This window comes from Streptomyces sp. CNP082 (genome assembly GCF_059570535.1).
Map to the genome: position 1 here is coordinate 57,672 of NZ_JCANSZ010000021.1, position 57,671 is coordinate 115,342.

Consider the following 57,671-nt stretch of genomic DNA (forward strand, 5'->3'; position numbering starts at 1 on the left):
AATGCCGGGGGTGCGGCTGCGTACGGTGCGGAACGCGTGGCTGACGACCTGCGGGTCGTCGCCGCAGATCTGCACGAACAACTGGCCGCCGCACCAGTCCGGGCGCAGCCGGTCGGTAACGAAGTCGGGCAGGTCGCGGAGGCGGCGCGGCCGGTTGTGCTCCTGGCCGATCCTGCCGAACAGCCCGGGCCCCAGGCCGAAGGTCAGACTCAGCCTGGCGGGGGCGAGGCCGTCGGCGACGCCGGAGTCGGCGGGAGCGCCGGGGCGGTTGGCGGGGACGGGGCCGGGTGGCCGGCCGCGCATAAGCGGTCCGGCGGCGTCCGTCCACCGCTGCATGAGCTTCCGGAAGCCGGCCGCGATCTGCTCCTGGGGCAGGGGCGTGCCCCGTTCCGGCTCTGCGGTCTCCAGGTCGAACGCGGCGAAGAGCGCGTAACGCTGCTGGGCGGAGATGATTCCGGCTTGGTGGACCCCGTGGAACCGCTCGGCCCGCGGGCCGTCGTCGCGCGGAGAGCCTGTGGAGGAGTCGCTGTCGAGAGCGCTTGCCGCCATCGCGCCGGTGAGGCCGGCCGCGCCGACGGCGGCGGTGAGCGAGGCGGTCAGCGCGCGCCGGGAGAGATGCACGCTGCGGTGGTCTGCCGGGTCCGGCTCAGGCTCCGAGGTCCGGTCGCCGTTCGTCTCAGCAGGCATGCGGTGGTTGTCCTTCCCTGTCGTCGGAGGCGTGCGCGCCTTCCGGCTCGTGTCGTGGTGCGGGGTCGTTGCGGTCGGGACGCGGTGGGTCCTTCCGGCGCCACCCGGCGTTGTCTCGCCGCCCTGGAGACGCCCCGGAGCCGGTGCAGGACGAGGGGTTTCCGCCCATTACCGGGAGGGCGGCGCGAATGGGGAGTCGGCCACGGGGATCGGCCCGATCGCCCGTATCGCCACCACGAAATGGACGGACAGCAGCACTGTGGTCACGTCAGTCCCTTCATATATACATAGGCCGCCAATAGGTTGGCTACCAATATATAGCACGCCGACAGAGAGACCTGCGCCGCCCGCCCATGAGAGGAGATGCGGTAGGCGGCCGTCTCGACGCCCTGCTGCTCGCCGCCCTGGATGCAGGTCCGCTGCACGGCTACGTGATCCGTCGCGCGGCTGAGGGACGCGCTGCTGCGCGGCAGCCATACGGAGAATGAGGGCAGCCCCCGCTCCCGCGGCCACCACGGCCGCCAGCACGGACAATCGCTGCTGCGGGACCTGATGTCCGGGACGAAACCGGCCGCACCGCCGCCTGCCGAGAACTTGCTCCCCGCGGTCAGCGTTCCGCGCGCCAGACGGTGCCCCGGCGCTCGTACTCCATGATCATCTCGACGCGCAGCGCCGCCTCCGGGCCGTAGAGGCGCTCGGCGAGCCAGAGGGCCAGGTCGAGGCCCGAGGTGACGCCGCCGCAGGTGATCAGGTCCCCGTCGTCGACCACACGCCCGTACGTGAGCTTCCCGCCCTCCCTGGCGAGATCTTCGCGGGCCGCAAAGTGCGTCGTGCACGGCCTGCCGCGGGTGATCTTCGCCGCCGACATGACCATGACGCCGGTGCAAATCCCGCCCATGATCAGTCCGGGCCGCTCGGCCTTGGCCAGTGCACGCGGCAGTACGCCGCGCTTGATCTCGTCAACGACCCCCGACCCCTTCCCGTAGCCCCCGCCCGGCACGAGCAGGACGTCCGCGTCCTGCGGGGCCCAGGGGTCGCGTACGTCGATGTACATCCCGGACGACGTCCGTACAGTGCGGGGGCCGTCGGCGGTGACGAAGCTCTGCTTGATGCGGTGCTTGTCGGCGTCCGCGAGGATGCCCAGCACCTCGACAGGGCCCGCGAAGTCCTGCTCCTCGACGGCGTCGAACAGGACCGTGTGCACGCGCAGTTCGCGGATGCGCTCGCCGGCGGGGGCGGCGGTGGAGGAGGTGCCGAGGCCCAGCGCGGTCGCGGCCGTGGCCACGGCGCCCGTACGGAGAACGTTTCGTCGCTGCATGTCGTGTGCCCCTTGGGTCGGCCGGAGTCGGGGGAGTGCCGGACTGAGTTGGCCGGCGTCGGCAATGCGCTGGTTCCGAGCTGTGGAACGCGGACCAGATGACTGTCTCCTCGGGCCGGAGGCGCGCGGAAGGGGATGTCCAGATGTGTGGGCTGCTGGTCCTTGAGGACATGCCGGCCGGGCGCCGAGACTGAGGAGCGTGACGAACGGGAGAGATGTGGTCGTGGTCGTAGGCGACGGCGTGGTGCTGCTCGATGTGGCCGGCCCGGTGCAGGTGCTGCACGGGACCGGCTACCGGGTCCGGCTCGCCTCGCCCCACGGGCGTGCGGTGGTGAGCGACACGGGGATCCCGTTGGGGGTCGAACTGGCCGTAGAGGACGTCCCCGAGACCGTGGACACGGTGCTGGTGCCGGGCTATCCGACGGTGAACGGGCACGGGCATCCGCCGGAGCTGATCGCGCACGTACGCCGCCTCGGCACGCGCGCGCGGCGTACGACATCGGCCTGCACCGGCGCGTACCTGCTGGCGGAGGCCGGGCTGCTCGACGGCAGGCGCGCCACGACGCACTGGGCCGAGTGCGAGACGCTTGCCAGGCGCTTCCCCCGGGTGCGGGTGGACCCCGACGCCATCTACGTACGCGACGGCCCCGTCATCACCTCCGCCGGGGTGACGGCGGGCATCGACCTCGCACTGGCGCTGGTCGAGGAGGACCACGGCCCTGAGGTGGCGCGTACCGCGGCCAAGCACCTCGTCGTCTTCCTCCAACGCCCTGGCGGCCAGTCGCAGTTCAGCGTACGAAGCGCGGTGACACCGCCCCGCAACACCGGGCTGCGGCGGGTACTGGATGCCGTGGTGGCCGACCCCGGCGGGAACCACACCCTCGCCGCCATGGCCGAGCGGCTCGCCGTCAGCGAACGCCACCTCACCCGCCTCTTCCGCCGCGAAGTCGGCGGCACCCCCGGGCAGTACGTGCAACGCGTCCGCGTGGAGGCGGCGCAGGCCATGCTCGAATCCTGCGACGCCGGTGTGAACACCATTGCCCGTACCTGCGGGTTCGGCACGGGCGAGACGATGCGGCGGGTGTTCCTGCGCGCGCTCGGGACGCCGCCCGCGGCGTACCGCGCGCGATTCCGCGCGAAGGGCGCGCGCTCCCACGTGCGCGAGCAAGTCCGGGACCTGGCCGGCCAGAGCAGTCCGGCCGCCGACGGCCAGGTAATCGTGCAGATCGCCCGGGGCCTCGGCCGCGGAGATCACCGACATGACCGACCTGAGCACCTGGCCTGAGGGGATGCGGCTGATCGTCAGAAAGGAACGCCCGTACCCCGGCGCCCAGTTGCGCTTCACCGACCTCGACGGACTGCGGCTGACCTTCTTCGCGACCAACGCCAAGGGCGGCCAACTCGCCGATCTGGAGGTGCACCGGACCGGGGGCGAAGCAGCGCATCCACGTGTGGTGGCTCATCGCCCGCCCTCCTTGCGTCGCCGCCGTCGAGTCGTAGCGCTGAGTCCAAACACCGTCGATCTTTGTCCATGGACGGGCGGGTGGACAGGGGGTGAGAGTATCTGTCCGGCAATCGGAGAGAAACGGCGGGAATCGGGTGCCTGAGTTCGAGGTGGACGGCGAGTCATTCGTGCTGGACGGGCGGCCAGTGCGGCTGCTGTCGGGGGCGATGCACTACTTCCGGGTGCACGAGGCACAGTGGGGCCACCGGCTCGCGATGCTACGCGCGATGGGCCTGAACTGCGTCGAGGCGTACATTCCGTGGAATCTGCACGAGCCGCGCCCCGGCCGCTACGAGGACGTGGCGGCAGCCGGCCGCTTCATCGACGCCGCGCAGGCCGCGGGTCTGTGGGTGATCGTACGTCCCGGCCCGTACATCTGCGCCGAGTGGGAGAACGGTGGGCTGCCGCACTGGCTGACGGGCCCGCTGGGGCCGCGGGTGCGCACGTGCGACCCTGAGTTCCTGAAAGCGGTGGACGACTGGTTCGACACCGCGCTGCCGCAGGTCGTGGCCCGGCAGGTGACGCGGGGCGGTCCGGTGCTGATGGTGCAGGTGGAGAACGAGTACGGCTCGTACGGCAGCGACCGCGCCTATCTGCGCCACCTCGCCGACGGCCTGCGCGCCCGCGACGTGACCGTGCCGCTGTTCACGGCGGACGGGCCCGAGGACCACACGCTCACCGCGGGCACACTGCCCGGCGTGCCGGCCACGCTGACCTTCGGCTCCGGCGCCCGGGAGGCGTTCGCGACGCTGCGCAGGCACCGGCCGGACGGGCCGTTGATGTGCGCGGAGTTCTGGTGCGGCTGGTTCGATCACTGGGGTGAGGAGCACGTCGTACGGGAGCCGGCGGACGCGGTGGCGGCGCTGGTGGAGATCCTCGGCTGCGGCGCGTCGGTGAACTTCTACATGGCGCACGGCGGCACCAGCTTCGGCGGCTGGGCGGGCGCCAACCGCGCGGGCGACCTGCACCGCGGCGCGCTCCAGCCGGACGTCACGTCGTACGACTACGGCGCGCCGGTCGACGAGTACGGGCGCCCCACGGCGAAGTTCTGGGCGTTCCGCGAGGTGCTGGCGCGGTATGTGGCCGGCCCGCTGCCCGAGCCGCCGCCCCCGCCCCCGGCCCTCCCCGCGGCCGTGCCCGTGCCGGTCACCGGGCACGTGCCGGCGGCGCGGGTGCTGGCGGCACTGGGCGGGCCCGAGGCGGAGTCCGCGGTGCCGCCGACATTCGAGGAGCTGGACGTCGACCGCGGGCTGGTCCGCTACTGCTTCCACATCCCCGGCCCGAGGCGGCCGTACCCCCTGCTGGTCACCGGGCTGCGGGACGTGGCCGTGGCATACGTGCGGGACGCGGCGGGCGAGCGGAGAATCGCGCTGACCGGCGAGGAGGCGCCGCTCGGGGACGTCGCGGGGCCTGCGGAGGTCGAGGTGTGGGTGGAGTCGCTGGGCCGGGTCAACTACGGGCCGCGCCTCGGCGAGTCGAAGGGCATCACCGGCGGACTGCTGCACGAGCGGCAGTACGTGCACGGTGTACGGGCCCGGGGGCTGCGCCTCGACGCCTTCGACGACGCGGAGGCGGTGGCGGCGCTCGCGTACGGCCCGCCGGACACGGGCGGCGCGGGCCTGTACCGGGCGTCGGCCGAGGTCACACGGCCCGGCGACGCGGCGCTCGAGCTGCCGGGCTGGGGCCGGGGCTGGGCGTGGGTCAACGGCTTCTGCCTGGGCCGCTACTGGGCCGCGGGCCCGCAGGAGTCGCTGTACGTCCCGGGCCCCGTGCTCCGCGCGGGCGCCAACGAACTGCTGCTGCTTGAGCTGGCCGAGCCCGGCGGCGATCCACTGCTCCGCCCGCCGCCGTCCTGACCCAGCCCTCTGATACTCCAGTAGGATCTCTCTCTGACCAGGTCTTTCGCGGGGTGGCGGGAGAGCAGCGCGGCGTCGATCGTGCGGCGTCAGCCCTTCGTCGCCCCACCGGTGAGGCCCTTGACGAAGTGCCTCTGGAAGGCCAGGTAGAAGATGAGTATGGGCAGCGTGGACAGCAGCATGAGGGCGAAGACCGAGCCGTAGTCCGCCTGGTGTTCGCCGATCGCCCGGTAGATGCCGACGGTCACCGTGGTGCCGGTGGCGGGTCCCAGGATGATCAGCGGGTTGAGGAAGTCGTTCCAGATCCAGACACCCAGGAAGATCAGAACACTCGCCGACGCCGGGCGCATCAGCGGGAAGACCACCTGCCAGAAGACACGGAACGGCCCCGCCCCGTCGAGTTCCGCCGCCTCTTCGAGTTCGCGCGGGATCGTCTTCACGAACCCGGCGAAGACGAGGACACCGAAGGGCACGTAGTAGCCGACGTACGCGAGGACGAGGCCGGGCACGCTGCTCATGAGGCCGATGGCTCGCAGCACGTCGGTGATCGGAGTGAGGATCACTGCCGGCGGGACCATCAGCCCGCACAGCAGCGCGACCATCGCGACCTTGCTCATCATGCCGGTCGACCGGGCGAGATAGTGGCCGAGCATGGCGGAGATCGCGGTGATGAGGAGAATGGATATCGCGGTGACCTCGATGCTGTTGACCAACCCGTACCAGAAGAGATGGTCCGAACGGGTCAGCACGCTTCGGATGTTGTCCAGGGTCGGCGGTACCGGCACGCCCATCGGGTTCGACACGATGGCCGGCCCGTCCTTGAAGACGTTGACGAGCACGAGGTAGATCGGCAGGAAGAAGAGGGCGCCTGTGAGGAGCGCGAGGAACGGCCGCGGCCGGATCCGGATTCTTCTCGTGATCACGAAGACACCTCGCGTTTCTGCAGAAGCCTGAGCGCGACCACGGAGATCGCCGCGACCATTGCCAGCATCACTGCCGCCATCGCCGAGGCGTATCCGATGTGATTGCCTGTGAACGCGGTCTGGATCACGTGGAAGGCGAGGGTGGACGTCGTGCCAGGGCCGGGGCCGCCGTTGGTGAGGACCTGGACCTGGTCGTATGCCTTGAAGCCGCCGATCAGCGACATCACCGTGTTGATCGTGACGGCCGGTGCCAGCATCGGCCAGGTGACGTGGCGGAAGCGCATCAGTGGTCCGCAGCCGTCGATGGCTGCCGCCTCATACAGGTCCTGCGGTATGCCCTGGAGTCCGGCAAGGTAGATCACCACGCAGAATCCCAGCCCTTGCCAGGCGATCACCCAGGAGACCGTGTAGAGGGCGATGCCCGGATCCGAGAGCCAGCCCGGCGGATCGTCCACGCCCACCTGCCGCAGCATGGAGTTGAGCAGGCCGTCGTCGACGAGGATGGTCTGCCAGATGACGCTGACGACGACCGCGCTCAGCACGACCGGGATGAAGAACACGCTGCGCAGCGCGTTGTACAGCCAGCCCCGCCGGTCGAGGAGCATGGCGATGGCCAGGCCGCCCGCGTTGGCGGCGATAGTGACGATGGCCGTGATGACGACGGTGTTCTTCAGCGCTTTGCGGAACTCGTCGTCAGAGGACAGGCTGGAGAAGTTCTCCAGTCCCACCCACTGGGTCGGCGGGTTGAACGGGTTCTTGTTGGTCAGGCCGTAGCCGACGGCGATGCCGATAGGCACGAGGACGAGTGCCACGTAGACGAAGAGGCCGGGGGCCGCGAACACGGCGAAGCGGCTCAGGGCGGCCCGTGAGGGGGTCCGCCGGGACGAGGCAGTCCGCCCCTTCGCCTCCGTGGCCCGCTGGCGGCCGTCTGCCGCGCCCCGGAACCGGGGTACGGCAGACGGCCGGCGAACACGACGTCGAGTCTTGATCTCCACTATCGCGCGGCCTTGTCCCACTGCGCGTCCATGTACTCCCCGAACTCCGCGGCCGTCATATTGCCGCTGAGCAGTTTCTGGACTCCGGCCGCGGCCTTGTCGGCCAGGCCCGGGGGCAGGGAGCCGTCGCCGGTCTCCTGGGAGAAGGAGTTGACCACCCCGTCGGCGTCCAGTGCGTCTTGGTAGCTGTCGACCGTTGCCTGGTAGACGGGACCCATGTTGTCCGGGGGGGTATAGCCCTTGATGTCGATGATGAGGCCGTCGGCCTTGACCGCGGCGTCGAGGTTCTTCTCGTCTTCCATGAAGGCGCGCGCCCACTTCTTGGCCAGGTCCACGTCCGCCGCCTTGGAGCTGACGGACATCCCACCGCCGGTGACGCCCGGGAGGGCAGGCGAGCCGTCATCCGTCGGCCAGGCGAACACCCCGGTATCGAAGCTCGGCTTCTTCGCATCGGCGGAGGCCGAGAACCATGTGCCCATCGGATACATGGCACCCTTGCCGTCGCGGAATGCCTGTTCGGTGTCGGCATAGGTGCGTGACAGCCCGGCCCGGTCGATGTAGCCCTTGTCGGCCAGGCCGGCGACCTTCTGGGCGGCGGAGACGAAGGCGGGGTCGGTGAACTTGACCTTCCCCTCGTTGCGTTGCGAGAGCCAGTCCGGCGTCTCCTTGTAGAGATCGGTGGCCACGGTGCAGATCAGCGGGAACATGTCGGCCCAGGTGTCCTTGCCGCCACCGCCGACCACGAAGGGATTGATCCCCTCCGCCTTGAGCTTGGCGCTGGCGTCGAGCAGGTCGCTGTACGTACCGGGCGGTGCATCCACACCTGCTTCGGCAAAAGCGTCCTTGTTGTAGTACACGAGCGTGGCCTGGGTGGAGTAAGGCAGCTGGTAGACCTTGCCGTCGTAGGTGTTGGCGTCTGGTTGCGCGTAGTTCTCGAGCTCCTGGTCGGACCACTCGGCCAACTTGCCTGCCTCCGCGAATCCGGCCGGATTCAAGCCGATCATCATGTCCGGGAACTGACCGGTGCTGTCCAACTGCTTCGCGTATCCGGTGCGGTCGGCGCTGGGTGACACGAGCTTCTTGACCGTCACACCCGGCACCTTGGCGGAGGCACGGTCGATCGCCGCGTCCCAGTACTCCGCGTCGAGGTTGGGCGTCTCGAACGTGAGGAAGGTCAGCGCGACCTTGCCGTCCTCGGACGTGCCGTCGCCGCCGCCTGCCGTACAACCGGCCAGTACGAGGGCGCCTGCGAGGGCGCCGGCTCTCAGGATCGGATTGCCTGTCGTGAGTCTCATTGCTCTGCCCGTCGGTGTCGGTGGCGGTGGAGTGGATTGCGCTGCCGCTCCATGAGGAGGTGGGAGCAGTGGGAAAGTGTCCGGATCTCCCGCGGAGAACGCTGCATGGTTCGTATTCTTGCCGGCGCCACGGCAGCCAAGGGACGCCCGTGGTGAACGCGCAACCAGGTAAGTGGTGCGAGTATGGGCAGCCGCCCAGGAGCGCGTCAAGAGATGAAACATAACTATCGATCGCATAGCCGCAGATAGATGTGATACATATGGTCGGGCCGTGCAGGACTGAAGCGTGAAGCGCAGGCGTCGTCCGCAGTCGACGTCGTCCGGTGTGCCTCCACCGAAGGTGCCGTGCCGGCAGCCGTGCGATGTGTGCCTACGCGAGGGGCGAGCGATGCGTATTACCGACGTGACCGTGGATCTGGTCGACCTGCCCGCCCAGCCGGCCTTCAGGTGGCGGGCGGGCCTGCCGGGAGCGGAGGGGCCGGTCGTGGGCGGGATTCTCCGGATACGCACGGATGAAGGGGTCTGCGGCGAGGCCCACACCCGGCGCGGGACCATCCTCGCCGACCTGGTCGAACGCCGTATCCGGGAGGATCTGCTGGGGCTCGATCCCTCCCATCGCGAGTTCCTGTGGCACCGGCTGTGGGAGCTGGACCGCATCGAGGAGTTCCCGATCTACGTCCTCGGGCTCGTGGACATCGCGCTGTGGGACCTGGCGGGGAAGGCGGCCGGACTCCCCGTCCACAACCTGCTCGGCACCTACCGCGAAGCCATTCCCGCCTACGCGAGCACGGCGACCTTCTCCAGCGTCGCGGAGTATCTCGATGTCGCGGACCAGTGCCTGGATGCCGGCTTCGCGGCGATCAAGCTGCACGCCTGGGGTGACGCGCGCGAGGACGCCAAGCTGTGCCAGAAGCTGCGGGACCACGTCGGGGACGAGGTTCCGCTGATGTACGACGGCTCCGCGGCATTCGACCTCGCGGATGCGGTCTATCTCGGCGAGGTCTTGTCGGAGGCCGGATACACCTGGTACGAGGAGCCGATGCGGGAGTTCAGCGTCACCGCGTACCGCCGGCTCGCCGAACGCGTCGCCGTCCCCCTCCTCGTCGCCGAGACCTCGGATGGCGCCCACATGAACGCCGCCGACTTCATCACCTCCGGTGCCGCAGGCAGGGTCCGCACCAGCGCGCAGTACAAGGCGGGCGTCACCGGCGCCATGCGCGTGGCCCACCTTGCCGACAGCTTCCTGCTCAGAGCGGAGGTCCACGGAGCGGGGATCGTCAACGCACACCTGTGCATGGCCATCTCCAATGCCACGTACTACGAGTCCTTCGTCCTCACCAACCCGGTCGTACGGGAGTCGTCGGTGGGCCCCGACGGGCTCCTGCGGGCCCCGACCGCGCCCGGCATCGGGTACGACCAGGAGGGCTGGTCGGGCGGAGTAGCACTTCCCCGGAGCTGACCCTCGGAGCGGTGCCCCAAGTGCGGGCCCCTGCCGAGGCCGCCGTGTCTGCCGATGTCGTAGTCGGTGAGCCGGTTCGCGTAGGACTCGGCAACGATCAGCGTGGCGAGCTGGGCGGGAATGCCTGCCCGGCGCGGAGGCAGGTGACCGCGTAGGCCGGCTTCGCGCCGGTCAGGGCGTCGGCGGTGATGACCGGCCATTGGCCGTCTCCGGTACGGCAGGGTCAGACGCCGGCTGCCAGGGGCCAGAGGGCGGGTCCAGCCCAGCCCCCTGGCCGACTGGAGCCGGCAACAGACTGCGCAGCCGTTGCCGGCTTCCTTGCGGGCCGGGGTCAGCGAGTGACGTGAATCCGGTAGCGCATGCTGGTGACGGGCAGACCGTCCGTCTGCTGAGCCGTGAGCGTGAACGAAGCCACGCCCTCCGTGCGCGGGGTCCCGGTGATGCCGCCGGTGTCCCTGTTGAGCGTCAGGCCGTCGGGCAGCTCGCCGGCGGTCACCTCGAAGCGCACCGTCGCGGGTGTGTTCGTTGCGACCTTCGCCCCGTACAGCTTGTCGAGCGACGCCGCGGGCAGCTCTCCGGTCGTCAGCCTCGGGCGCGGCACCACGACCCGCTGCGGGTCGCCGGTCGGAGCTCCGTCAGCGTCGAGTCTCTGAAGTGACCACTCGCGGTTCTTCTCGACGACGCTCAGATGCCACTTGCTGGTCTTGTCCCGCAGCTGTGAACGCTGTGCCCCGGTGAAGGCGCCGAGATTGCGGGCGGTCTCCCATTGCTTGATCGCGTCGAGGACGCGCAGCGCGTTCTCCCCGCCCTCATCGAGATTGCCGACGGAGGACTGGAAGCCGACCCCGGCGTTGAGGCCGGCGCCACGCGCCAGCTTCTCCTCGATGCTCAACAGGCTCTCCGAGCCGGACAGGCTGATCCAGCCGAGCATGCCGGGCAGGAAGTTGGCACGATAGAACTCGTTGTTGATGAATACCTGGTCCATGCTCGTGACGCCGACCTCACCCCAACTGGCCCGGGTCAGCGCGTCCCAGGTGTTGGACGTCATCCGGCTGGTCTCGGTAATGAACCCGTCCTTGGTCTTGTTCTGTGCGTACGTGCCGTTGACGAGCAGCGCTTGGCCGTAGTTGCCCCAGCCGGACTCGGATGCCGACTCGACGCCGTCGTACGAATTGGACTTGATCCCTGTGACGTTCCAGGCGGTTGCCAGGCGCGTGGCGATCTCCCGGATGATGCCGTGCCCGCCGACCGGGCCGCCGTAGCTGTTGACGACGACGCGACTTGCGCGATCGCCCGCCGCGTGCGGGGCGGAAGCCGAGCCCCACTGGGCTCGGCGCACTCCGGTCACCTCCCATTCGCCGCCTGTCTGCCGGGCACTCTCGTACGACACGAACTCGTCGCCGACGCGCAGCACCCGTCCGTACATGCCGCCTTCCAGCGGTGCGTCAGAGGCCAGGTACAGCGTCGTGTCGGTTGCGGAGGCGGGGCGGGTAAGGGGGGCGCGCCCGCTGAGGGCCAGACGCCGGTCAGCCGGGGCTGGAGTGACGTAGGGGTCGTTGGTGCTGATGAAGTCCGAGATGGTGTGGACGCCGAGGGCTACGCCGTGTTCCTCTGCCAGGTCGACCGCTTCCCTGGCGGCTGCGTCGCTGCCGCCGAGGCTGACGTTGAACTCGTAGTGCCCGGTGGACCGCCAGGGGCCGACCGCGTTCGGCAGCGAGTACAGGTGGTCGATGCCGGCTGCCTTGGCGTAGCGGGCTGCATCGGGGATGTTGCCCGTCTTGAGGTCGCCCAGGACGAGGAAGGACTGACTGGACGCCTGCGCCGCCTTCTGCCACTGGCCGTTCTGCGTCGGATAGGGCAGCTTCTCGCCGTAGGCGATCTCGGACAGGACGGTCGGGGCGAGGTCCGGTGCCGACCCGAACAGCGCGATCCTGGAGCCGGTGATCTTCCCTTCGTCTCCGGGCAGCGGGCCGACGGGGATGTGGTGGCCGGTGTGCGCCTGGCGCATCCGCTCCTTGGTGTAGTCGTAGGTGAAGGCGCGCAGCACCGAGCCCCAGGGGGTCCGCCCGGCCGCGCTCCACTCCTCGTGCGGTGCGACTTGGAGATCGGAGGGATTGTCCTCGACTTCGCGTTCCCAGCCGAAGTCCTGGTACTCCTGCGGCCAGGCGCCCTCGGTACGGTCGGTCAGTGGCCGAAGGCCGATCGCGAACTCGTCGTCACGTACCACGCCGACCGTCTCGCCCACCGTCCGCGTGATGTCGGTCGCGACCGGCCCCCACAGCAGCGTCCGCACATCGGTGCCGTCCGGGGCGGCGATACGAGTCGCCTCCAGTGTGGTGTAGGTACCGCGGCTGACGGCGCGTACGTCGACCTCGTAACCGGCGTCGCGGTTGACGAACGTGAGCACGCCGGGTCCTGAGTGGTTGCGCACGACCCCGGTGGGCGGTACCTGCCGGCCGTCGAGGACAAGGCTGACCAGCGGTGCCGCCTTGCCCGATGCGAGGTGGTCGGTGCCGGTGCGGGCATCCGTGAGGGACGTGACGGTGCCCTCCGCGTCCAGCCCGATGGTGAGGTAACCGGCGTTGATGTCCACCGCGGCTGCCGTACCCGGCTGCGTGGGCGCGGCCAGTGGAGAGGCACCGGCGGTGCCTTCTGCGCCGCTGGCCGGTACTCCGGTGGCGGTGAGTCCCACGGCTAGCGCGCCGACTCCCAACGAAGCACACCAGCGGCGTCGGTGTCTGAGGTGCATACGCTGTCCTCTCCCGCAACAGGCGCGGCATGACGTCAAGTCAGTTCCGACAATATTTCTTACTGCTCTAGAATTAATTAACGGGCGGCTGGAGCCCCGTCAAGAGGGAGGGAGCACATCAGTGCGCAGAGGCGCAGCCGGCCCTGAGCGCCAGCGGCCTCGTCAGACGTTCACCACCACCGGGGACCGCACTGCGGGCGCGATCCTCGGCCGCGGCGAGCCCGCCGGCTGAGCAGCGGGCGCAGCACCCCTCGCACTCCCCTGGTCACGAGCCCGCGTCAGCCGGTTTCCGGCAGGCGGAACAGTTCGCGCTCGACGGCGTCGAGCGCGAGCCGTACGCCGCCGAGTGCAGCGGCTTCGTCCCCGAGCGTGGAGGCGGCCACCTCGACCGGGAAGAGGCACAGCTCGCCGAGCCGGCTTCGCAGGGGGGCGAGGAGGAGTTCGCCGGCACGCGAGAGACCGCCGCCGATGACGACCTGCTCCGGGTCGACGGTCAGGACCATGGCCGCTACGCCCTGCGCGAGGTCGCTGGTAAAGCCGGCCAGGGCCTGTTCGGCGCGGGAATCGCCGGCGCGCACAGCGTCGAACAGGGCTTCTGCGGAATCCCAGTGGTCCAGCAGGCGGCCGGGCGCGGTGTGCCAGCCCGAGCCGCGGAGCACGCCGATCTCGCCCGCAGCACCGTTGCGCCCGGCCCACAGCCGACCGCCCAGGAGCATGCCCGCGGCGATGCGGTGGCCGGCATGGATGTAGATCACATCCTGGTGGGCGCTGGCCACTCCCCGCCACTGCTCCCCTACCGCGGCCAGCGAGGAATCGTTGCCCACCGCGACCCGATCGCCGAAGAGATTCGCGAAGGCCGCTGCCAGGTCGGTGCCTGCCCACTCCGGCATGCGTCCGCTGACCGTGACCGTGCCGGTGACGGAAACCACGCCGGTGGTGGCGACTCCGGCGGCATGCACCTCCGTCACGCTCCGACCCGCCGAGCGCAGGGTGCGGCGGACGAGGGAGCGAGCGGCGGCAATGCGCTCGGCGGGCGAGTAGGCCCGCCCGACAGCCGTGCGGCGGCCGGCAAGAACGGTCCCGCGCAAATCGGCCACGATCGCAAGGATCTTGTGGACTCCGATGTCGATGCCGAGCACACAACCGGCCTCGCCGCGAAAGCGGTAACGCTTCGCAGGGCGACCCACCTGGCGTGGTCCTTCGGCGGTCGGAGCCACCTCCTCGACCCACTGCTGCGCAACGAGGCCGGCCAGCGCGTTCTCCACCGTGTTGCGGGCGACTGCGGTCGCCTTCACCAGTTCGGTCAGGGTCAGTTCGTCCGCGTCGTACAGCGCACGCATGACCGCGACCTGGTTCACCCGGCGCAAGAGCGATGGATCGCCCCCAGCAGTGATCACGATCGGCTCCCAACCCTGTTGACGCGACTGCGGCGATGATGCAGACTATCGGCGAAATTATTTTAGAAGGATACAGAATTATTCTGCATAACGACGGCTGGCGGGAAGCTGCCCGCCGCTCCCCGCGCCACCGATGGCCGTCCAGGCACGGCGAACAGATCGTAAGAACTTGATCGGCAAGCGGAAGCGGGGCATGAACGCTACGAGGCTTACGGTCAGCAACCGGTTCCGCTCCGGAGCCGGCGCTGACTTCTCCTCGGCAGCCGCGTCGGGCGCGAGGGCCCCGTGACCGACCGCATCCGTGTGGCCGTGCTCGCCGTGGTCCTGGTTGTGCTGCTGTCCGGCACCTGGCTGCTGTCGGGGAAGTTGGTCACCGACACGCCTGTGATGGCAGTGGCCGTCGGCCGCACCGGATTCTGCTGCCTGACGCTGCTGTGCGCAGCCGCGGCAACCAGCACCGGCCGCGTGGGCATGCTCACTGTGGTTCGTCGCACGGGGACAGCGCTGCTGCTCGGCTTTCTCGGCTTCTTCGGCTACGCCGTCGGCACGCTGCTCGCCATGCCGGTCATCGGGACCACCCGCACCAACCTGGTCGTCACCTTGCTGCCCTGCCTCTCCCTCGCCCTGGGCGTCATGTTCTTCGGGCAGAAGGGCGGACGGATCAAGGTCCTCGGCACCACCATGGCTGCCGGCTCAGCCTGCGGCTACATACTGGTGGCCGACGGCACCACCGGCACCGCGGACTCCGCCACCAGGGTTGCGGGCGGTCTCTGCCTCGCATGCGCCGCCACCCTCGGCTTCGCACTCTACGGTTTCCTCTACCGCTCCAGGGTGGCGGATGTGCCTCCACTGGCGGCGCTGCCAGTGCTGCTGGGCGCCGCGACGGCGATGCTCCTGCCAGTGGCACTGGGGAGCATGAGCCAGGTGACGACCCGTCAGTGGGCTGGCCTCGCCGTCCTGGGCGCGGTCGTCTACGCACCCGCCTATCTCGTTCAGCACCGGCTGATTCTGCTCCGTGGGCCGCTGGTTGCGGCCGCGGTTCAGTTGGCCGTGCCCTTCCTCGTGCGTCTGGGCGATTGGATGCTCGGTCTGGACGGCCCTCCCGGTGCAGTGGAGCTGGTTCTCCTGGCGGCCTGCTGCGCCGGCATCTGGCTGGTCGTCTCCCCCTCCGGTGGCTGAGAGCCCGGAACTTGGCGCGTGAGGCGGCAGGCCGTGGTCCGGTGGACGACGGTGATCTGCCGTTGGAGCACGGGGCACTGGCCACCGCACGGCAAGGGGTCAGCCGCCTCCCGGGCACACCCGCCTTCGCCTCACGCTTGCGAAGCACCGGGCAGACTGTCAGGCGCCGGGATCCGGTCGCTCCGCCCGCCAGGCACCGAGCGGGCCTGCTGCTCGCGGAAATGGAGCGGAGCCATGCCGACCCTGCGGGTGAACAGCCTGGTGAAGTACGCCTGGTCGGCGTAGCCGACGCGGCGTGAGACCGCAGCAATGGACAACTCGGTGGCGGACAGCAGTTCTTTGGCGCGGCTCAGGCGGATGCCCAACAGGTAGTCCTTGGGGCTGCAGCCGGCGGCCCGCCGGACGGCAGTCCGCAGTTCGGTGACGCTCATGCCGTGCCGCGCGGCGTGCTCCGCCACCGACAGCCGCAGGAAGGCGTCGCGGGCGAGCGCGTGCAGCACCGGCTCGCCATCGGGTGCCAGATCCGCACGGGCCCGGCGCAGCGACACCAGCAGTTCGTGTACGGCGGCGGCGGTCTCGACCTCCTGCATCGGGTTGCCGAGTCGGGCGGCACGAGCGATCCGGGCGATAGCCATACGTGGGAGGGACGCGTCGCTCAGCGGCACCACGGGCCCGTCCGGCTGGATGTAGCCGAGTTGGGTGTACACCGTCGCCGCGGAGCCGGTGAAGTCGACGAACGCCTCATCCCAGCCGGTAGCCGGGTGGGGTCCGTAATGGTGCTCCATGCCCGGCGTCAGCCACAGCAGCGCGGGCGCCTCGACCTGCTGCATACCGGTCGCCGGCCCGGCAAACCACCCGCTGCCGGTGCTGATCACGACGGCGACGTGGTGATCCAGGGTGCGCGGCCCGACCACCGGCAGCATGCCGTGCTGCAGGCCGACGCCCAGACACACCAGACCCAGGCGGTGGTGTACGGGGCTGGGCGTGAAGTAACGCATCCACGTGCGGTGGCTCATCTTCTCCGCCTTCCGGGGTCTCGCCGGCGGCTCAGGCCTTGACCGAGCCCGCCGCCAGGCCGGAGCGCCAGTAGCGCTGCAGCACGAGGAAGGCGATGATCAGCGGGATGACCGAGATGAGCGAGCCGGTGATGACGATGTCGTGCCACGGCTGGTCGATGAGGTGGCTGCTCCAGAAGTACAGCCCCAGCGTCAGTGGCCACAGTCGGTCGTCGGAGAGCATCATCAGCGGCAGGAAGAAGTTGTTCCAGATGCCGACGAACTGGAACAGGAAGATGGTCACCAGCGCGGGTGACATCAGCCGCAGCGCGACGGTGAGGAAGATCCGCAGCTCGCCCGCGCCGTCCATGCGCGCGGCGTCGACCAGCCCATCGGGTACGGAAGCGGCGGCGTAGACCCGGGCGAGGTAGACGCCGAAGGGGGAGACCACACTGGGGATGAGCACCGACGCGTAGGTGTTGACCACGCCGGTTTCCGAGGCGAGGAGATAGAGCGGGAGCGCGAGCAGCGGCGGCGGGATCAGCACCGAGCCGAGGATCACCGCAAAGACCGCCTCCCGCCCCCGGAAGGCATACTTGGCCAGGGCGTAGCCGGCCATTGCAGAGAACAGGGTGGCCAGGAACGCGCCGCCGACGGAGTACAGCACGCTGTTGGCGATCCAGCGTGCGAACGCGCCGTCGTCGTGGTCGAAGACCTCGGAGACGTTGTCGCCCAGGTTGACGCTCTCGCCGAACCAGAATCCGTTGCTGCCGAAGAGGTCTCCGCTGGACTTGGTCGCCGACAACAGCAGCCACCACACGGGCAGCAGAAAGTAGCCGGCGACAGCAAGCAGCACGACCATGGTGCTGAGCTGCGCGGTGGGAGAGCCGCGGCGCGCCGTACGGCGCGGTCGCCGCCTGGGCCGCGGGCGCTCGGGGGTCACAAGTGGTGCGGTCACGAAGATCCTCGGGAGGTCAGGCGCAGGAAGCCGTACGAGAGCACGAAGGTCGCGGCGGCCAGCACGATGGAGATGGCGGCGGCGAAGTTGTAGTCGTTGAGACCGAACGCCGCCTGATAGGCGAACATCACGGGGGTGTAGCTCTCACTGATCGCCGGCGTCATGCCCTTGAGCACCGTCGGTTCGCTGAACAACTGCAGCGTGCCGATGATGGAGAACACCCCGGTGAGGGTGAGTGCGGGGCGCACCATCGGCACCTTCACGTGCCATGCGATACGCCAGCCGGAGCAGCCGTCCACCTCCGCCGCCTCGAACAGCTCCCGGGGTACGGACTGCAGCGCGGTATAGATGATCAGCATGTTGTAGCCCGTCCACGACCAGGTGACGATGTTGCCGATCGAGAACAGCACCACGTCGGTGGAGAGGAAGTCGACGTCGGTGCCGATGGCGTCGCCGAAGTCCACGAGCGGGCTGAGGCCGGGCATGTACAGGAATGCCCAGAGGATCGCGGCGATCACCCCGGGGATCGCGAACGGCAGGAAGTACGCCACCTGGAAGAACCGCGACAGACGCACCACCGTGGAATCCAGCAGCAGCGCCAGCAGCAGCGCGAGGCCGAGCATCACGGGCACCTGGACGACGCCGAACGCGACCACCCGGGCCACGCCGGAGAGGAAGTCGGAGTTTTCGAACACCCGGGTGTAGTTGTCCAGGCCGGTGAAGACGGTCTTCGTCGGCCCCAAGCCGAGACCGGACCGCTGCACCTTGAACAGGCTCTGGTAGATCGCATAACCGATGGGGATCGCGTAGACCCCGATGAACAGCACACCGAAGGGGGCCAGCAGCATGGCGGCGGCGCGGGAGCGGCGGGCGGTGGGGCCGCGCCGCCGGCCCGCGGACCGGAACCGGCCGTGCCTCGCGGATGGGGAGGCGGAGGACACGGTCGGTTCCGGGGCCGGAGAGACCATCTGGATCATTCCTGGACCTTCAGGCCCTTCGACTTCATGGCGTCCACGGTGCTGCGCTGCATGGCATCGAACGCGGCGGGCAAGGTGGACTTGCCCGCGTACGCCTGTCCGGTCTCCTCGACCAGGTCGGCCTGCATCTGGTTGTAGGTCGGGCCCCACTGCCAGTTGGTGTCGGTGTGCTGCGCGGCCTCGGCGAACACCTCGAAGATGTTCTGCCCGCCGTAGTAGTCGATGCCCTTGTTGACCTCCGGCAGCTCAAGACCGGCGGTGGCGGCCGGGTAGATGCCCGTCGTCGTGATCAGATTCTTCAGGCTGTCGGTGTTCGTGCTCATCCAGGTCGCGAACTCCACGGCCTCCTCCTTGTTCTCGCAGCCCTTGAGGACCGCGGTGGAGGAGCCGCCGTCGTTGCCGAACTTCTGCTCGCCCTCGGCCCACTGCGGCAGCGGGGCCACCGCGAACTTCCCCGCGGCCTTGGGCGCGTTCGCGGCGATCAGCGGGTGCAGCCACACCGGCCCGATCGCGGTGGCGATCTTGCCGGACTGGAGCGAGCTCCACATGGCGGCGCCGAAGCCCTCGTCTGTGGCGACGAAGCCCTTGTCGGTCAGGTCCTGCCAGTACTCCGCCACCTTCGTGGTCTCAGTGCCGTTGATGTCGACGGTCCAGGCGTCGCCCTCGATGCCGAACCACTTTGCGCCGGCCTGCCAGGACAGTCCGGGCAGGGAGGTGGCCGGGCCGTTCACGATGTACGCATCCGGGTCGGCATCGTGCAGCTTCTCCGCGGCCTCGGCGTACTCTTCCCAGGTCTTCGGCACCTCGATGCCGTGCTCGGCGAAGACGTCCTTGCGGTAATACATGGCCATCGGCCCGGTGTCGACCGGGATGCCGTAGGTCGCGCCTGCCGCGCTGACCTGGTTCCAGGTCCATTCGACGAACTGGTCCTTCGCCGCGCTCGCCTCCTCGGTGACGTCCTCGAGGGCGCCTTCGAGGAGGAATGTCGGCACCGATTCGTACCCCACCTGGGCCAGGCATGGCGCGTTGCCTGCCTTCACGGCGGAGAACATCTTCTGGTAGCCGCCCTTGTTGCCTGAGGGCAGTTTGCTGTACTTGATCTTGATGTCTTCATGGCTGGCGTTGAACAGCTCAACCGATTTCTCGTAACCGGGCGCCCACCCCCAGAATTCCAGGGTCACCGGGCCGTCGGCCGAGGCATCGCCGCCACCGTCTTCACCGCCGCACGCCGCCAGCGGCAGCGCCAGTGCGCCGACAGCGAGTGCCGCGGCCAGCCGCCGCCGGGCACCACATGTGGTTCTCATTGCTTTCTCCCTCTGCCGTGCGACGGAGTACGTCGTCGCACTTGTGTTGCCGTAGACTCGCGTCCGAGGGTCTGCGAAGGCAATGGACATTCGACGCCATGTTTTGGACTATTGTGAGCAGGTCTGCCGTGTGAGTCGGTCTGGATCAGACTCGGTGTAACAATTTGGGTGTGAAAACCACCGGACCCGTGATCACAGCCAGCGAAGTCAGACCACCGGCGATCAGGAAAACCCGCCTGCCCATGATTTCTCCAATTCGCTGTGCCTCTCGCTCCCACGAACGAGCTAGGCCGGTCTCCACGCACTTCCGATGCGGTCAGTGCTGCCGCTCCTTGTCGCGGGGGTCCGCTTCCGGGCTCGTGGCCCGAACCTCGAATCGCCAGAGCGAATAGCCGAAGGAGGACGTGCGCTTGATCCCTTGCATGCGCACATAGCGGCCCGTCGCCGGTGCGAAGGTGAACTCGTCCACGCGGGCACCCGCCGGCTTGCCGCTGACCGCGGCGACCGTCGTCCAGTTCTCCGCGTCGTCGGACACCTGGATGTGGTAATCCTGGGCGGATGCCGTCTCCCAGTCGAGGAGGACGCGCCGGACGGTCTGCGAGCCGCCCAGGTCCACCTGGATCCATTCACCGTCCCGGTAACCACTGGACCATCGGGTCTTTCCATCTCCGTCGGTGGCGTTCTCCGGTCCAAGGCTGGACACTTCGGACGACGACGCCGTGGTCGGCTGATGCAGAGCCAGGTCCGGTGCGTCGAAGACGCGCATGCTCCACAACGCGTAGCCGTCCTGCTTCCGGCCCGCCTCGCTACCGAGGAGCCGTACATGCCGGGCCGTGACCGGATCGAAGGTGAGCGTGTCGGAACCCGCAGTTTCACGACCGGTGCGGTGTGCGACCGTGGTCCAGGTCGTGCCGTCGCCCGACACCTGGATCTCGTAGTCCCGCCCGTAGGCGGGCGTCCAGTCCAGTTCGACCCTGCTCACGACCTGCGGGCGACCGAGGTCCACGCGAAGCCACGCGTGGTCTCCAGGGCCGCTCCCCCACCTGGTGGTGGTCACCCCGTCGAACGCCGCGCCGGGCTCGCCGGCGGATGCGGTGGCCTGTCTCCCCAGACTCAGCTCTCCGTTCGACGCGGCGGCCAGCGTCGTGGCGACCTTCGACAGTCCGGTGCCTGCGCCGAGCCTGCGCACGGTCGTGAGGAAACTGCTGTACGGCGTATCCGATGTGGTCCCGCTCCACATCTTCTGGGCCAGCACGCCGAAGGTGGGCTCGACCAGCCCGTGTACGTCCAACTCGGTGTAGGTGGATTGGGTCAGGTCGTTCCAGACGGCGGACATGGCGCCGAGCAGTTGAGGGTCTCCGGGTTCGACACTCTGGCCGCCGGGAAAGACATGGGGCTCCCAGTGGTCGTAGAGATACTTCCCGTCCAGCCCACGGCCGTGGTAATAGTTCGCGAACGGAACGATGTAGAGCAGGGCGTCATTGGTGTTGATGAAGGAGTACCCGTCACGCTTCGCGGCTTGCGGTCCGTACCACCCGTTGTTCCAGCTATTGAGCGTGACATCGCGGTCGTAGCCCTCGGAGTCTGACGCCATGACGGCCAGACTTCCCCAGGCCCGCGGATGTTTCCCGAGCGTGCGGATATGGGCCGCCATCTCGTTGAAGTAGGTCTTGTAGCGGGGTTTGTCCACGGTGTATTCATCCGCGCCGAAGTGCACGTCCTGACTGCGGAACCAGGGGACGAACTCGTCGAACACCGACTTCATGAACGCGGTGGTCTCCGGCTTCGACAGGTCCAGGTGGTCGGAGTCGCCGTTGTTGAGTCCCAACGATGGCCGGTACCGGATGAACGCGAGCGAGTGGGCGGGCGCATCGATCTCGGGGATGATCGTGACGCCGTTGGCGGCGGCCGTGTCCTCGAAGGAATCCCAGTCCCGTCGGTCGTAGGCTCCGTCCTTCGAAGCCAGCCCGCTGAACTCTGGGTTGTCGGTCTTGAGCCGGAAGCCGGCCTGGGCCTCACTCCAGGGCCGGTCACCCTTGAATCCGTTGTCGTTGAGATGCAGTTGCAGTTCATTGAGCTTGAACCAGCCCATGAGCCGCACGTAGTCCCGGATGAAGTCCGCGGTGAAGAAGCGCCGCCCGACGTCCAGCATGAAACCGCGCACCTTGTAGTTCGGCCAGTCCACGGCGGTACCCACGGGCACGGAGTCACGGGCGTCGTCGAGAAGCAGGATCTGCAGGAGGGTGCGCGTACCGTAATAGACTCCCTTTACGGTCCGTGCGGTGATCCGCACTGTCGCATCGGTGACCGCGAAGGTGTAACCCTCTTCGTTGAACCGGGTGCCACCTTCCGCTTCGGCTAAAGTGGGATCGACGGACAGCACGATGTCGCCGTCCTGCGGGGTTCTGGGCGAGATATCCAGCCTTCGCCCCGTCACCTGCTCGATCTCGTTGAGAAGAGTTGCACCCTGGTCACTGAGTCCTCCGCCCTGTTCCCCGGTGACGATGATCCGGCTGTGCCGGCGCAACTCGAAGGAACCCGTACCACCCTCCCAGTCCTGCAGGGCGGGCACCACCGTGGGCTTGCCGTTGACGGGCGCGGGTCCAGCACTCGCCGGTGCGGCGGGAGCGGCAAGGGCGAGCAAGACCAGCAGACACAAGAAGTGTCGCGACTGAACTCTCATGTGGGCTCCAAGCGTTCTCGATGGGATCGGTGCTGGAGACTCGTGGGCATTCCGCGGCGCCGGGTATTCGACCTGCCTCGTCGAACCTGAGCGGTCATGCAACGGTGGGTGTGGGGTGGGGAGAGAGGAGAGCGAACCGCCACGTGGGATGGGCAGCGGTCACGGTGGCGACGGCGTGGCAGGCGCGTTCGCGCAATCCGCGTGGTCCGCCCCGTCTGCCCCAACCGACCCGAGGTGAAGTGCACAACGAAGGGTGCCAACCATAGTTCATACCCTTCCGTAAGAACGAAGGGCAAATAAAGGGCTAAATAGGGACATATCTTACAGCCTCATCAGAGCCTGGCGCCTCACCTCCCCGACGGCATGACTGATTAGTACGATGCAGCCTGCACCTGGCCACCCGCCGAGTCAATACTTAGTTAGGATCCATCTGTACGTCGCCCCAGATCAGCACCGCCCTGGCCCGCAGGAGCGGGCGGCACTCGGCGGCCAGGAGACGATGCGAGCAGCCGTCAGGTTGCCGTCCGGGCCCTCCTCAGGGACGGCCAGCCGCGCCTCTGTCAGCAGGCACGGAGGTCTCCGCCGAACCGTGCAACGACGGTGCTCGCTCTGCCCTGAGGCCGCTGGTCAACTCTCACTAGCTGTCACATATTTGCGATACATGTGAGATGAGGGTGGGCGGACGGCACCCAAGCTCTCGGCTCCAGGTACGCGGCCCGGTTCGGTCACCTTCTACCTGCACCCACCGCGGCGGCCTTCTTGGCGGGCCACCGCCCGTCCGGCAGGCTCACTTCTGCCCCTGTGCGAAGTACGCGGCTACGTCGGGTTCCATGGGAGGTACGTCGACGGGCCTTCCGCCGTCCCGCAACGACATGGTGGCTGCATAGCCGGCCGCAACCGCTTCGCGGGCCGCCAGTGGCGAGGTGACGGTGGCCCCGCCCTCGCGCACGAACTGCAGAAACTCGGCGACCACGAGCGGATCGGCGCCGCCGTGGGTGCCGGTCCCCGCCGGGATGGGCACCGTCAGATCGGCCTCGGCGCGGTAGTCGGAGCGGCGGTTCCACAGCCGGATCTCCGCGCCTTCGGAGTCGCCGAAGTTCTCCAGGCGCCCCTCGGTGCCGATCACCGTGTAGTTGCGCCAGTAGTCCGGTGTGTAGTGGCACTGCTGGTAGCTGGCGAGAACTCCGTTGTCCAGCTGCATCTGCATCATGCTCAGGTCCTCCACGTCCACCACCGGATTGAGGCCGGTCAGGCTGAGCGGCGGCCAGTTCTCGTACGACAGCCAGTCGGTCATCCGCTGGCCGCTTCGCTCGCGCCGCGACTCGATGGCTCCGTAGACCGTCAATCCGCCCATGGCGTTCACCCGCCGTGTGTAACCGCCGGCCAGCCAGTGGACGACATCGATGTCGTGGGCACCCTTCTGCAGCAGCAGACCGGTTGTGCAGCGCCGGTCGGCGTGCCAGTCCTTGAAGTAGAAGTCCCCGCCGTGGCCGACGAAGTGGCGGCACCAGACGGCTTTCACTTCGCCGATCGCACCTCCGTCGATCAGCTCGCGCATGGCCACCACGACCGGCATGTGCCGCATGTTGTGGCCGACGTACAGGCGGGTCCGGTGCGCGCGGGCGCCGGCGAGCAGCCGGTCGCAGCCCTCGGTGGTGATTGCCATCGGTTTGTCCAGGAACACCGGGACGCCGGACTCGAGGAAGCTCAGGCCGATCTGCTCATGGGTGTGGTCCGGGGTCAGCACGAACACGCCGTCAAGCCCCAGGTCGAGCAGTTCGCGGTGGTCCAGAGCGGTCCTCACCTGAGGACCGAAACGTTCACCAGCGAGGGCGAGCCTCCGCGGATCGCGGTCACAAACGGCGGCCACCACCGAGCCCGAGCCGGGCCGGTGAGCAAGCTCGGCCAGGTCGCTGCGGATGCCCAGACCGATGATGCCGAGCCTGATGTCGTTCAACAGAGTTTCCTTTCACAGATTTCGATAAATTACATCTTTTGCTCATGTAAGTGAGGCTTGCTGAGGCAGCGGATCACGTACGCCCGGTCAGCTCCCCGTGCTGGTCGACTGTGTCGCCGCCATCGGCGCCGAGCACAGGTTCGACCACCGCAAGTAACGACGGTTCCGACTCCCGCCCAGGCCGTCACGAACACGTGAACGGCTCCGCCCAGGCTGTCGCCGGCCTCCTGCCGGGTCGGCAGATCACGGACCTGGCACAGGCACGGCAGACATGAACACCGAGCCCCGGCGGAGCCCTCGGCGCCTCGCCGTCGCACGTGCACCAGCTCGCCAGGCAGACTGCTGGTTCCTGTCGCGGATCCGGCCGCTGAACCGGACCGACGGGCGCGCCGTCTTCCATGCCTCACGCGCTCGGAGACACCGATCTACGTCACGATACAGGTAGGATGGATCGGATACATACAGGGATTGCGAGAGCCGGCTTCGCCCCCCTTCCAGGGGCCGTTCAGGTTCGTGGGGGTGCTGGCGGCGCCGTTCACAGGCAGTTCCACCCGCCGAACCGAGGGGACAAGGGCCAGTCAGAGCGAGAGGGAGCACCGCGGCTACGATGGGCAAGTGTCCGGGCCCGCCGGATCCTGGCGCCACGAACCTACATGTGATTCACTGAGCACGATTCTCATTATGTATCAGAAGCATCTGCTGGCGTCGAGACCAGGGGCTACTCAAGCCAGCTCCAACAGGGGAAGCGAGGGAGAGGTCGTTGACTGACTCAGAGAGGATCTCCGCGCCAGCGCCGACGAGCACGGTCCGCGGCTACCGCCCCGGCTACGAGCTGGCGGCGGAACGCATCCTCGAGTACGTCATCCGGGCGGGACTTCAGCCCGGAGACCGACTCCCCACGGAGAAGGACCTCGCCGACAAGGTGGAGACGAGCCGGACCGTGGTCCGGGAGGCGGTGAAGATCCTCTCCGCCCTGGGGCGGCTCTCCGTTCAGAAGGGCCGGGGCATCTACGTGGCCGAGCCCGAGCAGTCATCCTGGCAGCAGTCGTTCGCCAACTTCCTGCCCGGAGACCTGAGGCAGGTCGACGAGCTCTTTGAGTTCCGCCGCAACCTTGAGACCACCGCCGCAAACCTGGCCGCGCAGCGGGCCACCCCCGCGCAGGTCAAAGCTGTGCGAGAGACCGCACGGGAGTCCGCCGACGCGGCGGGGCGGGACGACATCGACGCTTTCACTCTCGCCGACGAAGCCTTCCATGCCAGCATCGGGGCTGCTGCTGCCAACATGTTCTACGCCTCCACCATCGACGCGTTGCGACGCCTGCAGCGTCAGGTCACGACCATTGGCCTGGCCGGCGTCGCAGGCGGATCTCTGCGCGTGGCAGCCGACCAGCACCAAGCCATCGCCGAGGCCATCGCCGCCGGTGAATCCAGCCGTGCCGAGGCACTGATGGCTGAACACATCGACATGACCGCCCAGCAGTTCCAACGGGAGATCTGGCGCCGCATCACACCCAGCGACGACACGCACTCGTAGAACCCCAACCCGACCGAGCATGAGCACGGCTTCGATGCTGTCCAGATTGTTGCTTCCCACTCCATTCTGAGCCTCGTCAGCACTCCAAGGAGAAGCTTCCCGGCATCGGCCCCGGCATCCTTTCGCGCGTTGCTGCAGGAGCCGTCACGAGATCGCATGCCCATCCAGCTCATCGGCAGACGGTCACACTCGCCGACCGCGTCCTTGCCGGGCACCACGTCGGCGACCAGGCCGCAACAGCCCCAGACGACCGGACGAGCCGTCGGATCGGTCAGCCGATCCACGACAAGCCCATGCCAGGTATGGCCGGGAGAAGGGACTCACCACATGCAGCGCGTCGCGCAGGTCATCCACGTCCGCCCGGAGAAGCTCGACGAATACCGCGAGCTGCACCGCAATGTTCCGGAGCCGGTACTCGACATTCTCCACCGCAGCCACATCGCGAACTACTCCATCCATCTGCTCGGCGACCGGCTTTTCAGCTACTTCGAGTACCACGGCGAGGATCTGGAGGCGGACCTTGCCCGGATTGCGGCTGACGAACACTCCCGGGCGTGGTGGAAGCGCACCGATCCATGTCAGCACCCCGTGCCGGAGGCCGCACCAGGCAACTGGTGGACGCCCATGGAACAGGTCTTCCTCATGGAGTAGCCGACGGAGCACATACCACCGTCCGTCTCGTGCGTGAGCCGAATTCCGGCCGCACCGCAGGAAGGAACCACGGTTGACCGACCCGCTGCGTCCTGTCGCCTGCGGCCAGGAGCGCCCCGAGTCGATCGCTGCACACCGCTGCCCCGACGGCCGACCGTTCCTGTCCCGGAACAGGCATAGCCGTGCGGATCGGCCCGTCCGTCTCCTGTCTCAGCGACGTGCATACCCGCAGGGCAGCAAGTCCGAGGGCCCTCATTGCAAAGGAGTGACGCATTGTCATGAATGCCCTTCCTGACCGCGTCGATGCGCACCACCACATCTGGGACCTGAACGTTCGCGACCAGGACTGGATCACCGGTCCCGAACTCTCCCCGCTGCGCAGGAATTTCTCCGTGGCGGACCTGGCCCCGCTCGCCCGGGCGGCGGGAGTCGGTGCCACCGTCCTCATCCAGACCGTCACCGTCGCCGATGAGACCCCCGACCTGCTGGCCGCCGCGGCAGAGCACGACCTCGTCCGGGCGGTCGTCGGCTGGACCGACCTCACCGCCCCCGATGTGGCAGAGCAGATCAGCCGCCTGCGCGAGTTGCCCGGCGGTCGGCACCTCGCCGGGATCCGCCACCAGGTCCAAAGCGAGCGGGACCCGGACTGGCTGACCCGCCCGGAGGTATTGCGCGGTCTGCGCGCCCTTGCAGACGCCGGTCTGGTTTACGACTTGGTGGTCACGCCGCACCAGCTGCACGCCGCCCGGCATGCTGCCTCCGAGGTTCCAGAGCTGGTCTTCGTCCTCGACCACCTGGGCAAGCCTCCCATCTCAGCCGGGTCCCTGGAGCCGTGGGCGGGCGAGGTGAGCCGCCTGGCCTCGATGCCCAATGTGATGTGCAAGCTTTCCGGGCTGGTGACCGAGGCCGACTGGGCGTCCTGGCAGATCGACGACCTGCGCCCGTACGTCGACTGGGCACTCGAAGCATTCGGGCCTGACCGGATGATGTTCGGTTCCGACTGGCCCGTGTGCTACCTCGCCGCCACCTACGACGAGGTCGTCGCCTCCGCCGAGGCGCTCACTCAAGGGCTGAGCCCCGCCGAACTGACGTCGGTCTGGTCCGGCACCGCAACACGGGTGTACCAGCCGGCAGGCTGATCCATGGCTGCGAAGGCGCCGTGCAGGTCACCGGCTGCACGGTGACACCGCGCGCCGCGACGGGCGTGCGGGCGGACCGGCCGGTGTCTTCGCGCATGTGCGTGGAGACCACCGCTCGGTCGCCGTCTGCCAGGACGCTTACGGCATCCGCTGCCGTGATGCCGGGACCGGCGGGATACTGATCCGGACGGCCGAGTGCGTCAGCGCGGCGTGGGCCGCCTCGATGCACGCAACGCTCGGCGAGGACGGGCGGGCGACCAGACCCGTGCGCCGTCTGCGCGGCACGGGGCGGACCTCGACGGCTCCGCCGCGCGGGCGGGTCTGCGCCCGGCCGAAGTCTCCAGCAAGTCACCGGCCAACGTCATGCGGGGCCTAGAATTAACCCGATCTCTGGGGCCGATATGCCGGTAATACTTGGTCTATAACCCGTCGATCGAGGGGATGCGATCGGATGAATTCTCACCCGGACCGGCGAAGCGACCCCGGTCCCATCCCTCACACATCCCACGCCCGCATCACCCCGTCACCCTCGGTGAGGCTCCGTGGCAATGGCCGCTGCGTGTCTGGGAATCACTTCGAACGCAGCCGCCGACGCGGGAGCCCCCGCAACACCCCACAAGGAGGTCCCGTGAAGCTTCCGCCTACGCCCCCCGAGCTTCACTCCCAGGCGAACCGGACGGCCTCGTCTGTGCCCGGGCGACACCGGCCGGTGCCTGACTTCCGGCGCGGCCTGACACCTGCAGATGAGGGCCCGGCCACATGACCACTCCCCAGATCACCGCCGTCGACACGTACGACATCCGTTTCCCGACGTCACGACTGCTCGACGGCTCCGACGCCATGAGCACCGACCCCGACTACTCCGCCGCCTACCTGGTGTTGCGCACGGACGCCGAGGACGGTCTGGAGGGGCACGGCTTCGCCTTCACCATCGGCCGTGGCAACGAGGTGCAGGTCGCCGCCATCGAGGCGCTGCGGCACCACCTCGTCGGCCGCCCGGTGAATGCGCTGTGCTCGGACCCCGGCTCGGTGAGCCGCGACCTGACCGGTGACAGTCAGCTGCGCTGGCTGGGGCCGGAGAAGGGGGTGATGCACATGGCAATCGGCGCCGTCGTCAACGCGGTGTGGGACCTGGCCGCGAAGCGGGCCGGCAAGCCGCTGTGGCGGCTGCTCGCCGAGGCCGAGCCGGAGTGGCTGGCCGGCCAGGTCGACTACCGCTACGTCGAGGACGCGCTCAGCCAGGCCGAAGCCCTCGCCATCCTCGAACGAGGGCGCGAGGGCGCGCTGCAGCGTGCAGCGCACCTGCGGGTCGTGGGCTATCCCGCGTACACGACATCCGCGGGCTGGCTCGGCTATCCCGATGACAAGGTCATCCGACTCGCCAAGCAGGCTGTCACGGACGGCTTCGCGCAGATCAAGCTGAAGGTCGGAGCCGACCTGGACGATGACAAACGGCGCTGCCGCGCCGCCCGCGCGGCCGTGGGTCCCGGCATCCGCATCGCGATCGACGCCAACCAGCGATGGAACGTGGACGAAGCCGTGGAGTGGACACGTGCACTGGCGGAGTTCGACCCCTACTGGATCGAGGAGCCCACCAGCCCGGACGACATCCTCGGGCACGCGGCGATCCGGGCCGCCGTCGCCCCCGTCAAGGTGGCCACCGGTGAGCACGTGCAGAACCGGATCGTCTTCAAGCAATTGCTGCAGGCCGAGGCCATTGATGTACTCCAGCTCGACGCCGCGCGGGTCGGCGGGGTGAACGAGAACCTCGCCATCCTGCTGCTGGCGGCCAAGTACGGCGTTCCGGTCTGCCCGCACGCGGGCGGCGTGGGGCTCTGCGAGCTGGTTCAGCACTTGTCGATGTTCGACTACGTGGCGCTGTCGGGGACCACCGAGGACCGGGCCATCGAGTATGTCGGCCACCTGCACGAGCACTTCACCGATCCGGTTCGGATCGTGCAGGGCCACTACGTCGCTCCGTCTGCCCCCGGTTTCTCCGCGCAGATGCGCCGGGAGTCCATCGACACCTACCGCTTCCCCGGCGGCACGTTCTGGGCCGCCGACGGCGCCGCAAATACGGAGGCCGTTGCATGACCGGCCCGCAATCTGACGTCAGCGACCTGCACGGGCTGAGGGCCGTCGTCACAGGCGGCGCCTCAGGTATCGGCCTCGCCGCAGCGCAGCTGCTGGCGGGCCGTGGCGCCGATGTAGCGGCACTCGACATCACGGTCGACGCCGCCGGATCACCGCTGCGCGGCTACGCCGCGGACGTCGCCGATGACAGCTCGGTACGGGCCGCAGTCCAGCAAGCAGCAGGCGACATGGGCGGCATCGACATCCTCGTCAGCAGCGCCGGAATCGGCGCTGTCGGGACGATCGAGGACAACGACGACACCGAGTGGGAGCGGGTGCTCGGCGTCAACGTCCTCGGCATCGTGCACGCCACCCGGGCCGCCCTGCCGTACCTGCGTACGTCGACGCGCGCCTCGATCGTCAACATCTGCTCCGTCGCCGCGACCGCCGGGCTGCCGCAGCGGGCGCTGTACAGCGCAAGCAAGGGGGCGGTGCTCTCGCTGACGCTTGCGATGGCTGCCGACCACTTCCACGAGGGCATCCGCGTCAACTGCGTCAACCCCGGCACCGTGGACACCCCCTGGGTGAGCCGGCTGCTGGACCAGGCCCCGGACCCGGTGGCCGAGCGGGCCGCGCTCGACGCCCCGCAGCCGCTGGGCCGCCTGGTGACTGCCGGGGAAGTGGCCGCAGCGATCGTCTATCTGGCGAGCCCGGTGGCCTCCTCAGTGACCGGCACCGCCGTGGCGGTGGACGGCGGGATGCAGGGGTTGTGGCTGTGAAGGGAGGAGCTGTGACGCGCACGGCACGTACGTCGCCTCCACCAAGGAGGGGCCGCTGCTGGAGCCGCGCCCATCACCGTCCGTCACCGTCAAGTCCGGGACCTGTCCGTATGTGATCAGCACTGGATCACCGGCCCGGGTTCGCGCCGCTGCCCGTACACCCGGCGGGCGACATCTGCCCTCCGGCCCGCGTGCACGGACTGATCCGACACTGAACATCCGTGCTTGGCTATAGTGGTATTTGTACAGAAATGCGCTGCCGAGAACTCCAGGTCCGATCACATGCCTGACCGCTGGGTGACGAGCCCCTCCCCCGAATACGGCAGCCGGAGCCGTGGGACGTCTTATCCAGTTCCGAGGGGGGTTCGTTATGCCCGGGGCTGAGATGGAGCCTGGACGGGCAGACGACTTCCCGATCGACCTGCCCTGTCTGGCCGCCGCCGTTTTTGACGCCCACGGCGTGGTGGTCGGCTGGACAGACGCCGCCGAGCGCCTTCTCGGCTACCGCGCCGACGAGGTACTCGGCCAGGAGGCCAGGGTGCTGCTGATGCCGTCTCCCGGCGGGAGGACGGAAGACAACACACGGGAGCTACCGGGAAAGGACCGAGTGGCGGCACGGCACAAGGACGGCCATCGAGTCGACCTGGGTGTGCGGATTTCTCCGATGCCCGGTCTGGACGGCAGCTACTGGTTGGTATGCGGCGTCGATCTGGCCGTCGCCCCGTGGTGGAGCCTCAGCCAGTCGGTACTGGACCGATTCCTGACCCGGTCGCCGTTCGGCATCGCAGTGCTGGGGACCGATCTGAGATACATCTGGGTCAACAAGACGCTCGAGCGAATGGCCGGAGTGTCCAAGGAAGAGCGTCTCGGGCGCCGGATGAGCGAGGCGCTTCCCCGGCTTGCCTCCCCTGCCGTGGAAGCGCAGATGGAGCACGTCCTTGAGACAGGACGGCCTGTGCTCGACTTCGAGTACCGGGGCTATACCCCGGCCGACCCCGAACGACAGCACACGTACTCCACGTCGTTCCTCCGACTCGACGACGACGGCGGGCGCGTCATGGGCGTCTGTTACATGGGGATTGACGTCACCGACCGCTGGCGGGCCAAGGAGCGGCTCGCGCTGCTGACCGAGTCGGCTGGCCGTATCGGCAGCTCGCTGGATATCACACGCACCGCGCAGGAACTGGCGTCCTCCGTGGTGCCGAAACTGGCCGACTTCGTCGCCGTCGATCTGCTCGATTCCGTGCTGGCAGGGGATGAGCCGACGCCACTTCTGGCACAGCGCAGCCCGCCACTTCGCAGAGTGGCGCAGGACTCCGTGGAGCAGGGGTGCCCGGAGTCGACGGTGGCGATCGGTCAGCCGACCGGACACGGGCCCCGGTCGCCGATGGTCCGCTCGCTGCTGGACGGGCGTGCCGTGCTGCAACGGAACATCGACCCCGACAGACAGCGATGGCTCGTTGATGATGTGGTCCGTGCAGAGGCGGTGCGCAGATTCGACCTGGGCTCGCTGATGGTGGTACCCGTGCGAGCGCGTGGCATCCCCCTGGGCGTAGCCCTGTTTCTGCGGCGCCGGCACAACGGACCGTTCTACGACGACGATGTGCGCCTGGCGCAGGAAGTCGTCTCGCGTGCCGCGGTCAGTCTCGACAACGCGCGGCGGTACACCCGCGAGCGCAAAGCCTCGCTGGCATTGCAGCACAGCCTGCTCCCGCAAGCGCTGCCCAGCAGCACGGCGATGGATGTCACCTCCCGCTATCTGCCGGCGAATGCCCAGGAGGGCGTCGGAGGTGACTGGTTCGACGTCATCGAGCTGTCCGGCGCCCGGGTCGCCCTGGTGGTCGGCGACGTGGTGGGCCACGGGATCAACGCCGCGGCCACCATGGGACGGCTGCGCACCGCGGTCCATACGCTCGCGGCTATGGACCTGGCGCCCGACGAGCTGCTCGCCAGCCTGGACGACCTCGTCATCCGCATGATCGGGGAAGGGACTTCCAGGAATGGGGCAACCGCTGTCTCCCTCCTCGGCGCCACCTGTCTCTACGCCGTCTACGATCCGGTCAGCCGGCGATGCACCGCAGCCCGAGCCGGTCATCTGCCGCCCGTCGTCGTATCCCCCGACGGAGACGTCTTCGTTCCCGACCTGCCTGCTGGACCTCCGCTCGGCCTGGGAACGTTGCCGTTCGAGTCCGCGGAGTTCGAGCTCGGCGAAGGCGGCCTCCTCACCCTGTTCACCGACGGTCTCGTGGAGTCCCGCGAGCGGGATCTGGCGTCGGGCCTCGACAGGCTGATCGCAGCGCTGGGCCATCCCGAGGTATCGCTGGAGGCGATCTGCGACAGAGCTCTGAGCAGCATGGGCGACACGCCACAGACTGACGATCTGGCCCTCGTCGTCGCCCGGGCACATGCCCTGGGACCCGAGCAGGTGGTGTCCTGGGATCTGGCCCCCGACCCCGCGCGAGTGGGTGAGACCCGCGCCCTGGTTGCAGACGCACTCGCGGTCTGGGGTCTGGAAGATCTCACGGATATCACGCAGCTTATCGTCAGCGAACTCGTGACCAATGCGGTCCGCTACGCCGTCGGCCCGATCCGGCTCCGCCTCATCCGGCACTCCGTGCTCATCTGCGAGATCACCGACGGCAGCAGCACAGCACCACGCATGCGTCACGCGCGAGTGATGGACGAGGGGGGCCGCGGGCTGTTCCTCGTCGCACAGCTCGCGCACCGCTGGGGGACACGGTACGTCCCGGACGGAAAGACCATCTGGGCCGAGCAGACGCTGCCCGCGCAGCCTCAAAGCTGAGCGGGCGCAAGGCTCTGGCAATGCAGCCGTCCCGTGCTCCCGGGCGTCGCAGTCGCCGGATGCGTGGCCAACGGATTGCCGGTTGCCGGACGGGAAGGGCTGCCGCCTGGTCACCCCATACGGGTCCGGGAGCGAAGCAGGTCGCGTTCGGGGCCGGTGGCTGCCGCGAGGGCGTCGGCCAGCGCGGTCTCGAAGATGTCCTCGATGCGGATCCGCCGGTCGGTCACCGCGGACTCGAGGGCGCCGGTCACCATGGCAAGGCTCATCACGTTGTCGTGGACCTCGCCCATGGGCACGGTGCCGGTGCGCAGCGCGTGCACGAATTCGGCCAGGGAGCCGGCGATGCCTCTCATGGGTTCAGCCGTCGTCCGCATGAGCCCCGGTTCCCGGTCCACGTCCTTTCCGGGTGCCGTCTCGACGGCGGCGGGGTGGCGGCCGTCCCAGGTGATGGAGCCGTGTTCGCCGCTGAGCCGCCATGCTCCGTTCCAGGAATTCTCCAGGCCGGGACTGCACCAGCTCCCGGTGAAGACATAGCGGCTGCCCCCGGTCATCTCGAAGACAGCGGTGGTGGCGGCGGCACCGGCGTACCAGCTCCAGCCGGGGTTGTACTCCTCGCAGCGGACCGAGACGGGCTGGGCGTCCAGCAGCCAGCGGGCGGTGTCGAACGGATGGATCGCCATGTCGAGCAACAGCGGGTGGTCCATCGCCTCGCGGAACCCGCCGAAGCGGGCCGCTTTGAAGAACTCGGTGGTCAGGATGCCAAGTCGGCCCAGCCGGTCGGCCTGTTGCCTGAACGCGAAGAGGTGCGGGTGGTAGCGGCGGGACTGGCTGACCATGAACAACTCGCCTGCCAGCTCGGCGGCGGCGGCCAGACGCAGCGCCTCCGGGAGTGTGGCGGCGAGCGGCTTCTCGCCGAGCACTGGCAGGCCGAGGGCGAGGGCCTCAAGGGTGACGGGGAGGTGCGCCGCGGGGACGGTCACATCGACGACGGCGTCCGGCGAGGTGGCCGCCGCGAGCGTGGCGAGGTCCCGCCCGGTGGGCACGTCCGGGGCGCCGGCCTCCATGCGGGCCTTCTCGGCTGCGGCAGCGTCGATGTCGACCACCCCGGCCAGCACGGTGTCGGGGGAGGTGAGGATGGTGCGCAGCCAGAGCCGGGCCATACGGCCGGCACCGACGACGAGGATCCGCAGCGGCTCGCCGTCGTCCGGCACCGTCCGGAAGGCCGGCTCGGTCCTGATGGGCCGCTTGGTCATTCCCGTACGCCGTCGCCGTCGCCGTTGAGGAACCAGCCGGTGTCGCTGTGGATCAGTCGTGGTCTCGCGTGGCCGGCGTCGGGGGCTGCCCAGCGGACGGCGTTGGCGATGACGCGGCGTACGTGTGGGTGGTGGTAGACGGGGTAGTCCTGGTCCCCCGGGCTGAAGTAGAAGATCTTGCCGTGACCGCGCCGGAAGGTGCAGCCGCTGCGGAAGACCTCACCACCGCTGAAGGAGCTGATGAAGATCAGCTCGTCGGGGGTCGGGATGTCGAAGAACTCCCCGTACATCTCCTGCTGTTCGATGACGATGGGATGCGGCACACCGGCGGCGATGGGATGGGACGGTGCGGTCGTCCAGATGAGTTCGCGGTCTTCCGCGCTGCGCCAGCGAAGGGTGCAGGTGGTGCCCATGAGCCGGGTGAAGATCTTCGACAGGTGCCCGGAGTGCAGCACGATGAGGCCCATCCCGGCCAGCACCCGGCGGTGCACCCGTTTCACCACCTCGTCGGAGACCTCGCGGTGGGCGAGCTGCCCCCACCAGGTCAGCACGTCCGTCTCCGCGACCACTTCCTCGGTCAAGCCGTGCTCGGGCTCCCCCAGCGTCGCCGTACGCACCCGCACCTCCTCGCCCAGATGTTCGGAGATGCCGTCGGCGATGGCACCGTGCATGCCCTGCGGATACCTCTTGGCGACCTCGGCATCGCGCTGCTCGTGCAGGTCCTCCCCCCAGACCGTTACCCGCAAGGGAGCCGGGGGTGTCGACGATGACATGACGTCTCCTTCAAGCGACGGCCACGTCGCCTTCGTACGATCCATGCGATCCGTCGCGATGACCCGGGCGGAGCGTGTCAAAAGTTTCGAAAATGCTTGATGCAAGGTAACCCGCACGATGAGGGCCGTCAAGATCCCGACCGCGCGGCCCCCTCCGCAATCAGGTTCGGTGTCGGCGCATAGCTGAACTGCGCGGTAATCTCCTGAGGAGAGAGTCGACGCATGCCGAAAATTTTCGGGAGAGCAGAGAGCGGATTTGTGACCGGAACCAGGACACCGCGGCCCACGCTTGCACAGATCGCGGAGACGGCCGGCGTGTCGATCTCCACCGTTTCCAAGGTCTTGAACGGCCGGGACGACGTCTCGACGAACACCCGCGTCAAGGTCGACTCCGCGCTGCGCCAGCACCAGTACGCGCGCCGCGGTGTACCGCTGTCCGCGTCGGCCGTGCGCGCCCTCGACCTGGTGATGAGCGGGCTCGACGGGTCGTGGCCGGCGAGCGTCGCGAGCGGGCTGGAAGCAGCGGCGTACGAGGCGGGGGTGCACGTCGTGATCTCCGCGGCCCGATCGGGCTCCTCGGCGAACAACCACGGCGCCCAGGACTGGGTGGACCGTGTGGTGGAGCGCGGCAGTGCGGGCGTTGTCCTGGGTCTCATCGAGCCGACCCCCGACGAACTCACCCGCCTGCGGCAGGCACAGATTCCCATCGTCGTCATCGATCCGCTCAGCGATCCGCCACCCGATGTCGTCTCTGTGGGCACGACGAACTGGGCGGGCGCCTACGAGGCGACCACCCACCTCCTGGACCGCGGGCACCGGCGTATCGCGCTGGTGACCGGGCCGCCGCATCACCTCTACGCGCGTGCGCGCACCGCCGGCTACCGCTCCGCCATGGCGGCGGCGGGCATCGACGTGGATCCGGCGATGATCCGGTACGGGACCTATGACCGCGCCAGCGGCGCGGAGCAGGTACGGGCGCTCTGCGAGCTGCCCGAGCCGCCGACAGCGCTGTTCATCTGCTCCGACCACATGGCCATCGGCGGATACGAGGCCCTGGCCGCAGCCGGGCTGCGCGTGCCGGAGGACATCAGCGTCGTCGGCTTCGACGACCTGCCCGAGGCGCGGTGGGTCTCCCCGGCGCTGACGACGGTGCGCCAGCCGCTGAAGGACATGGGCGGCAGCGCGCTGCGGACACTGCTCCGGCTGATGAACGGCGACGAGCCCGAAAGCCCCCGGGTCGAACTGGCCACGACCCTGGTCGTCCGCGACAGCACAGCCCACCGCGGCTGACCGGTCCAGGTCCCACCGCGACCGACCAGAGCGCGGCTCTCCCCTGCTGGCGAAAGTCACCGGGCAGTCTGCAGCGGATCGTGGCCCCGTGCTGCGGGCGCACCCCGGCAGTTCCTGCCGAGAATCTTTCGGGCAGCCGTGTCCGACACCTTGACGCTTGTGCGGCGTGTTCCTAGAGTCTGCTCCCGGCCGATAATTTTTTCGCAACTTTGCAGAGCGGGCACCCTCGCGTCACTACCGCATAGCTGGCATGTGCTCCGCGGGAACGGGTGGCCGAGGCTGCCACGTGGCCGGACGGGCGGAAGGAGACAGCCCTATGACCTCCAGACATCGGCAGGCTTTGGTGGTGCGAGGCGGCTGGGAGGGCAGCTTTCCCGTCCAGACGACGAACCTCTTCATGCCGTTCCTCCGTGAGAACGGGTTTCGGATCCTGGTCGAGGACTCCCTGGAGGTCTACGAGGACGAGGACCTGCTCGTGGAGACCGACCTGATCGTGCAGTGCTGGACGAGGGGTGACATCACCGCCGGTGAGACCGCCGGCCTGATCGCAGCAGTCAGGGCGGGAACAGGCTTTGCCGGCTGGCACGCCGGTGTCGTCGACGCGTTTCGAGAAGACCTCGACTACCAGTTCCTGACCGGCGGGAAGTTCCTCACGCGACCGCAGGGTCCCGGCCGGCACCGGATACACCTGACCCCGGAACACGCCGACCACCCGGTCATCGCCGGGCTCGGCTCGTTCGACGTCGACACCGAGCCGTACTGGACCCTGAACGACCCCTTGAACGACGTGCTCGCCACCCTCACGGTCGACGCCGATGACACGCGCCAGCGGTCGGTGAGTATTCCCGCGGTGTGGGTCAGGACATGGGGCAAGGGCCGCGTCTTCGTGTCCACCGTCGGTCACAGCCCGGACGACTTCAGGAGTCCGCACGTGCGCACCCTCACCGAAAGAGGGCTCCTGTGGGCAAGCCGTTGAGCCGTGGTCGGGAGCGCCGATCACCGGCGCGCGCGGCGCAGCAACGGCGGCGGCCGACCGGCCGAAGACGCCCACAGCCGCAAGAGCGCCCGGCATCACGGGTTGTCGTCCGGGCGACATCCTGCTCGCCCTCAGGGCGAGACCCTCCATGCGTGCCGACGAGGGCCCACGCAAGTGAGTGAAACAGCAGGGAGTCTCGCCGGAGGACGGCGAAGGTCCTCAACGGCACGTTGCTTCTCCGCGCCGGGCCCTTTCCCGCTTCCGGGGACGGACCTCGTGCGGGCTGCACGCCGAACAAGCGCGTCCGGCCCATTCCGGCCGGGTGCACCGGTACTGACCAGGGAGGCTCGTGGTGACAGACATCACGACCCGGCTCGGAGCACGAATACGCCGCAGACTCGCGCGGATTCTGGTGCTCTTGATTGTGTTCCCGCTCGGCGGGGTCATCGGTATTCCGACCGCCGCCCACGCCGACCAACCCGATGCCGATCCGTTCTCCGCTCTCGTCTTCAGCAAAACGGCCGGGTTCCGGCATTCCTCGATTCCGGCAGGGATCAGCGCGATCCGCAAGCTCGGTGACGACAACGGGTTCACCGTCGACACCACGGAGGACGCCTCGGCGTTCACGGACGAGAACCTCGCCCGCTACGATGTCGTCGTCTGGCTCTCGACGACCGGCGACGTACTCGACGAGACCCAGCAGGCCGCATTCGAGCGCTATATCCGTTCCGGCGGTGGATACGCAGGCGTGCACGCCGCGTCCGACACCGAATACGAATGGCCGTGGTACGGCGAATTGGTCGGTGCCTACTTCAAGAATCACCCGGCCCAGCAGAACGCCACCGTCAAGGTAGAGGACCCGGCTCACCCGTCGACCGCCGGCTTCTCACCGGCCTGGAGCAGATTCGACGAGTGGTACAACTACCGCGCTAATCCGCGCGGAAAGGTGCACGTGCTCGCGTCCTTGGACGAATCGACGTACAGCGGCGGCGGCATGGGGCCCGAGCATCCGATCACCTGGTGCCAAGGGTACGACGGCGGTCGGTCCTGGTACACGGGCATGGGCCACACGGAGGAGTCCTTCTCGGATCCGAAGTTCCTGCGCCACCTCCTGGGCGGTATCCGCACCGCGGCGGGTGCCGAGGACGCCGACTGCGCGGCCACGCTCACCGACAGCTTCGAGAAGGTCACCCTCGACGACAACACGGCGAACCCGATGGAGTTGGCCGTCGCCGACGACGGCCAGGTCGTCTACATCGACCGCAACGGCGATCTGAAGGTCATCGCCCCCGACGGCGGCACGTCGACGGCCGGCCACCTCAACGTCTACACCGGTCAGGAGTTCGGGCTCCTGGGCGTCGCACTCGACCCCGACTTCACAGCCAACGGGCACCTCTACCTGTACTACTCACCCCAGGGCGACGAAGCCGTCGACCGCGTCAGCCGGTTCACCATGAAGGGCGGCACTCTCGACATGTCGTCGGAGAAGGTCGTGCTGACCGTCGACACCCAGCGGGAGCAATGTTGTCACGCGGGTGGGGCGCTGGAGTTCGACCACAAGGGCAATCTCTACATAGCCACCGGCGACAACACCAACCCGTTCGCGTCGTCGGGATACGCCCCCGTCGACGAGCGGCCGGGGCGCTCGGCCTGGGACGCCCAGCGCACCTCCGCCAACACCGACAGCCTCAACGGCAAGATCCTGCGGATCAGGCCCAAGCCCGACAGCACTTACGCCGTGCCGGCGGGCAACCTCTTCGACGACCGTGACGACCGGACCCGGCCCGAGATCTACGCCATGGGGTTCCGCAATCCCTTCCGGATCGGACTCGACGAAGAGACCGGGAGCCTGTACGTCGCCGACTACGGCCCCGATGCCGGGTCTTCGAGCCCCGACCGCGGCCCGGACGGACGCGTCGAGTGGAACATCGTCCACAAGCCGGGCTTCTACGGCTGGCCGTACTGCGTCGGCGCGAACACGGCCTACCGGGACTACGACTTCGCCACCGACACCTCGGGCCCGGCGTCCGACTGCTCGGCTCCCACGAACGACTCGCCGAACAACACCGGACTGACCAAGCTGCCGTCGGCCGAACCCGCCACGATGTGGCAGGGCAAGTCGTCAACCGGCGTGCCCGAGATCGGCGGCAGCGGTGCGCCGATGACCTCGGGCAGCTACCACTACGACCCGGACCTGGAATCCGAACGCAAGTGGCCGGCGTACTTCGACGGCAAGGCAATCTGGGCCGACTGGAACGACAGCCGCCTCTTCACGGTCCAACTCGACCGGACCAGGCGCGCGTACACCGACGTCAACCGCATCTTCGCAGGGATGAATCTCACGCGCCCGCACGCCCTGCAGTTCGGCCCCGACGGAGCGCTCTACGTGATCGAGTGGGGCAGCGGCTTCGGCGGCAACAATGCCGACTCGGGCATCTACCGTATCGACTACGTCCAGGGGAACCGGGCCCCGACTGCCCACGCCACCGCGGACAGGACGTCGGGCCCAGCCCCTCTCACGGTCGCATTCGACGGGTCGGAGTCGAACGACCGAGACGGACAGAACCTCACCTACGCATGGGATTTCGACGGCGACGGCACCACCGACAGCACGGACGTGGCTCCCACGCACACCTATGAGACCGCCGGAGACTACACCGCACGCCTGACGGTGACGGATCCTGACGGACGCACCGGTGTATCCAGCGTCGCCATCACAGTCGGCAACACCGCCCCGGAGGTGAAGCTGGTCCTTCCCTCAGACGGTGGATTCTTCGAATTCGGCGACACCATCCGGTACGAGGTCGAGGTCAACGACCCGGAGGACGGCACGATCGACTGCCAGAACGTGGTCGTCCAGCCCGGGCTCGGCCACGACGAACACTCCCACGGCTATGAGCAGTACCACGGCTGCAGCGGCAGCTTCGTGCTCACCGGGGACGAGGGCCATATCGGCGAGAACATATTCGGCGTGGTCACGGCCACGTATACCGACCAAGGCGGTGCCGGTGCCTCGGCGCTCACGGGTGAGGACACTGTGGCGCTGCACACCAAGCGCACCGAGGCCGAGTTCTTCGACCAGCACGGGCGGCTCAAGGGATCGACCTCGGGCGGCACCGCCGGAGTCCAGATCGAGGACACCGGTGACGTCGCGGGCGGCGGCAAGAACGTCGGCTATATCGAGCCGGGCGACTGGTTCGGGTGGGACGTCATGAACCTCAGTCGCATCGATCGGATCACGCTTCGCGCGGCAAGCCCCACCAGCGGTGCGACGTGGGAGGTCCGTACCGGCGATCCTGACAACGGACCGACCGTTGCGACGATCCAGGTTTCGGGCACCGGCGGCTGGCAGACGTACCAGAACTTCTCCGCCCAGCCTGTCGGCGCCTCGACCACGGTGACCGGGCCACTGTACTTCGTGCAGGTCAGCGGCGGTTCCAACGTCAACTGGATCGACTTCGAGGGCCAAGGAGTATCCGAGCCCGTATCCGGAACGTAACGGTCACGGCGATGTCGGCCGGCGGCGAATCGCCGTCGGCCGACTCCCATGTCACCACGCTCTTGGCTTCGCACCAACCGCCTCATCAGCTCGAACACGTCTGCCACCACCGCGCCGGCTCCAACGGGGAGCCGATACGCCAGGACGCCGCACCCCGAGGGCACGAAGCCCCCGGGGTGCGGGATTCTCGCTGCCGGGGCGGCTGCGACCTGGCCGGCTACTCGTCGTTCACGGTGACGACTGCTCGCGCCTCGACGGATGTGCCGGCGGCCACTCCGGCCACGGTGAACCATCCCTCGTCGGCGACCTTGTCCTCCGGGACGGAATCCCAGGTCACATCGACGGACTTGGTCGTGGCATCGCTGTAGACGGCCTCGGCCTGTGCCGGCAGCGTCGGCACGACACCGACCTTCGTGTCGGCGGAAACGGCCTTGAAGTCGACAATGGACGCCGCCTTCTGCGCCTCATACACCTCGAACTCCGCCAGACCGCACTCCGCGCCGGTTGGGTTGTCGTACGTGCCATCGGGATCGATGGTGAACTTCACCCATCTGGTCTTCACTGGCGCATCAAGCGTCACGACATTGTCCGGCTGACCGTCCCACTGGATTCCGGTGACCCGCTTGCTGCCGCCTTCCCATTCCAGGAGTCCGTCCACGATCCGGTCGCCGGATCCTCCACGATCGATCAGGTTGACCTTGTCGATCTCCACCGCAGCAGGGAAGTCGAGTTTGATCCACGGAGTCCGGTCGGCCTTCTGCGCCGCCCAGGACGTGGACTTGGAGCCGTCGACCGCCTTCGTGCCGACATAGCGGTCGTCCTGATCGCCACCGTCCGGGACGCCGTTCCGGTCCCGGACCGAGGAGACCGTCACCTGCGCCTGACCGGCGATGTTGGTGCTGCGTGCGACGATCGTTTCCTCGCCCGACTGCATCTCCACCCCGTCCAGCGTCATGACAGCTTGCACGGTCGCCTTGAATGTGCCGGAGATCGGCTCCTTCAGCACGATGGTGTTACTGCCCGGCACGACCGCCAGACGGTCATCGCTGAACTTGTAGGAAACTGTCGCCTTCGACGGGTTTACCTTATCTCCGGTGTTCAGGGTTCCGTCAACCGCTCCTACAATCGGCTCACCCGTCTTGATGGTGCTGCTGTCGAGTGACAGTTTCACATCGTCGAGAAACGCCGGCAGAGACAACTGGCCGGATGCATCCACGTCGACGTAGAAGTGATCGCTTGTGCGGTACCCCTCCAACTCGGCGGTCACATTGATTCTGGTACGCCCCTTCCCTACGGCCGATACCACGCCGTCGGCCCCGACTTCGGCCACGGAGGGATCGTCGCTGGTGAAAGTAAGATGCGCCTTGTTCAGATCGAGCGGCTGGCCGAGGAAGGAGAACCCCGCCACGTCGGTCGAGGCGGTCTTGCCATCCGCGCTGACTTCCGGAGCCAGTTCGATGCTGCCGAGTGCGGTGAGGTCTCTCAGCGAGAACGCCTGAACCTCGAGTACGTCGACCGGGCTGCCATTCTGGCCGCCGCCGGGGAACGAGACCCGCACGTACCGCGCCTGAACGCTGGAACGGTCGGGATCCACCGGATAGTTGTAGTAGAGACCCTCCTGTTCCCAGGCATACAGTGTCGTGTCACTCTGCGGAACTGCCTGTGTGTCCCTCGACGTCGGCAGACCGGGCCCGGACAGGGTCGACGTTTCGTTGCCCGTGGTCCACTTGACGCCGTCTTCGCTGTACTCGATCTTCACCTTCTTCGGCACGTTGTGGTAGGTCACGTTGTCGGCATCGGGCATGCGATGGTTGAAGAAGACGTTGACGCGGGTGAGTTCCTGCATCTTTTGCAGGTCGTAGGTGATGCTCGGAGATTCGTCGCCGGCCGGCGCCACCCACTTCTCAGCATTGCCTCCCGCCGCGTCATTGATGATGCCGTCGGACAAGGTGCTCGCGTGCTCCTTGTCGGTGGACACCTTCGGTGCGATCCCCCGCGCGGCGTTGAAGTCGGGGATAAGCGTGACGTAGTTCCGGGTCGAGGTGTAGGTCTTCCCGTCCACCGTGATGTCCGCCCAGTAGCTGTACATCGTCGGCTTGGCGACCTTGCCGGTGAACTTCATGGTGCCGTTTTCGACGGCGAACGGCGATTCTGCGGCCGGGACCTCGGACACCACTATCTTGCCGGCAGCGTTGTCGCGCTTGCCGTCAACGGTGGCGTAGTGGTACTTGACCTCCGATGCGTTGAGGATATCGACGGTGCCGCCCTTACGGGTGTAGCCCTTGAACTCCACCGGCACGTCCTTGTTCGTCGAGAACTGCCCCCAGAACGACGATCCGTCGGTGAGCATGTTGACGCCGACAAGCGGGAGTGCCGCCGAAATCGCGCCATCGCGAACCTTCACCGGGTACGTGTCGGTCTTGACCTGCGGTTCGTTCACACCGTCGTTGTAGGTCGCGGTCACCTTGATGGTCGCGGCCCCGTCGCCGACGGCCCTGACCCGGCCGGTGCCTCCCACTGTGGCGACCCGCTCGTTGTCACTGGCGAAGCTGAGCTTCGCAGGCGCGAAGACGTTGGCGTAGTCGTTCATGTAGCTCTCGGCCCTGAGTTGCAGGGTACTTGCCGAGGGCTGGCTGCTGAACAGCTTGACACTCGTCATCCGGTAGTCCCTGACGGGACTCTTCGTCCTGATCTTGATGATCGTGTCAACGGGATCCGTCGTCACTTCGGACGTGTCGATGTCGATGTAATACTTGGCTCCGTCCCGCTCCATGGTGAACGGCAGCGAGATCCCCTTGTTCAGCCACTCCACGGCGTCGACCTTGTAGTCGAACGGACCGATCCGGCTCATGCGGTCCTGGCCTTCGAAGCCCGACTTCGCCGCACCGTCGATCTGGTTCTTGATCATGTGCATGTAGACGTACTGGTCGCGTGCCATGGCGTAGCCCCACTCGGGGCCCTGACCATGAGCGATGGCCTTCTGCGGGTCGGTGTACCAGCCGGGTTTGAGCGTGTAGTCCATGGTGTACGGCGTGGTGCCGTACATGGACTCGCGCAGGTCGGGCCCGGCGACGTTGTTCATCCACCTCACGATCGAAGCGCGCATGTCCGACAGTTGCTGGGAGGAGATCGGCACCATCGAGAAGATGTTGGTGTTGTCCAGGTTGCTGCTCAGGTTGTCCATGCCACGGGTCACGGTGACCGAGGAGTCATAGTTCATGACATAGCCGTGGCCGTACTGGTTGATCAGCTCCTTTGTCGCCTCAGCCCAGTTGTCCCGCTCGTTCCCTTTAGCGTATTGCGTCCAGATATCCAGGGCCGTGGTGTACGGGTCGTTCCATTCCTCATGGGCGACCTTCCGGCCCTGCGGCAGGATCCCGTTACGCCAATGGCCGTCATGGTACGGCTCGCTGTTCCAGAACGCGCGCTCGTGCAGAGTGATGTCCTGATCCCCGGTCTGCGCGTTCGGGTTCGCGTCGATAAGCACCCGGTCGTTGTAGTTGCGCGCGGAACTCCAGGCGACGTCGATGTTCGAGTAGGACTCCGGACCGCCATCGGCGAACACGTACCACGGGTCGTACCGCGCGACGAGGTCCTGAATGTCGCTCTCCAGAATGGGAGATCCCTCGTACAACGAGGAAAGGTAGACGCCGAACCTCAAGCCGTAACGCTCAGCAGCCTCCTTGGCCTGCTTGACGCGGTCCTTCACGTGCCAGGTGCCGTCATCGGCCTTGTACAGCGCGTTGTACTTGTACAGCTTGTTGCTGTCGCTCGGGGTCAGGTTCGCGTTCGGCGACGGCCAGTAGTAGATGGTGTTCTGGATGCTCTCTGTCGAGAGCATCGTCACGCCCATTTCCTTGGCCTTCTGGGCCCATTCGTCGTAGTTGTAATTCGGGTCGTACAGGTTCGGCATGGTCCCTGTGGTGTGGGACAGGGCCGACATCTTCCCGTCGACGAACCAGTCGACCGGGTTTCTCTTGACCGTGATCGTGTACTGCTTCTTCGCGGAGGCGCCCTGCGCGTCGGTCACCTGCACGGTGAAGGCGTAGTCCTTCTGCTTCTCGCCATGCGCACCGTCCGATACCGTGCCTTCGATATGACCGTCGGCCGCCAGTGTGAGCCCGGGCGGCAGTTGGCCATCGGCGAGGTCCCACTCATACCCGGGAGTCCCACCGGCGGCCTGGAAGGTGAACGGAGCAGCCTGCGGGGCGATGCTCGACGTGTTCCGCTTGCCGTCGATCGTCGCGACCATTCCGACATAGGGGTTCTCGTCGTAGGCGTACGGCAGAGTGTTGGAAGGATAGTCGTTCGCCGGCACGTTCGCGTTGCGCTTCTCGAACGCTTCCTGATCAACACTGAGGCCCGTTGTGGCGACAGAGAGCTGGTTGCCGGACACATTCGGTCCCGCCACGGAGTGCGTCAGGTCGGGGACGAGGTCGCCGGCACCGTCACAGAGTCTCGCGTAGAAGCCGAGAAAGTTCTTGCTCTTGCTGGTGTTCTTGTGCTGAATCTCGATCAGAAGCTTGTTCCAGCCCTCCTGCAACTGAATGGGGTACTTCTTGCCGTTCTTGTCGACCCTGTTCGCGACACTGTCCTGCTGGCCGACCTGAGCGTCGTTCGCGAACAACCGGTACACGCCCGAGCCGCCGACCTGCCACTGAACGTCCTGCGCGGTCGGACTGTAGACGTAGCTCGCGGCCATCACCCACTTGCCGGCCGTGGCCTGCCCCTGCTTGACGTCGAAGTAGCCCATCAGATCGTTGTAGTCGTCGTAGTTCCGGTTGAAGACGCGATCGTCGAAGTACTGCCAAGTCGACGTCTCGTTGCTGCCCGGGGCCTTGAGAGACGTGCCAAGGGCGGGGACCACCGGTGGGGAAGACTCCTTGACCACCGGATCGGTGTAGGGACCGGAGACCGCCCACTGGTTCAAGTACGGTGCCGTTCCACCGGTTTGAGCCGCATCGGCTTGAGGCCCTGCGAGTACGCCGCCGATCGCAATGGCGAGCGCGATCGCGTACGCGACGACGCCGCACTGGATCTTGCGCAATCTCTTCATGCTACGTCCTTGCACTTGTCGAGTTGACTGATGCCCCCGCCGCTCAGTCCTTCAGCCCGTCCACCCGCACGGTCGTCCCTCAAGTCGCGGGATCGAAGCGTCTCCTGCCCACATGGCCAGATCCGCGGATCCTAGGATGTTTCGCATACATTCAAGAGTGCCGGACAGTAGAGCAGATCCATCTGCTCGTGACAAGGGATCCCGCAGACGAGCATCGGCCAGGTCGACAGAGCGTCACCACATGGGGTCTGCCCAGCTCACCCGCTGATGCTGCCGGTCAGCTCGACAGAGCTCCGACCCTCCGCGGCCCCTTCGTGTTTGTGATACACACCGATCTGCGCCGACGGTGTCGTCCTAGACAACGGGACTTGCCACCGCGCCGACGCGCTCGCCGCGCACTGCCTCGTGATCACGGTGAGCGGAGCGCAACAACCTCAGGCTGCCAGTGGAGATCTCAGATCTGATGCGCACGGACCGTGGACCGAGCCCCGCCGAGTGGTGGGGCGCGACCGCTTCGTGTCTGCTACTCGCAGGGGCAGGCTGGTTGCGGCGAGCCTGACCATACTCGGACCCATGACCGCCACCAGCCACCACGGCAAGTCCCTCCTCGGTGAGTTCCTGTCCACGCGCCGGGCGCAGTTGAAGCCGGCCGACGTGGGGTTGCCGGACTACGGGGACCTGCGGCGGGTGCCGGGGCTGCGGCGCGAGGAGTTGGCCCGGCTGGCCGGTGTCAGCGTGGCCTACTACATCCGGCTGGAGCAGGGTTTGTCGCTGAACGCCTCGCCGCAGGTCCTCGACGCGCTGGCCACGGCGCTGCGCCTGGACGACACGGAGCGGCGCCACCTGCACACCCTGTCCGGCGAGGCCCGGCAGAGCCGGCAGAGCCGCCGCCGCCCCGCCGAGCGGGTCACCGCGGCGGTGCGCCAACTGGTGGACGCCTTCGGGGACTCACCCGTGGTCGTCGTCGGCCGGCGCTCGGACGTCCTGATGTGGAACCGCGCCGGGCATGCGCTGTTCGCCGGGCACCTGCCCCTGGACAGCCCCCGCCGAGCGGCCACGCGGCCCAACACCGCCCGGCTGGTGTTCCTGGACGACCACACGCGGGACCTGTACGTGGACTGGCCCAGGAAGGCACGGGACGTGGTGGGCAAACTGCGGCAGGCGGTCGGTGAGGATCCGGACGATCCCCAGCTGGCCTCCCTCATAGGCGAGTTGACCATGGGCAGCCCGCAGTTCGCCAAGCTGTGGGCCGAACACCGCGTGCGCGCATGGGGCATGGCCGAGTACCGGATGCGCCATCCGACGGTCGGGGAACTGGACGTACTGCAGCACTCGCTCCCGGTGCCCCGGGCGCAGGGCATCAGGGTGGTGGTGACGACGGCGGCGCCCGGCTCCGCCGCCCAGGCGGCACTGCAGTTGCTCAACCAGACCCTCCAGCCCGCCGCGGACACGCCGGCCACCGCCCACCCCGCCGCCGACGTACCCGTACGCGTCGATCCTCTGCACTCCTGACCCGGCCGACCCGCCAGGCCCGCGCACCGCACCACTGCCGGACATCGCCCGGGGCCACCCGCGCGGCCTCGTCACGCGCGTCTTCCCGCCGCCCCGTCAACGCCACCCCCTCTGCCCCCGCCTGCCCTGCGACGGTCGCATGCCCGCAGGCCCAACCCTTCCGAGGAACAAGGACAATGAAGAAGAAGACGAAGCTGAGGATCGCCCTCGCAAGCGCCGCACTTGTCGCCACCGCGGTCACCGGAACGTCGTGCGCCGCCAACGACTCCCACGCCGATACCGGCCCCGAGCGGCCCCGGACCGAGCAGAGCCGGCAGAGCGAGCACGAGGCGGCCGACGTCATCAAGGCCGACGGCTCGAACGTGTTCCCGCACTCGCTGGACTACGACGCGAAGTCGCACACGTTCTTCGCCGGCTCGCTGAGCCAGGGCAAGGTCTTCGCCTTCGGTCCGGACGGACGGGTCCGCACCCACATCGACGACCCGGAATTGGTATCCGCCCAGGCCGTCCACGTCGACCGCGAACGAGACCGCCTCCTGGTCAGCAACGTGGACTACGGCCTTGCCGACCGCTCCCGCCCGGACGCCCCCTTCCGCATCGCCGGTGTGGGCAGCTACGACCTGAAGACCGGGAAACAGGACTGGTGCACGGACCTGACCGCGATCACCAACGACGGCAGGAAACACCTGATCGCCGACCTGACGGTAGCCCCCGACGGTACGGTCTACGCCGTCGACCAGCTGACCCCGACGGTGTTCCGCGTCGCCCCGGACGGCGACGCCTCGGTCCTCCTGCAGAACGACCTGCTGCAGGGCGAGCTGGACATTCCCGACTTCCTGCAGGACGTGGGGATGGCAGCGGTGGAGTGGGTGGAGGGGGACCAGCTGGTCATCGCCATGGCCGACGGCTCCCTCGTACGGGTGCCCGTCCACCACCCCGAAGAGGCACAGCCGGTAGAACTCTCCGCCCCGCTGGCGTCCCCCACGGCCGGGATGCGGCTCTTGGAGGACGGCTCGATCACGGCCGTCAGCAGCGGTCTGCTGTCCGGCGCACCCGCCGAGATCCAGCACGTGGACCCCCGAAAGGGCTGGGCGGAGGCCACGGTGAGCGGCACCGACACCGTCGAGGACCCCGTCACCAGCGACGTGACCGCGGGACCCGACGGCACGACGTACGCGCTCAGCGGCGGACTGGCCGACCTCCTCGCCGGCAAGCCCAACGACGGGTTCACCCTGAGCCCTGTCACCGTCGATTGACGCCGCCTTGGATCCGAGCCTCGTCCCGCGTACTGACCGGCGGCGACAGGTCCGGGTCCGGTGCAATCGACGCCGAGGCACGAGACCTTCTCCCGCCGCCGCCAGACGCCGCGCCCGTACCACCGAACACCGGTCACCCGCGCGATGCGGGTGACCGGTGCCGGGGGTTGCCGGGATTAGACGGGTTGGCGCTGCCAGAGCTGGTGCCCGCGGCCGTGGCAGGTCCACTGCTGAACCCTGGCACCGTCAGCGGTGGACTCGTCCTCGACGTCCGCGCACTTTCCGCTGTGCCGTGCCCGGAGCTGTATCGCGTCGCCGACCTCTATGAGCTCCCATTCCTGGTTGGCGCCGCCGTGGCAGACCCACTGGATGACGTCGGCACCGTTCGCATGCGACTCCTGGAGCACGTCGAGACACTTGCCGCTGTGCCGGCTGACGATGTTCACATAGCCCTCACCGGCGTCACGGAACTCCCACTGCTGCCAGGGGTTGCCGTTCCACGTCCACTGACCGACCGTGGCACCATCGCTGGTGTTCGGGTTCTGGACGTCCATCACCTTACCGCTGTGCTGTGCCACCACACGCTCGTACGACGTCGCCGCCGTCCCCGGGGTCAGCTCCAACCAGTTCACCCGGACTTTGCTGTCCGGGAAGACGAGGTGCAGCGGGAACGTACCCGTCGCGGGCTTCAGATCCAGCGTCACGTTCTGCCAGGGCGCGGCGTCCTCGGCGAGAAGGATGCTCGCGTCGTTGCCCTGTGCGGAGGAGTCGACGGCCGTGGTGCCGCCGTCCTCGTCGAACTTGTACCAGGCGACGTTGCCGCCGCCGACGTCGCCGCCGGGCTTGGCGGTCAGCGACTGCACCTCGTTCTGCGTCAGGGCCCGGTCGAAGATGTTGAAATCGTCGACACCGCCGTGGAGAAGCGGGTCCGCCTCCCACTGCGAGTCGCCGATCCAGTTCTGCTCCGTGGGGCCCAGGTCCGCCGGGTTCAACGTCATGTTGTCGTTCGTCCCGATCGGCTCGCCGTTCAGATAAAGCGTTCCCTTCGTGCCGGACAAGGTGACCGCAACGTGCTGCCACCCGTCGGTGGGCAGCGGCTGCGAGCCGTTGATCTGCTGCTCGCCGGAGCCGGTGGTGATCGCGTACCGCAGGTTGCCGGTGCCGCCGGCGCTCGGGGTGAGGAACATGTAGTTTCCGGTGCCGGAGCCGAAGTCGAAGACCCGGGCCCAGGTCTGGCCGCCGGACCAGTTCACCCACGCGGAGACGGTGAAGTCCTCGACGCCCTCGACGACACCCTGGGGTAGTTCGGCGGACTCCAACTGGCTCGTGCCGCCCAGTTGGACGGCGTTGCCGAAGCCCTCCGGGCCGCCCGTGCGCGGCACCTCGACGCTTCCCTCGATCTGCGCGGTGCCCAGGAGTTCGCCGTCGGGCGCGCCGCGCCGCACCTCGACCGTGGCGTCATCGGCTGCCGCCGCGCGGAGAGTCATCTCGCCGACGCCGTCGAGGTTGTAGGGGTCGTACGACGCCCACGAGCCGTTCTGGCCGGTGATCGCCTCACCGCCGCCGGTCTCCTCGTCGTTCGCCGCGCCGACGCCGACGTTCGAGGCGTCGCCGAAGTGCTCGACCTCCTTTCGCTTCTGCTGCAGGAAGTGCGTCTTGCCGCCGGTCAGTTCCGGTGCGCCGGCCTCGCCTCCCAGGTCGGTGTAGGTGGCCGTCACCGTCAGCGCGATGTCCGCGGCCTCTCCGTGCTCCGCGTCGGACTGGGTGGTGAGCACGCCCTCGCAGCCGTTCTGCGACTGTCCGGGATGGACGTGGGCATTGCCGCCCTCATCGTGGTAAAGGCCCTGTTGTACGGTCACGCGCCCGCAGTCGATCGCGTCGCCCGTGCCGTCCTCGGCGTCCGCCACCGAGACGGCGAAGGGGATCTCATCACCCCATTCGAAGACCTGGCCGTGGTGTGGCAGCGCGATGGTCACCTCTGGTCGGGTGTTCCCCGCGGTGACCGTGACGTTGGAGGTGCCGGAGCGCCCCGACGGGTCGGTGACCGTGAGCCGCGCGGTGTACTGGCCGGGCTCGGCGTAGGTGTGGGCCGGGTTGGTCTCGTCCGACGTCGTACCGTCGCCGAAGTCCCACGCGTACGTCAGCTCGTCGCCGTCCGGGTCGTTGCTGCCCTCGCTGGAGAACGTGACGTCCAGCGGAGCGGGTCCGGAGTCCTTGTCGACCGCGGCCTTCGCGATCGGTGTCCGGGCACCCTTAGTGTAGTTGATCTTGTAGAGGCCGGAGTCGGGGTTGACGCCCCCTCCCCCGTAGTTGAAGTCCATGCCCCACTCGATCAGGTACATCGCCCCGTCCGGCCCGAACTCCATGTCGTGCGGGCTGCGGAAGAGGGTGTCCGGCATGAACTGCTCGAAGCTCTTGTAGTTCCCGTTCTCGTCCAGCCGGAGCGCGCCGATCCATTTGCGCGACCATTCCATGACGAAGACGGCGTCGTCGTAGTACTCCGGAAACTGCCCGTCACCCAGCAGTTCGGGGTCGTAGTGGTACACGTCGCCGGCGTACGCGGAGCGTCCGCCGCCGTCGGGAATCTCCGGGAACTGCGGCGACGGTCCGTACGGGTAGTGGATGAACGCGTCCTTGGCCGGCGGGACGGTCTCCAGGCCGGTGTTGAACGGGGACGTGTTGGCCGGGCCGTTCTCGCAGTCGAAGGGCTCTCCCGGGGTGCTTGTCGCGAAGTCCCACTCGCGGTACGCCTGGCTGTCAGCGATGCAGTACGGCCAGCCGTAGTTGCCCGGCTCGCGGATCTGGTTCCACTCGTCGTAGCCGCGCGGGCCGCGGTCGGGGTTGTCGGCGCCGGCGTCGGGGCCGACCTCGCCGGCGTAGACCCAGCCGGTCTCGTCGTCGACGGCGATACGGAACGGGTTGCGGTGGCCCATCGTGTAGATCTCGGGCCGGGTCTTCTCGGTGCCCGGCGGGAACAGGTTGCCCTCCGGGATCGTGTAGGTGCCGTCGTCCTGGGGTGTGATCCGAAGGATCTTGCCGCGCAGGTCGTTGGTGTTGCCGGAGGTGCGTCGCGCGTCGTAGGAGTGCTTGGCGTCCTCGCTGGTGTGCTCGTCGTGGACGCGCCCGTCGATCGGGGCGAAGCCGTCCGAGGCGAAGTGCGCGGTGTCGTCGCCGGTGGAGATGAAGAGGTTGCCGTCGGGGCCGAACCGCATCGAGCCGGCGGAGTGGCAGCACACCTCCCGCTGGTGCGTGAACTCCAGGAGGACCTTCTCGGACTCCATGTCCAGGGTGTCGCCGTCGACGGTGAATCTGGAGACGTGCTGCACCTCGGGCGATGGAGCGCTGTAGAAGAGATAGACCCAGTTGTTCGTCTCGAAGTCGGGATCGAGGGCGATGCCCAGCAACCCGTTCTCGTTGCCGCGGTGGACCGGTATCTGCGCGGCGGTCTTCACGGCGCTGGTCTCGGGGTCGTAGATCTTCACCGTGCCGGCCAGCTCGACGTAGAAGACGCGCCCGTCCGGGGCGACGGCCAGTTCCATCGGGTTGGCGGTGTTGTCGTCCAGCGCGACCTTCTCGAAGGACGCCTCCGTGGGAGGTCCTTCGCGCGGCTCGCCGCAGTCGCCTTCGGCGGCGCCGGCGGCCCACTGGATGCCGCCGAGGATGTGCTGGCGCAGCTGCGGCTCGTCGTAGTGCTCCGGGCTGTGGCCCAGCGCGGTGTACCAGGTCCGGCCGCCGTCGAAGTCGGAGCACCAGGCGATCGGGTGGTCGTCACCCATGGCGTCCGGTCCCGGGTTGTACGTCGACTCATCCAGCGTGGCCAGGACGTGGACCTTCGCACGCGGGTTGGCGGTGAAGTTGTACCACTCGTCCGTACGGACCCACTCGGCCGGCAGCCCGGCCGTCGACGGATGTGTGGAGTCCTCTATCCGTACGGTCGCCTCCTGGAACTGGTCCGCGCCGGCGGGGTGGCTCTTGAAGAACGCGCCGCCCATGAGATCGGACCACCAGGCCCAGTCCGTCTTGTCCGTGTTCGACGTCGAGTGCAGCCCGACGAACCCGCCGCCGCGCTGGATGTAGCGCTCGAACGCGTGCCGCTGGTCGGTGTTGAGGGTGTTCTCGCCGTCGGTGAAGAAGGCGATGGCCTCGTACTGCGCCAGCCCTTCGTCGGTGAAGACCGCGGCGTCCTGCGTCTCGGTCACCGTGAAACCGTTCTCCTGGCCGAGCTGTTCGACGGCCGCGAGAGCGGACGGGATCGAGTCGTGCCGGAAACCAGTCGTCTTATGGAAGAACAGGACGTCGTATTCTGCCTCGGCGTCCTGCGCGGCGGCGGTGGCCATTCCCGGGAGGAACGAGACCAGGACCGCCACCACCACGGTGAACAGGGTGAATCTCTGGCGTTGTCGCATTGCCCTCTCCGTGCGTCGTTGCGGATGGGACTACGGAAATCAGGGGGTTCGGGGGTGCCCGGAGGACATCGCGGTGAGGAAGGACAGCCCGTCGACGGCGATCGTGTCCTGGCTCGGTGCCAGGGGCCGCCAGATCGAGGCGGCCGTCGCGATCGTCTCGTTGTCCCCGGTGAACGACTCGATCACCAGCGGCCCCCCGTAACCGGCCTCGTCGAGGGCCGTGAGGATTCCCGGCCAGGCGAGGTGGTCCGCGCCCGGAGCGCCGCGGTCGTTCCCGCAGACCTGGACGTGCGCGATCCGGTCCCCGGCCTGCCGGACGGCCGCCGGGATGTCCTGCTCCTCGATGTTCATGTGGTAGACGTCCAGGGCGACCCCGCAGCCCTCGGGCGGCAGGCCGGCCAGCGCGTCGAGCGTCTGGCCGACGGTGTTGACCACGCTCGTCTCGTAGCGGTTGAGAGGTTCGACCGCGACGGTGAGGCCGGCGCTCTGCGCGTGCTCCACCACGGGAGCGAGGTTGTCCCGCAGTTGCTCGTAGCAGGTGCGGCGCTCCGCGTCGGCCATCCGCCAGGTCCGTCCCACGGACGCGTAGACCGGCCCCGCGACCACCGGCGAGGACACCTCGGCCGCCACGTCGACCGCCTGCCGCAGGAAGTACTGCGTGCGGGTCACCGTTGCCCGGTCGGCCGCCACCAGCTCGCGCCCCAATCCCATCGCCACCACGACGGTGGCCGACAAGCCGAGCGAGTCGAGCAGCTTCGCCGTCCTGCCGGGGTCCCAGTCGCCGACGTTCTCCACCGGGAGTTCGATCACGTCGAAGCCCCACTCCCGGATGCGGGGCGCCAGCTCTGCAAGCCGCCCGTCGGTCAGGGGCGAGGTCCACACCCAGGTGTTGACCCCGAACGTCCTCGTCGCCTCCATCGGTCCTCCCATCGCGTTTCCCTTCGTCCACCGTGCGGTGCGGGGCGGACGTCTTACTGCGGCGCCCGGTCGGCGCCGCCGACGCCGAGGTACCTGCTCTGCAGGTCCGGCCGGCTGAGCAGTTCGCCGCCCGTGAACTCGGCCTCCAGCCGGCCGGACACCATGACGAGCTGGCGCCCGGCCATCCGGACCGCGGCGTGCAGGTTCTGCTCGACGACGAGTACGGCCACCCCCTCCGCGACCAGGCGGTGCACGACGTCGACGAGGACGTCGACGATGGTCGGGGCCAGCCCCTCGGAGGGCTCGTCCATGACGATCAGGTGCGCGTTGAGCAGCAGTGCCCGTCCGACGGCGAGCATCTGCTGCTCGCCGCCCGACAGCGCGGCACCGCCGTGCTTCTTGCGCTCGGCCAGCCGCGGGAACAGTTCGTAGACCGCCTCGGGCGTCCACCGCTTGGCGCGCGCCCTGCGGGCCAGCATGGCCAGGTGCTCGTCGACGGTGAGGGACGGGAACAGCCGCCGGCCCTGCGGGACGTAGGCGATGCCGGCGCCAGCGATCTTCTCCGGCGTCCGGCCCTCGAGCTGCGCACCGCGCAGCCGGATCTCCCCGCGCGTCGGCGGCAGGAACCCGACCAGGGTGTCGCAGAGCGTGGTCTTGCCCATGCCGTTGCGGCCGACGATCGCGACCGCCTCGACGCCCATGCTGAAGTCGAGGTCCTCCAAGACGACGGAGGCGCCGTAGCCGGAGCGCAGCCCGCGGACCTCCAGGAGGGGTGCGTCGTTCATGCCGGCACCTCCGTACCGAGGTAGATCCGGTGGACCCGGGGATCGCCGCGGACCTCCTCCGGGGTGCCTGCCCTGACCTGCTCGCCGTCGGCCATCACCACCACCCGCTGGGCGATACGGAATGCCACGTCCATGTCATGCTCGATAAGCAGCAGGGTCAGCTCCTCGCCGAACGACTCCAGCAGCTCGACGAGCCGCTCGCGCTCGCCGCGCGACAGGCCGGACGCCGGCTCGTCGAGCAGCATCACGTCCGGCCTCGTGGCGATCGCCATGCCGAGTTCCAGCTGGCGCTGCTGCCCGTGGGACAGCTCCCCGGCCGCGGCGTCGAGCTGCCCGGACAGCCACACCCGGTCCGCCACGTCGGCGGCCTCGTCGCTCATCCGCCGGTCGGCGGACGAGCGCCACAGCGCCCGGTGCCGGCCCCGCAGCCCGGCGAGTGCGAGACAGATGTTCTCGCGCACCGTGAGGCCGGCCAGGGCCCGCGCCTTCTGGTACGTCCTGGCGACGCCGAGGCGCGGCCGGTAGCGCGACGGCCGGTGGACGCACTCGACGCCCTTGATGACGACGGAGCCGCTGGTCGGGGTGACATCGCCGGCAATCACGTTGAACAGCGTGGTCTTGCCGGCTCCGTTCGGCCCGAGGACCGCCAGCCGCTCGCCCCGCGCGAGGGCGAGGTCGATTCCGCGCAGGGCGAGCAGGCCGCCGAACGCCACCGTGACCGCGCGGACCTGGACGACGGGCGCCGGGCCGGCGGACCCGGACGGCGCCGCAGGGGTGTGGGCCATGACCTGACCTCCTATCGCTGCAGAACGCCGTCGACGACGGGGATGGCCTTGCCCTCCCAGGGCAGGTCCCGCTCCTGGCACTTGGGGAAGTCCCGGCCGGGGGACGGGGTGTCCGGGCTGAACGTGCCGCCGAAGGTCTGGTCGACGCCGGGGACGATGGCCACGCTCTCCTGTACGACCTCGCCGGAGTCGTCGACGGCGAGGCGGGAGAGCCCGACGTCGACGATGCCGCTGCGGTTCTGGTCCAGGCTGATGTCGCCGTGCGGCAGGTCGAGGGTGAGGCTGCCGACGGCCTTCTGGAACGCCTTGGGGTCGGAGATGTCACCGTCGACCGCCTTGAGCCCCTCGACCAGCGCCACGCCGGCCGTGTAGTACCCGTAGAAGAACCCGAAGGCGGCGGCGGTCGACGGCGGGGCGGGCTCGTTGCCGCTCAGCGATCCCGGGATGGTCTCCCAGGTCTCGTCGGCGGCGGCCAGGTACTCCTTGATCTCAGGGGTCTTGATGTCGCCCGGCAGGGTGGCGAAGCCGCCGATGTGCGCGTCGGCGATGTCGGTGCCGAGCGCCCGGGCGAGGTCCGGGTTGAAGAAGAAGTTGCCCGCGTGCTGTTCGCCGGTCAGGTCGCCTTTGGCGTTGACGAACGCCTCCAGCGCCGCCTGCGTGCCGGTGCCGCCCACGGCCCAGAAGTAGCCGTCCACCTCGTCGGGGTCCGGCAGCTGCGCGATGTAGGAGGAGTAGTCGGTGGTGCCCAGAGGCGGGAACACCCGGTGGGTGACCTCGCCGCCGACGCCGCAGAAGTCGGCGACGAAGCCCGCCGCCGAGGTGTGGCCGAAGCTGTAGTCGTCGGCGATGACCGCGACCTTGCGCCAGCCCTTCTTGTGGTAGAGCAGGTCGCCGAGGCCGGCGTTCCAGATCGCGCCGTCGCCGTAGAACCGAAAGTAGTTCGGCGCCTGGACCTGCAGGGTCTGCTCCTGCGAGCCGGAGATGCCCGCGAGCACCGTGAGATCGGGCTTGCTCTTCGCGTACTCGGCGATGGCGATGCCCTCGTCGCCGGAGAGCGGGCCGATGATGACGTTGGCCCCCTGCTTCTCCACCAGGCGGCGCACCTCCTGGAGGATGCGGTCGGCGGTGTCGTCGCCGCAGCCGATGCCGACGAGTTCGATCGGGGTGCCCGCGACCTCCGCGTCGTTGAAGCCGTCGAGCGCGGTGGTGGACGAGTTCGGGCTCGCGCCGGCATACCGGGCGAAGGCGAGCGTCGTGCCCGCGACCACGTCCTCGTGGAATCCGCCGAACGGGCCCTCGCACTGGCCCAGGATCCCCAGCCGGACGCCGTCGCCCTTCGCGGAGAACTGCGCCGACTCCTGGTCCGCGGGCAGCCCGGAGGAGCCGCCGTCCCCGCTGCATCCCGCGGCCAGCAGTGCCAGGCTCGCCGCCATGGAGAGTGTCAGTGCCGCCGGGCGGCTGAGTCTGCTCATGGTCGTGTGACTCCCAGTTCCTTCTCGGTCGTGCGAACGGGCAGCGGTTGGCCGGCGGACGGGGTGGGCGGGCGGAGGCGGCGGCGCAGCCGCCTGGCGATCCCGGTCAGCCCTTCGGGCGAGAGCATCATGATCACCAGGACGATCACCCCGATCACGGTGTTGAACCGCGCCTCCGTGATGCCGATCCGGTCGATCAGCGGCAGATCACGCAGGTAGGTGAAGATCAGTACGTAGACGAAGGCACCCAGCCAGGCACCCTCGAAGGACGAAATGCCGCCGATCACCGCGATGATCAGCAGGATCAGGGTGGGGCCGATCGCGATCGACGCGGGATCGATCTGGCCGTTCCACCACACGTTCAGCAGGCCGGCCGCCCCGGCCGTGAACCCGGCCAGGGTGAAGGCCAGCGCCCGGTGCAACGGCGCGTTGAACCCCAGCGACCCCATCCGGACCGGATCGTCGCGGACGCCCT

Annotated in this window: 38 protein-coding genes and 1 pseudogene (2 of these 39 cut by a window edge); 16 read left to right on the plus strand and 23 right to left on the minus strand. The window is 68.3% G+C overall.

Going from position 1 to position 57,671, the window contains the following annotated elements; all coding sequences use genetic code 11:
* Both B124_RS18400 and B124_RS18405 read right to left on the minus strand, forming a co-directional pair.
* On the minus strand, positions 1 to 687 hold the 5' end (the start) of the coding sequence (locus tag B124_RS18400; RefSeq protein ID WP_496503961.1) for a Dyp-type peroxidase. 720 nt of this gene lie to the left of the window's left edge; only the first 687 of its 1,407 coding nucleotides appear in the window; its start codon is at positions 685 to 687; its stop codon lies beyond the left edge, outside the window.
* A 607-nt stretch (positions 688 to 1,294) separates the two neighbouring features.
* A complete protein-coding gene (locus B124_RS18405) occupies positions 1,295 to 2,005 on the minus strand; it encodes a DJ-1/PfpI family protein (protein WP_496503962.1) in 711 nt (236 codons plus the stop codon).
* Positions 2,006 to 2,204: 199 nt separating this feature from the next.
* Here B124_RS18405 and B124_RS18410 point away from each other — a divergent pair, with 199 nt between their 5' ends.
* The 3 genes and pseudogenes from B124_RS18410 to B124_RS18420 all read left to right on the plus strand — a co-directional run bounded on the left by B124_RS18410 (position 2,205) and on the right by B124_RS18420 (position 5,365).
* Positions 2,205 to 3,290, plus strand: a complete 1,086-nt coding sequence (locus tag B124_RS18410) for a GlxA family transcriptional regulator (protein ID WP_496503963.1) — start codon at positions 2,205 to 2,207, stop codon at positions 3,288 to 3,290.
* Positions 3,238 to 3,429, plus strand: a pseudogene (locus tag B124_RS18415) (IS1380 family transposase); the annotation flags it as partial. The gene B124_RS18410 and the pseudogene B124_RS18415, both read left to right, overlap by 53 nt.
* Positions 3,430 to 3,604: 175 nt before the next feature.
* Positions 3,605 to 5,365, plus strand: coding sequence for a glycoside hydrolase family 35 protein (locus B124_RS18420; protein ID WP_496503964.1), 1,761 nt, complete (start codon positions 3,605 to 3,607; stop codon positions 5,363 to 5,365).
* Positions 5,366 to 5,454: 89 nt separating this feature from the next.
* Here B124_RS18420 and B124_RS18425 read toward each other — a convergent pair whose 3' ends face one another.
* Genes B124_RS18425 through B124_RS18435 form a run of 3 tightly spaced genes read right to left on the minus strand, consistent with a single transcriptional unit; the run spans position 5,455 to position 8,578 of the window.
* The gene (locus B124_RS18425; protein ID WP_496503965.1) at positions 5,455 to 6,288 is read right to left on the minus strand and encodes a carbohydrate ABC transporter permease; all 834 of its coding nucleotides are present in this window, start codon (positions 6,286 to 6,288) and stop codon (positions 5,455 to 5,457) included.
* Entirely contained in the window at positions 6,285 to 7,283 is a 999-nt protein-coding gene (locus B124_RS18430) for a carbohydrate ABC transporter permease (protein WP_496503966.1), read from the minus strand. The genes B124_RS18425 and B124_RS18430 overlap by 4 nt, the downstream gene beginning before the upstream one ends.
* The gene (locus B124_RS18435) at positions 7,283 to 8,578 is read right to left on the minus strand and encodes an ABC transporter substrate-binding protein (RefSeq protein ID WP_496503967.1); all 1,296 of its coding nucleotides are present in this window, start codon (positions 8,576 to 8,578) and stop codon (positions 7,283 to 7,285) included. The genes B124_RS18430 and B124_RS18435 overlap by 1 nt, the downstream gene beginning before the upstream one ends.
* Positions 8,579 to 8,966: 388 nt before the next feature.
* On the opposite strand from B124_RS18435, the gene B124_RS18440 reads away from it, so the two are divergent.
* Positions 8,967 to 10,037, plus strand: coding sequence for an enolase C-terminal domain-like protein (locus tag B124_RS18440; protein WP_496503968.1), 1,071 nt, complete (start codon positions 8,967 to 8,969; stop codon positions 10,035 to 10,037).
* Positions 10,038 to 10,368: 331 nt separating this feature from the next.
* Here B124_RS18440 and B124_RS18445 read toward each other — a convergent pair whose 3' ends face one another.
* Both B124_RS18445 and B124_RS18450 read right to left on the minus strand, forming a co-directional pair.
* Entirely contained in the window at positions 10,369 to 12,729 is a 2,361-nt protein-coding gene (locus B124_RS18445) for an Ig domain-containing protein (protein WP_496503969.1), read from the minus strand.
* A 335-nt stretch (positions 12,730 to 13,064) separates the two neighbouring features.
* Positions 13,065 to 14,183 carry an ROK family protein gene (locus B124_RS18450; protein WP_496503970.1) on the minus strand — a complete coding sequence of 373 codons (1,119 nt, stop codon included), beginning with the start codon at positions 14,181 to 14,183 and terminating at the stop codon, positions 13,065 to 13,067.
* A 285-nt stretch (positions 14,184 to 14,468) separates the two neighbouring features.
* On the opposite strand from B124_RS18450, the gene B124_RS18455 reads away from it, so the two are divergent.
* Positions 14,469 to 15,362: a DMT family transporter gene (locus B124_RS18455; RefSeq protein WP_496503971.1), complete on the plus strand. Its 894-nt coding sequence runs from the start codon at positions 14,469 to 14,471 to the stop codon at positions 15,360 to 15,362.
* 131 nt (positions 15,363 to 15,493) lie between these two features.
* Here B124_RS18455 and B124_RS18460 read toward each other — a convergent pair whose 3' ends face one another.
* The 6 genes from B124_RS18460 to B124_RS18485 form a co-directional block, all read right to left on the minus strand.
* A complete protein-coding gene (locus tag B124_RS18460; protein WP_496503972.1) occupies positions 15,494 to 16,378 on the minus strand; it encodes a helix-turn-helix transcriptional regulator in 885 nt (294 codons plus the stop codon).
* A gap of 31 nt (positions 16,379 to 16,409) precedes the next feature.
* A complete protein-coding gene (locus B124_RS18465) occupies positions 16,410 to 17,315 on the minus strand; it encodes a carbohydrate ABC transporter permease (RefSeq protein ID WP_496503973.1) in 906 nt (301 codons plus the stop codon).
* Positions 17,312 to 18,283 (minus strand): carbohydrate ABC transporter permease, encoded by a 972-nt coding sequence (locus B124_RS18470; protein WP_496503974.1) that lies wholly within the window; start codon positions 18,281 to 18,283, stop codon positions 17,312 to 17,314. The genes B124_RS18465 and B124_RS18470 overlap by 4 nt, the downstream gene beginning before the upstream one ends.
* 5 nt (positions 18,284 to 18,288) lie before the next feature.
* Complete coding sequence (locus B124_RS18475; RefSeq protein ID WP_496503975.1) at positions 18,289 to 19,596, minus strand: ABC transporter substrate-binding protein; 1,308 nt, start codon at positions 19,594 to 19,596, stop codon at positions 18,289 to 18,291.
* Between the two features lie 316 nt (positions 19,597 to 19,912).
* A complete protein-coding gene (locus B124_RS18480; protein WP_496503976.1) occupies positions 19,913 to 22,240 on the minus strand; it encodes a glycoside hydrolase family 20 protein in 2,328 nt (775 codons plus the stop codon).
* 826 nt (positions 22,241 to 23,066) lie between these two features.
* Positions 23,067 to 24,236: a Gfo/Idh/MocA family protein gene (locus B124_RS18485; RefSeq protein ID WP_496503977.1), complete on the minus strand. Its 1,170-nt coding sequence runs from the start codon at positions 24,234 to 24,236 to the stop codon at positions 23,067 to 23,069.
* 760 nt (positions 24,237 to 24,996) lie between these two features.
* Between B124_RS18485 and B124_RS18490 the strand changes: the two genes are divergently transcribed.
* The 6 genes from B124_RS18490 (at position 24,997) to B124_RS18515 (ending at position 33,215) form a co-directional block, all read left to right on the plus strand.
* Positions 24,997 to 25,770 (plus strand): FadR/GntR family transcriptional regulator, encoded by a 774-nt coding sequence (locus tag B124_RS18490; protein WP_496503978.1) that lies wholly within the window; start codon positions 24,997 to 24,999, stop codon positions 25,768 to 25,770.
* 327 nt (positions 25,771 to 26,097) lie between these two features.
* Positions 26,098 to 26,421: an L-rhamnose mutarotase gene (locus B124_RS18495; protein WP_496503979.1), complete on the plus strand. Its 324-nt coding sequence runs from the start codon at positions 26,098 to 26,100 to the stop codon at positions 26,419 to 26,421.
* A gap of 278 nt (positions 26,422 to 26,699) precedes the next feature.
* The gene (locus B124_RS18500; RefSeq protein WP_496503980.1) at positions 26,700 to 27,560 is read left to right on the plus strand and encodes an amidohydrolase family protein; all 861 of its coding nucleotides are present in this window, start codon (positions 26,700 to 26,702) and stop codon (positions 27,558 to 27,560) included.
* Between the two features lie 759 nt (positions 27,561 to 28,319).
* Positions 28,320 to 29,654, plus strand: a complete 1,335-nt coding sequence (locus B124_RS18505; RefSeq protein ID WP_496503981.1) for an enolase C-terminal domain-like protein — start codon at positions 28,320 to 28,322, stop codon at positions 29,652 to 29,654.
* Positions 29,651 to 30,412 (plus strand): SDR family NAD(P)-dependent oxidoreductase, encoded by a 762-nt coding sequence (locus tag B124_RS18510; protein WP_496503982.1) that lies wholly within the window; start codon positions 29,651 to 29,653, stop codon positions 30,410 to 30,412. Before B124_RS18505 ends, B124_RS18510 begins: the two co-directional genes overlap by 4 nt.
* 370 nt (positions 30,413 to 30,782) lie before the next feature.
* Positions 30,783 to 33,215: a SpoIIE family protein phosphatase gene (locus B124_RS18515; RefSeq protein WP_496503983.1), complete on the plus strand. Its 2,433-nt coding sequence runs from the start codon at positions 30,783 to 30,785 to the stop codon at positions 33,213 to 33,215.
* A 110-nt stretch (positions 33,216 to 33,325) separates the two neighbouring features.
* Here B124_RS18515 and B124_RS18520 read toward each other — a convergent pair whose 3' ends face one another.
* The 3 genes from B124_RS18520 to B124_RS18530 all read right to left on the minus strand — a co-directional run bounded on the left by B124_RS18520 (position 33,326) and on the right by B124_RS18530 (position 35,570).
* Complete coding sequence (locus B124_RS18520; protein ID WP_496503984.1) at positions 33,326 to 34,468, minus strand: Gfo/Idh/MocA family protein; 1,143 nt, start codon at positions 34,466 to 34,468, stop codon at positions 33,326 to 33,328.
* Entirely contained in the window at positions 34,465 to 35,241 is a 777-nt protein-coding gene (locus B124_RS18525; protein ID WP_496503985.1) for a ThuA domain-containing protein, read from the minus strand. The genes B124_RS18520 and B124_RS18525 overlap by 4 nt, the downstream gene beginning before the upstream one ends.
* A gap of 128 nt (positions 35,242 to 35,369) precedes the next feature.
* Positions 35,370 to 35,570: a hypothetical protein gene (locus B124_RS18530; protein ID WP_496504002.1), complete on the minus strand. Its 201-nt coding sequence runs from the start codon at positions 35,568 to 35,570 to the stop codon at positions 35,370 to 35,372.
* On the opposite strand from B124_RS18530, the gene B124_RS18535 reads away from it, so the two are divergent.
* From B124_RS18535 to B124_RS18545, 3 genes are all read left to right on the plus strand, one after another.
* Positions 35,500 to 36,531 carry a LacI family DNA-binding transcriptional regulator gene (locus B124_RS18535; protein WP_496503986.1) on the plus strand — a complete coding sequence of 344 codons (1,032 nt, stop codon included), beginning with the start codon at positions 35,500 to 35,502 and terminating at the stop codon, positions 36,529 to 36,531. The two genes, B124_RS18530 and B124_RS18535, sit on opposite strands and share 71 nt — an antisense overlap.
* 316 nt (positions 36,532 to 36,847) lie before the next feature.
* A complete protein-coding gene (locus tag B124_RS18540; protein ID WP_496503987.1) occupies positions 36,848 to 37,507 on the plus strand; it encodes a ThuA domain-containing protein in 660 nt (219 codons plus the stop codon).
* Positions 37,508 to 37,859: 352 nt separating this feature from the next.
* On the plus strand, positions 37,860 to 41,006 hold the full coding sequence (locus B124_RS18545) for a ThuA domain-containing protein (protein ID WP_496503988.1): 3,147 nt from the start codon (positions 37,860 to 37,862) through the stop codon (positions 41,004 to 41,006).
* Between the two features lie 217 nt (positions 41,007 to 41,223).
* Here the strand turns inward: B124_RS18545 and B124_RS18550 are convergent, their stop codons facing one another.
* The gene (locus tag B124_RS18550) at positions 41,224 to 46,053 is read right to left on the minus strand and encodes a DUF7402 domain-containing protein (protein WP_496503989.1); all 4,830 of its coding nucleotides are present in this window, start codon (positions 46,051 to 46,053) and stop codon (positions 41,224 to 41,226) included.
* Between the two features lie 582 nt (positions 46,054 to 46,635).
* On the opposite strand from B124_RS18550, the gene B124_RS18555 reads away from it, so the two are divergent.
* Together B124_RS18555 and B124_RS18560 are read left to right on the plus strand one after the other, a co-directional pair.
* Positions 46,636 to 47,574 (plus strand): helix-turn-helix transcriptional regulator, encoded by a 939-nt coding sequence (locus tag B124_RS18555; RefSeq protein ID WP_496503990.1) that lies wholly within the window; start codon positions 46,636 to 46,638, stop codon positions 47,572 to 47,574.
* Between the two features lie 176 nt (positions 47,575 to 47,750).
* A complete protein-coding gene (locus tag B124_RS18560) occupies positions 47,751 to 48,830 on the plus strand; it encodes a hypothetical protein (protein WP_496503991.1) in 1,080 nt (359 codons plus the stop codon).
* A 176-nt stretch (positions 48,831 to 49,006) separates the two neighbouring features.
* On the opposite strand, the gene B124_RS18565 is transcribed toward B124_RS18560, so the two are convergent.
* The 6 genes in view from B124_RS18565 to B124_RS18590 are tightly spaced (at most 53 nt apart) and all read right to left on the minus strand, a layout consistent with a single transcriptional unit that may run on beyond the window.
* Entirely contained in the window at positions 49,007 to 53,236 is a 4,230-nt protein-coding gene (locus B124_RS18565) for a ThuA domain-containing protein (RefSeq protein WP_496503992.1), read from the minus strand.
* A gap of 39 nt (positions 53,237 to 53,275) precedes the next feature.
* Positions 53,276 to 54,154 (minus strand): sugar phosphate isomerase/epimerase family protein, encoded by an 879-nt coding sequence (locus tag B124_RS18570; protein WP_496503993.1) that lies wholly within the window; start codon positions 54,152 to 54,154, stop codon positions 53,276 to 53,278.
* A gap of 53 nt (positions 54,155 to 54,207) precedes the next feature.
* The gene (locus B124_RS18575) at positions 54,208 to 54,939 is read right to left on the minus strand and encodes an ABC transporter ATP-binding protein (RefSeq protein ID WP_496503994.1); all 732 of its coding nucleotides are present in this window, start codon (positions 54,937 to 54,939) and stop codon (positions 54,208 to 54,210) included.
* A complete protein-coding gene (locus B124_RS18580; RefSeq protein WP_496503995.1) occupies positions 54,936 to 55,724 on the minus strand; it encodes an ABC transporter ATP-binding protein in 789 nt (262 codons plus the stop codon). The genes B124_RS18575 and B124_RS18580 overlap by 4 nt, the downstream gene beginning before the upstream one ends.
* 11 nt (positions 55,725 to 55,735) lie before the next feature.
* Positions 55,736 to 57,196, minus strand: a complete 1,461-nt coding sequence (locus tag B124_RS18585) for an ABC transporter substrate-binding protein (protein ID WP_496503996.1) — start codon at positions 57,194 to 57,196, stop codon at positions 55,736 to 55,738.
* On the minus strand, positions 57,193 to 57,671 hold the final stretch of the coding sequence (locus tag B124_RS18590) for a branched-chain amino acid ABC transporter permease (protein ID WP_496503997.1). The gene runs 577 nt beyond the window's last position; 479 of the gene's 1,056 nt are visible here — the last part of the coding sequence; the start codon falls outside the window, past its right edge; its stop codon occupies positions 57,193 to 57,195. The genes B124_RS18585 and B124_RS18590 overlap by 4 nt, the downstream gene beginning before the upstream one ends.

What these genes read in the sequence shown, in the direction of transcription:
- B124_RS18405 (WP_496503962.1), bottom strand. Translation starts at nt 2,005, where the DNA reads ATGCAGCGACGAAACGTTCTCCGTACGGGCGCCGTGGCCACGGCCGCG.
- B124_RS18435 (WP_496503967.1), bottom strand. Translation starts at nt 8,578, where the DNA reads ATGAGACTCACGACAGGCAATCCGATCCTGAGAGCCGGCGCCCTCGCA.
- B124_RS18440 (WP_496503968.1), top strand. Translation starts at nt 8,967, where the DNA reads ATGCGTATTACCGACGTGACCGTGGATCTGGTCGACCTGCCCGCCCAG.
- B124_RS18460 (WP_496503972.1), bottom strand. Translation starts at nt 16,378, where the DNA reads ATGAGCCACCGCACGTGGATGCGTTACTTCACGCCCAGCCCCGTACAC.
- B124_RS18470 (WP_496503974.1), bottom strand. Translation starts at nt 18,283, where the DNA reads ATGGTCTCTCCGGCCCCGGAACCGACCGTGTCCTCCGCCTCCCCATCC.
- B124_RS18475 (WP_496503975.1), bottom strand. Translation starts at nt 19,596, where the DNA reads ATGAGAACCACATGTGGTGCCCGGCGGCGGCTGGCCGCGGCACTCGCT.
- B124_RS18495 (WP_496503979.1), top strand. Translation starts at nt 26,098, where the DNA reads ATGCAGCGCGTCGCGCAGGTCATCCACGTCCGCCCGGAGAAGCTCGAC.
- B124_RS18500 (WP_496503980.1), top strand. Translation starts at nt 26,700, where the DNA reads ATGAATGCCCTTCCTGACCGCGTCGATGCGCACCACCACATCTGGGAC.
- B124_RS18505 (WP_496503981.1), top strand. Translation starts at nt 28,320, where the DNA reads ATGACCACTCCCCAGATCACCGCCGTCGACACGTACGACATCCGTTTC.
- B124_RS18510 (WP_496503982.1), top strand. Translation starts at nt 29,651, where the DNA reads ATGACCGGCCCGCAATCTGACGTCAGCGACCTGCACGGGCTGAGGGCC.
- B124_RS18515 (WP_496503983.1), top strand. Translation starts at nt 30,783, where the DNA reads ATGCCCGGGGCTGAGATGGAGCCTGGACGGGCAGACGACTTCCCGATC.
- B124_RS18520 (WP_496503984.1), bottom strand. Translation starts at nt 34,468, where the DNA reads ATGACCAAGCGGCCCATCAGGACCGAGCCGGCCTTCCGGACGGTGCCG.
- B124_RS18525 (WP_496503985.1), bottom strand. Translation starts at nt 35,241, where the DNA reads ATGTCATCGTCGACACCCCCGGCTCCCTTGCGGGTAACGGTCTGGGGG.
- B124_RS18540 (WP_496503987.1), top strand. Translation starts at nt 36,848, where the DNA reads ATGACCTCCAGACATCGGCAGGCTTTGGTGGTGCGAGGCGGCTGGGAG.
- B124_RS18555 (WP_496503990.1), top strand. Translation starts at nt 46,636, where the DNA reads ATGACCGCCACCAGCCACCACGGCAAGTCCCTCCTCGGTGAGTTCCTG.
- B124_RS18560 (WP_496503991.1), top strand. Translation starts at nt 47,751, where the DNA reads ATGAAGAAGAAGACGAAGCTGAGGATCGCCCTCGCAAGCGCCGCACTT.
- B124_RS18565 (WP_496503992.1), bottom strand. Translation starts at nt 53,236, where the DNA reads ATGCGACAACGCCAGAGATTCACCCTGTTCACCGTGGTGGTGGCGGTC.
- B124_RS18570 (WP_496503993.1), bottom strand. Translation starts at nt 54,154, where the DNA reads ATGGAGGCGACGAGGACGTTCGGGGTCAACACCTGGGTGTGGACCTCG.
- B124_RS18575 (WP_496503994.1), bottom strand. Translation starts at nt 54,939, where the DNA reads ATGAACGACGCACCCCTCCTGGAGGTCCGCGGGCTGCGCTCCGGCTAC.
- B124_RS18580 (WP_496503995.1), bottom strand. Translation starts at nt 55,724, where the DNA reads ATGGCCCACACCCCTGCGGCGCCGTCCGGGTCCGCCGGCCCGGCGCCC.
- B124_RS18585 (WP_496503996.1), bottom strand. Translation starts at nt 57,196, where the DNA reads ATGAGCAGACTCAGCCGCCCGGCGGCACTGACACTCTCCATGGCGGCG.